61 protein-coding genes are annotated in these 52,420 nt (G+C 64.9%); 25 read left to right on the forward strand and 36 right to left on the reverse strand.

The window, feature by feature from the left end:
- Window positions 1–79: 79 nt before the first annotated feature.
- The gene (locus L0D18_RS03740) at window positions 80–1,168 is read left to right on the forward strand and encodes a SpoIID/LytB domain-containing protein (RefSeq protein ID WP_243027448.1); all 1,089 of its coding nucleotides are present in this window, start codon (window positions 80–82) and stop codon (window positions 1,166–1,168) included.
- 6 nt (window positions 1,169–1,174) lie between these two features.
- Entirely contained in the window at window positions 1,175–1,621 is a 447-nt protein-coding gene (locus L0D18_RS03745; RefSeq protein ID WP_243027450.1) for a methylated-DNA--[protein]-cysteine S-methyltransferase, read from the forward strand.
- Here the strand turns inward: L0D18_RS03745 and L0D18_RS03750 are convergent.
- A complete protein-coding gene (locus L0D18_RS03750) occupies window positions 1,618–3,045 on the reverse strand; it encodes a glycoside hydrolase family 13 protein (protein WP_243027452.1) in 1,428 nt (475 codons plus the stop codon). The two genes, L0D18_RS03745 and L0D18_RS03750, sit on opposite strands and share 4 nt — an antisense overlap.
- 92 nt (window positions 3,046–3,137) lie before the next feature.
- Between L0D18_RS03750 and gmk the strand changes: the two genes are divergently transcribed.
- The 5 genes from gmk to L0D18_RS03775 are packed head-to-tail and all read left to right on the forward strand — an operon-like array spanning window position 3,138 to window position 6,376.
- Window positions 3,138–3,800: a guanylate kinase gene (gene gmk, locus L0D18_RS03755; RefSeq protein ID WP_243027803.1), complete on the forward strand. Its 663-nt coding sequence runs from the start codon at window positions 3,138–3,140 to the stop codon at window positions 3,798–3,800.
- A complete protein-coding gene (gene rpoZ / locus L0D18_RS03760) occupies window positions 3,781–4,080 on the forward strand; it encodes a DNA-directed RNA polymerase subunit omega (RefSeq protein ID WP_243027453.1) in 300 nt (99 codons plus the stop codon). Before gmk ends, rpoZ begins: the two co-directional genes overlap by 20 nt.
- Window positions 4,081–5,271 (forward strand): bifunctional phosphopantothenoylcysteine decarboxylase/phosphopantothenate--cysteine ligase CoaBC, encoded by a 1,191-nt coding sequence (gene coaBC, locus L0D18_RS03765; RefSeq protein WP_243027454.1) that lies wholly within the window; start codon window positions 4,081–4,083, stop codon window positions 5,269–5,271. It abuts the gene before it with no gap.
- Window positions 5,272–5,281: 10 nt separating this feature from the next.
- Window positions 5,282–5,758: an arginine repressor gene (gene argR, locus L0D18_RS03770; protein WP_243027455.1), complete on the forward strand. Its 477-nt coding sequence runs from the start codon at window positions 5,282–5,284 to the stop codon at window positions 5,756–5,758.
- A 6-nt stretch (window positions 5,759–5,764) separates the two neighbouring features.
- Window positions 5,765–6,376: a MarC family protein gene (locus tag L0D18_RS03775; RefSeq protein WP_243027456.1), complete on the forward strand. Its 612-nt coding sequence runs from the start codon at window positions 5,765–5,767 to the stop codon at window positions 6,374–6,376.
- Here the strand turns inward: L0D18_RS03775 and L0D18_RS03780 are convergent.
- The 3 genes from L0D18_RS03780 to glyA all read right to left on the reverse strand — a co-directional run bounded on the left by L0D18_RS03780 (window position 6,360) and on the right by glyA (window position 10,752).
- Entirely contained in the window at window positions 6,360–7,553 is a 1,194-nt protein-coding gene (locus tag L0D18_RS03780; RefSeq protein ID WP_243027457.1) for a GGDEF domain-containing protein, read from the reverse strand. The genes L0D18_RS03775 and L0D18_RS03780 overlap by 17 nt on opposite strands.
- Window positions 7,550–9,154 carry a DNA repair protein RecN gene (locus L0D18_RS03785; RefSeq protein WP_243027459.1) on the reverse strand — a complete coding sequence of 535 codons (1,605 nt, stop codon included), beginning with the start codon at window positions 9,152–9,154 and terminating at the stop codon, window positions 7,550–7,552. Before L0D18_RS03785 ends, L0D18_RS03780 begins: the two co-directional genes overlap by 4 nt.
- A 374-nt stretch (window positions 9,155–9,528) precedes the next feature.
- Entirely contained in the window at window positions 9,529–10,752 is a 1,224-nt protein-coding gene (glyA, locus tag L0D18_RS03790; RefSeq protein ID WP_243027460.1) for a serine hydroxymethyltransferase, read from the reverse strand.
- A gap of 113 nt (window positions 10,753–10,865) precedes the next feature.
- Between glyA and L0D18_RS03795 the strand changes: the two genes are divergently transcribed.
- Window positions 10,866–11,138 carry a hypothetical protein gene (locus L0D18_RS03795; RefSeq protein WP_243027461.1) on the forward strand — a complete coding sequence of 91 codons (273 nt, stop codon included), beginning with the start codon at window positions 10,866–10,868 and terminating at the stop codon, window positions 11,136–11,138.
- A gap of 8 nt (window positions 11,139–11,146) precedes the next feature.
- On the opposite strand, the gene purF is transcribed toward L0D18_RS03795, so the two are convergent.
- The 7 genes from purF to purB form a co-directional block, all read right to left on the reverse strand.
- The gene (purF, locus tag L0D18_RS03800) at window positions 11,147–12,538 is read right to left on the reverse strand and encodes an amidophosphoribosyltransferase (RefSeq protein WP_243027462.1); all 1,392 of its coding nucleotides are present in this window, start codon (window positions 12,536–12,538) and stop codon (window positions 11,147–11,149) included.
- Entirely contained in the window at window positions 12,531–14,708 is a 2,178-nt protein-coding gene (gene purL, locus L0D18_RS03805; RefSeq protein WP_243027463.1) for a phosphoribosylformylglycinamidine synthase subunit PurL, read from the reverse strand. The genes purF and purL overlap by 8 nt, the downstream gene beginning before the upstream one ends.
- Window positions 14,708–15,421, reverse strand: coding sequence for an HAD family hydrolase (locus L0D18_RS03810; RefSeq protein WP_243027464.1), 714 nt, complete (start codon window positions 15,419–15,421; stop codon window positions 14,708–14,710). Before L0D18_RS03810 ends, purL begins: the two co-directional genes overlap by 1 nt.
- Complete coding sequence (gene purQ, locus L0D18_RS03815) at window positions 15,418–16,101, reverse strand: phosphoribosylformylglycinamidine synthase subunit PurQ (RefSeq protein ID WP_243027465.1); 684 nt, start codon at window positions 16,099–16,101, stop codon at window positions 15,418–15,420. Before purQ ends, L0D18_RS03810 begins: the two co-directional genes overlap by 4 nt.
- Complete coding sequence (purS, locus tag L0D18_RS03820; protein ID WP_243027466.1) at window positions 16,098–16,352, reverse strand: phosphoribosylformylglycinamidine synthase subunit PurS; 255 nt, start codon at window positions 16,350–16,352, stop codon at window positions 16,098–16,100. The genes purQ and purS overlap by 4 nt, the downstream gene beginning before the upstream one ends.
- A 2-nt stretch (window positions 16,353–16,354) precedes the next feature.
- Window positions 16,355–17,050 carry a phosphoribosylaminoimidazolesuccinocarboxamide synthase gene (gene purC / locus L0D18_RS03825; RefSeq protein WP_243027467.1) on the reverse strand — a complete coding sequence of 232 codons (696 nt, stop codon included), beginning with the start codon at window positions 17,048–17,050 and terminating at the stop codon, window positions 16,355–16,357.
- Between the two features lie 484 nt (window positions 17,051–17,534).
- Window positions 17,535–18,845: an adenylosuccinate lyase gene (gene purB, locus L0D18_RS03830; protein WP_243027468.1), complete on the reverse strand. Its 1,311-nt coding sequence runs from the start codon at window positions 18,843–18,845 to the stop codon at window positions 17,535–17,537.
- A 66-nt stretch (window positions 18,846–18,911) separates the two neighbouring features.
- On the opposite strand from purB, the gene L0D18_RS03835 reads away from it, so the two are divergent.
- The 9 genes from L0D18_RS03835 to L0D18_RS03875 all read left to right on the forward strand — a co-directional run bounded on the left by L0D18_RS03835 (window position 18,912) and on the right by L0D18_RS03875 (window position 23,953).
- Window positions 18,912–19,571, forward strand: a complete 660-nt coding sequence (locus L0D18_RS03835) for an HAD family hydrolase (RefSeq protein WP_243027469.1) — start codon at window positions 18,912–18,914, stop codon at window positions 19,569–19,571.
- Entirely contained in the window at window positions 19,568–19,933 is a 366-nt protein-coding gene (locus L0D18_RS03840) for a carboxymuconolactone decarboxylase family protein (RefSeq protein ID WP_243027470.1), read from the forward strand. The genes L0D18_RS03835 and L0D18_RS03840 overlap by 4 nt, the downstream gene beginning before the upstream one ends.
- Window positions 19,905–20,579, forward strand: coding sequence for a uroporphyrinogen-III synthase (locus tag L0D18_RS03845; RefSeq protein WP_243027472.1), 675 nt, complete (start codon window positions 19,905–19,907; stop codon window positions 20,577–20,579). The genes L0D18_RS03840 and L0D18_RS03845 overlap by 29 nt, the downstream gene beginning before the upstream one ends.
- Window positions 20,580–20,650: 71 nt before the next feature.
- The gene (gene hemA / locus L0D18_RS03850; protein WP_243027473.1) at window positions 20,651–21,829 is read left to right on the forward strand and encodes a glutamyl-tRNA reductase; all 1,179 of its coding nucleotides are present in this window, start codon (window positions 20,651–20,653) and stop codon (window positions 21,827–21,829) included.
- Complete coding sequence (gene ccsA / locus L0D18_RS03855) at window positions 21,826–22,578, forward strand: cytochrome c biogenesis protein CcsA (protein WP_243027474.1); 753 nt, start codon at window positions 21,826–21,828, stop codon at window positions 22,576–22,578. Before hemA ends, ccsA begins: the two co-directional genes overlap by 4 nt.
- Before the next feature lie 94 nt (window positions 22,579–22,672).
- Window positions 22,673–22,840 carry a hypothetical protein gene (locus L0D18_RS03860; protein WP_243027475.1) on the forward strand — a complete coding sequence of 56 codons (168 nt, stop codon included), beginning with the start codon at window positions 22,673–22,675 and terminating at the stop codon, window positions 22,838–22,840.
- Window positions 22,841–22,962: 122 nt separating this feature from the next.
- A complete protein-coding gene (locus L0D18_RS03865) occupies window positions 22,963–23,334 on the forward strand; it encodes an SHOCT-like domain-containing protein (RefSeq protein ID WP_243027476.1) in 372 nt (123 codons plus the stop codon).
- Entirely contained in the window at window positions 23,331–23,588 is a 258-nt protein-coding gene (locus L0D18_RS03870; protein ID WP_243027477.1) for a hypothetical protein, read from the forward strand. The genes L0D18_RS03865 and L0D18_RS03870 overlap by 4 nt, the downstream gene beginning before the upstream one ends.
- Window positions 23,582–23,953, forward strand: a complete 372-nt coding sequence (locus tag L0D18_RS03875; protein WP_243027478.1) for a DUF2089 domain-containing protein — start codon at window positions 23,582–23,584, stop codon at window positions 23,951–23,953. Before L0D18_RS03870 ends, L0D18_RS03875 begins: the two co-directional genes overlap by 7 nt.
- Here L0D18_RS03875 and L0D18_RS03880 read toward each other — a convergent pair.
- Genes L0D18_RS03880 through L0D18_RS03905 form a run of 6 tightly spaced genes read right to left on the reverse strand, consistent with a single transcriptional unit; the run spans window position 23,907 to window position 32,049 of the window.
- Window positions 23,907–25,313 carry a sensor histidine kinase gene (locus L0D18_RS03880; protein WP_243027479.1) on the reverse strand — a complete coding sequence of 469 codons (1,407 nt, stop codon included), beginning with the start codon at window positions 25,311–25,313 and terminating at the stop codon, window positions 23,907–23,909. The two genes, L0D18_RS03875 and L0D18_RS03880, sit on opposite strands and share 47 nt — an antisense overlap.
- Before the next feature lie 47 nt (window positions 25,314–25,360).
- Window positions 25,361–26,035 (reverse strand): response regulator transcription factor, encoded by a 675-nt coding sequence (locus tag L0D18_RS03885; protein ID WP_243027480.1) that lies wholly within the window; start codon window positions 26,033–26,035, stop codon window positions 25,361–25,363.
- 33 nt (window positions 26,036–26,068) lie between these two features.
- A complete protein-coding gene (trhA, locus tag L0D18_RS03890) occupies window positions 26,069–26,686 on the reverse strand; it encodes a PAQR family membrane homeostasis protein TrhA (RefSeq protein WP_243027481.1) in 618 nt (205 codons plus the stop codon).
- 34 nt (window positions 26,687–26,720) lie between these two features.
- Window positions 26,721–29,120, reverse strand: coding sequence for a phosphoenolpyruvate synthase (gene ppsA, locus L0D18_RS03895; RefSeq protein WP_243027482.1), 2,400 nt, complete (start codon window positions 29,118–29,120; stop codon window positions 26,721–26,723).
- Between the two features lie 12 nt (window positions 29,121–29,132).
- Window positions 29,133–30,035 (reverse strand): AAA family ATPase, encoded by a 903-nt coding sequence (locus L0D18_RS03900; protein ID WP_243027483.1) that lies wholly within the window; start codon window positions 30,033–30,035, stop codon window positions 29,133–29,135.
- A gap of 16 nt (window positions 30,036–30,051) precedes the next feature.
- Window positions 30,052–32,049, reverse strand: a complete 1,998-nt coding sequence (locus tag L0D18_RS03905; RefSeq protein WP_243027485.1) for an elongation factor G — start codon at window positions 32,047–32,049, stop codon at window positions 30,052–30,054.
- Window positions 32,050–32,105: 56 nt separating this feature from the next.
- Here L0D18_RS03905 and L0D18_RS03910 point away from each other — a divergent pair, with 56 nt between their 5' ends.
- Window positions 32,106–32,483, forward strand: a complete 378-nt coding sequence (locus L0D18_RS03910) for a M67 family metallopeptidase (RefSeq protein ID WP_423247893.1) — start codon at window positions 32,106–32,108, stop codon at window positions 32,481–32,483.
- Here the strand turns inward: L0D18_RS03910 and L0D18_RS03915 are convergent.
- The 4 genes from L0D18_RS03915 to L0D18_RS03930 form a co-directional block, all read right to left on the reverse strand.
- Window positions 32,480–32,959 (reverse strand): flavin reductase family protein, encoded by a 480-nt coding sequence (locus L0D18_RS03915; RefSeq protein WP_243027488.1) that lies wholly within the window; start codon window positions 32,957–32,959, stop codon window positions 32,480–32,482. The two genes, L0D18_RS03910 and L0D18_RS03915, sit on opposite strands and share 4 nt — an antisense overlap.
- A gap of 10 nt (window positions 32,960–32,969) precedes the next feature.
- On the reverse strand, window positions 32,970–33,761 hold the full coding sequence (locus L0D18_RS03920; protein WP_243027491.1) for an inositol monophosphatase family protein: 792 nt from the start codon (window positions 33,759–33,761) through the stop codon (window positions 32,970–32,972).
- A 7-nt stretch (window positions 33,762–33,768) separates the two neighbouring features.
- A complete protein-coding gene (locus tag L0D18_RS03925) occupies window positions 33,769–34,386 on the reverse strand; it encodes a phosphoribosylanthranilate isomerase (protein ID WP_243027804.1) in 618 nt (205 codons plus the stop codon).
- 199 nt (window positions 34,387–34,585) lie between these two features.
- Entirely contained in the window at window positions 34,586–37,576 is a 2,991-nt protein-coding gene (locus tag L0D18_RS03930; protein WP_243027493.1) for an adenosylcobalamin-dependent ribonucleoside-diphosphate reductase, read from the reverse strand.
- Window positions 37,577–37,751: 175 nt separating this feature from the next.
- Between L0D18_RS03930 and L0D18_RS03935 the strand changes: the two genes are divergently transcribed.
- Both L0D18_RS03935 and L0D18_RS03940 read left to right on the forward strand, forming a co-directional pair.
- Window positions 37,752–39,059: a MiaB/RimO family radical SAM methylthiotransferase gene (locus L0D18_RS03935; protein WP_243027805.1), complete on the forward strand. Its 1,308-nt coding sequence runs from the start codon at window positions 37,752–37,754 to the stop codon at window positions 39,057–39,059.
- Window positions 39,060–39,068: 9 nt separating this feature from the next.
- Window positions 39,069–39,392, forward strand: coding sequence for a histidine triad nucleotide-binding protein (locus L0D18_RS03940; RefSeq protein ID WP_243027495.1), 324 nt, complete (start codon window positions 39,069–39,071; stop codon window positions 39,390–39,392).
- Here L0D18_RS03940 and L0D18_RS03945 read toward each other — a convergent pair.
- On the reverse strand, window positions 39,373–40,140 hold the full coding sequence (locus L0D18_RS03945; protein ID WP_243027497.1) for a metallophosphoesterase: 768 nt from the start codon (window positions 40,138–40,140) through the stop codon (window positions 39,373–39,375). The two genes, L0D18_RS03940 and L0D18_RS03945, sit on opposite strands and share 20 nt — an antisense overlap.
- Window positions 40,140–40,568, reverse strand: a complete 429-nt coding sequence (locus tag L0D18_RS03950; RefSeq protein WP_038058217.1) for a bifunctional nuclease family protein — start codon at window positions 40,566–40,568, stop codon at window positions 40,140–40,142. The genes L0D18_RS03945 and L0D18_RS03950 overlap by 1 nt, the downstream gene beginning before the upstream one ends.
- Window positions 40,569–40,590: 22 nt before the next feature.
- Between L0D18_RS03950 and L0D18_RS03955 the strand changes: the two genes are divergently transcribed.
- A complete protein-coding gene (locus L0D18_RS03955; RefSeq protein ID WP_243027498.1) occupies window positions 40,591–41,127 on the forward strand; it encodes a phosphoribosyltransferase family protein in 537 nt (178 codons plus the stop codon).
- 8 nt (window positions 41,128–41,135) lie between these two features.
- A complete protein-coding gene (locus L0D18_RS03960; RefSeq protein ID WP_243027500.1) occupies window positions 41,136–41,663 on the forward strand; it encodes a type I phosphoribosyltransferase in 528 nt (175 codons plus the stop codon).
- Here the strand turns inward: L0D18_RS03960 and L0D18_RS03965 are convergent.
- Both L0D18_RS03965 and L0D18_RS03970 read right to left on the reverse strand, forming a co-directional pair.
- Entirely contained in the window at window positions 41,635–42,285 is a 651-nt protein-coding gene (locus L0D18_RS03965; RefSeq protein WP_243027502.1) for an HAD family hydrolase, read from the reverse strand. The genes L0D18_RS03960 and L0D18_RS03965 overlap by 29 nt on opposite strands.
- Before the next feature lie 37 nt (window positions 42,286–42,322).
- Window positions 42,323–42,844, reverse strand: coding sequence for a 5-formyltetrahydrofolate cyclo-ligase (locus tag L0D18_RS03970; RefSeq protein WP_243027504.1), 522 nt, complete (start codon window positions 42,842–42,844; stop codon window positions 42,323–42,325).
- 75 nt (window positions 42,845–42,919) lie between these two features.
- Here L0D18_RS03970 and L0D18_RS03975 point away from each other — a divergent pair, with 75 nt between their 5' ends.
- Window positions 42,920–43,159 (forward strand): FmdB family zinc ribbon protein, encoded by a 240-nt coding sequence (locus L0D18_RS03975; RefSeq protein WP_243027506.1) that lies wholly within the window; start codon window positions 42,920–42,922, stop codon window positions 43,157–43,159.
- A gap of 474 nt (window positions 43,160–43,633) precedes the next feature.
- On the opposite strand, the gene L0D18_RS03980 is transcribed toward L0D18_RS03975, so the two are convergent.
- From L0D18_RS03980 to L0D18_RS03995, 4 genes are read right to left on the reverse strand one after another with little or no spacing between them, the layout of a single operon-like run.
- Complete coding sequence (locus L0D18_RS03980) at window positions 43,634–44,083, reverse strand: DUF192 domain-containing protein (RefSeq protein WP_243027507.1); 450 nt, start codon at window positions 44,081–44,083, stop codon at window positions 43,634–43,636.
- Window positions 44,083–44,553 (reverse strand): DUF192 domain-containing protein, encoded by a 471-nt coding sequence (locus L0D18_RS03985; protein WP_243027509.1) that lies wholly within the window; start codon window positions 44,551–44,553, stop codon window positions 44,083–44,085. The genes L0D18_RS03980 and L0D18_RS03985 overlap by 1 nt, the downstream gene beginning before the upstream one ends.
- A 33-nt stretch (window positions 44,554–44,586) precedes the next feature.
- Window positions 44,587–45,186 carry a dTMP kinase gene (gene tmk / locus L0D18_RS03990; protein ID WP_243027510.1) on the reverse strand — a complete coding sequence of 200 codons (600 nt, stop codon included), beginning with the start codon at window positions 45,184–45,186 and terminating at the stop codon, window positions 44,587–44,589.
- Window positions 45,183–45,911, reverse strand: coding sequence for a Nif3-like dinuclear metal center hexameric protein (locus L0D18_RS03995; RefSeq protein ID WP_243027511.1), 729 nt, complete (start codon window positions 45,909–45,911; stop codon window positions 45,183–45,185). Before L0D18_RS03995 ends, tmk begins: the two co-directional genes overlap by 4 nt.
- A 65-nt stretch (window positions 45,912–45,976) precedes the next feature.
- Between L0D18_RS03995 and L0D18_RS04000 the strand changes: the two genes are divergently transcribed.
- Window positions 45,977–47,788 (forward strand): S9 family peptidase, encoded by a 1,812-nt coding sequence (locus L0D18_RS04000; RefSeq protein ID WP_243027512.1) that lies wholly within the window; start codon window positions 45,977–45,979, stop codon window positions 47,786–47,788.
- A 50-nt stretch (window positions 47,789–47,838) separates the two neighbouring features.
- On the opposite strand, the gene L0D18_RS04005 is transcribed toward L0D18_RS04000, so the two are convergent.
- The 6 genes from L0D18_RS04005 to L0D18_RS04030 all read right to left on the reverse strand — a co-directional run bounded on the left by L0D18_RS04005 (window position 47,839) and on the right by L0D18_RS04030 (window position 50,198).
- Complete coding sequence (locus L0D18_RS04005) at window positions 47,839–48,105, reverse strand: DUF3467 domain-containing protein (RefSeq protein ID WP_243027513.1); 267 nt, start codon at window positions 48,103–48,105, stop codon at window positions 47,839–47,841.
- On the reverse strand, window positions 48,102–48,449 hold the full coding sequence (locus L0D18_RS04010) for a roadblock/LC7 domain-containing protein (RefSeq protein ID WP_243027806.1): 348 nt from the start codon (window positions 48,447–48,449) through the stop codon (window positions 48,102–48,104). The genes L0D18_RS04005 and L0D18_RS04010 overlap by 4 nt, the downstream gene beginning before the upstream one ends.
- Before the next feature lie 19 nt (window positions 48,450–48,468).
- Window positions 48,469–48,798: a roadblock/LC7 domain-containing protein gene (locus tag L0D18_RS04015; RefSeq protein WP_243027514.1), complete on the reverse strand. Its 330-nt coding sequence runs from the start codon at window positions 48,796–48,798 to the stop codon at window positions 48,469–48,471.
- Window positions 48,786–49,196 carry a roadblock/LC7 domain-containing protein gene (locus L0D18_RS04020; RefSeq protein ID WP_243027516.1) on the reverse strand — a complete coding sequence of 137 codons (411 nt, stop codon included), beginning with the start codon at window positions 49,194–49,196 and terminating at the stop codon, window positions 48,786–48,788. Before L0D18_RS04020 ends, L0D18_RS04015 begins: the two co-directional genes overlap by 13 nt.
- Window positions 49,197–49,294: 98 nt before the next feature.
- Window positions 49,295–49,879 carry a recombination mediator RecR gene (gene recR / locus L0D18_RS04025; protein WP_243027518.1) on the reverse strand — a complete coding sequence of 195 codons (585 nt, stop codon included), beginning with the start codon at window positions 49,877–49,879 and terminating at the stop codon, window positions 49,295–49,297.
- A gap of 1 nt (window position 49,880) precedes the next feature.
- Window positions 49,881–50,198 (reverse strand): YbaB/EbfC family nucleoid-associated protein, encoded by a 318-nt coding sequence (locus tag L0D18_RS04030; RefSeq protein WP_243027520.1) that lies wholly within the window; start codon window positions 50,196–50,198, stop codon window positions 49,881–49,883.
- Window positions 50,199–50,228: 30 nt separating this feature from the next.
- Between L0D18_RS04030 and hemB the strand changes: the two genes are divergently transcribed.
- A complete protein-coding gene (gene hemB / locus L0D18_RS04035) occupies window positions 50,229–51,203 on the forward strand; it encodes a porphobilinogen synthase (RefSeq protein WP_243027521.1) in 975 nt (324 codons plus the stop codon).
- A gap of 7 nt (window positions 51,204–51,210) precedes the next feature.
- Here hemB and L0D18_RS04040 read toward each other — a convergent pair whose 3' ends face one another.
- A complete protein-coding gene (locus L0D18_RS04040) occupies window positions 51,211–52,416 on the reverse strand; it encodes an MFS transporter (RefSeq protein WP_243027523.1) in 1,206 nt (401 codons plus the stop codon).
- Window positions 52,417–52,420 lie beyond the last annotated feature (4 nt).

Consider the following 52,420-nt stretch of genomic DNA (forward strand, 5'->3'; position numbering starts at 1 on the left):
CCCGGTTTGAAAACCGGGGGATTATAGCCCCCCACACCCCCCTTTTCTCTAAGTTCCTGGTGTAGGATGGGGGCAAGGTATGGTGCAGGGGTTAAAGGGCATCCTGGTATGGGTCTTGCTGGGGGTTTTCTTGGCCCACGCCCAGGAGGAGGCCTCGGCGGGGCCTACCCTCAGGGTTCTCCTCCAGGAAATAGCGGAGGGAAGGGAGGTTTCCCTCTTTCTACCCGAAGTCCAGGGGGTGGTGCGGGTCCGGAGCATGCCCCAGGGGGTCTGGGTAGAGGGCAGGGTCCAGCCCCTTTGGGAGTTTCCTGGACCCTATTTCCGTCTGGAAGGGCGGTCTTACCGGGGTGGGGTGCGCCTTTTGGCCCAAGGGGGAAGGCTTTTGGTGGTGAACCTGGTGCCTTTGGAGGACTACCTTTTGGGAGTCCTTCCCGCCGAGATGCCCGAAAGCTTTCCCCTGGAGGCCCTCAAGGCCCAGGCGGTGGTGGCCCGGACCTTCGCCGTAAACCGCCTGAATCCCCAGGCTCCTTATGACCTTTGCGCCAGCCAGCTTTGCCAGGTGTACCAAGGCTTGGAGGTGGAAACCCTCCGGCACAAGGAGGCGGTTAGGGCCACTTGGGGAAAGGTGTTGAGCTACGAGGGGCGGGCCATATCCGCCCTCTACCATGCGGATTCCGGGGGAATGACCGCAGGGAGCGAGGAGGTCTTTCAAAGGGCCCTTCCCTATCTGCGGCCTCGCCCGGACCCTTACGCCCAGGGCCCCAGGAGCCGGTGGCGGCTTTCGGTGAGCCCGGAGAGGGCCGCGGCCCTCTTGAAGTACATGGGCTATGGACCCAAAGGGGGGGTGGCGGAAGCCCCGGTGGTCCTGGAGCGGAGCGCCTCGGGGCGGGTGTGGCGGCTTAGGCTCCTTGGGGTGGAGGTGCAGGGCCCGGAGGCCCAGCGGTTGGTGCGGAACCTGGGCCTGCCCTCGGCTTTGGTGGAGTTCCAGGGTTGGGAGGCTTTGGGCCGGGGAGCGGGGCACGGGGTGGGGCTTTCCCAGTGGGGGGCCAAGGGCATGGCGGAGGCAGGGTACGGGTACCGGGAGATCCTTGGGCACTACTTCCCCGGCACCTTCCTTTCGGACCTCCTGCTGGGTGGACTTGCGGGGCTCCCCTGGGCTTCCCGCTAAGGCGCCATGTGGATTCCTACCCCTATCGGTGGCCTGTGGCTCCAGGTGGGCCCTCAGGGGGTGCGGGTTCTGGAGCCGGCCCTTTTCCCCCGGGGGCCCGAGGCTCGAGGGCCTTTGGCGGAAGCGGTGCGGGAGAGGGTTTTGGCCTACTTCGCTGGGGCAAGGCCGGACTTTCTGGATATCCCCCTGGATTATGAGGGTCTTTCCCCCATGCGGGTAGCCCTTTACGAACGGGTGCGCCTGATCCCGTATGGGCGCACGGAGAGCTACGGCAGCCTGGCCCGGGAGCTTGGCCTATCCCCCAGGGCGGTGGGGGCGGGGATGCGGGCCTCGCCCTTTTTCCTCCTGGTGCCCGCCCACCGGGTAATCCACGCCGATGGCCGCCTGGGGGGGTTTGCCGGGCAGGAGGGGCTTAAGGCCTGGCTTCTGCACTTTGAGGGAGTCTGGCCCTAGACCTCCACCCAGACGGCCAGGGAGAAAGGGGGTAGCTCGGGCCCGCAAAGCCTTCCGCCCGTGGGGATGCAGAAGCTACCCGAGAGCAGGTCCACGGCCTGGGCGCCTCGAGGCAGGGCCCCATGGAGGGGAAAGTCCTGGCGAAAGGGCTCGGGGGTGGCGTTCACCACCACCAGGTAGGGCCCCCGGGTGAAGGCCAGGTGCCCGTCCACGGCGTAGACCCGCCCATAGGGAGCGCTGCGGAGCTCGGGGTGTTCTTGGCGCAGGCGGGCCAGGCGCCGCACGGTTTGCCGTATCTCCTCCTTCCAGCGGCCCGTTTCCCAAAGCATACCTCCCCGGTTCTCGGGGTCGTGGCCCCCTTCCATGCCTACCTCCTCCCCGTAGTAGACCGTGGGGTTTCCGGGTAGGAGGAAAAGGAGGGCCAAGGCCAGCCTGGCCCGCTCCACGCTTCCCCTAAGAAGGCTGAGGAGGCGGGGGGTGTCGTGGGAGGTGAGGAGGTTCATCTGGGCCCGCACCACCTCCGGGCGGTAGCGGCTGAACAGGCCTTCCAGGCGGTGGCTGAAGGCCAGGGCCTGCAAGAGCTCGATCCGCCCCAGGCCCGAGCGGGCGGCAAGCTCCTGGTCCAGGACCTCCCCTCCCACGAAGCCCAGGAGGGCCCGGCTTAGGGGATAGTTCATGGTGGCGTCAAACATGTCCCCTTGGAGCCAAAAGTCGGCCTCCTCCCAGATCTCGCCCACGATGTAGGCCTCGGGGTTGGCCCCTTTTACCCGGTGGCGGAAGGCCCGCCAGAACTCGGGGTCTTGGATCTCGTTGGGCACATCCAGGCGCCAGCCGTCGGCCCCGAAGCGAATCCAGTACTCCGCCACGTCCAGGAGGTACTCCCGCACCGCTGGGGTTTCCACCCGGAGCTTGGGAAGCTCGGGGTTACCCCACCAGGCCTCGTAGTTGGGGTGGCGGCCATAGGCGTTAAGGGGAAACCTCTTTACATAATACCAGTCCCGATAAGGGCTTGCCTCCCCGTTTTCCAAAAGGTGCTGGAAGGCGAAAAACCCCCTTCCCGTGTGGTTGAAAACCCCGTCCAGGATGACCCGTATGCCGTGGGCGTGGGCCACCTCCACCAGGTGGCGGAAGGCGGCGTTGCCCCCTAGGATGGGATCCACCTGGAAGTAGTCCACCGTGTGGTAGCGGTGGTTGGCGGTGGAGGCGAAGATGGGGTTCAGGTAAAGGGCCTCCACCCCCAGGTCCTTCAGATAAGGGATTTTCTCCGCGATGCCCCAAAGGGTACCCCCCTTGAACCCCCTAAGGGTGGGGGGAGTCTCCCAGGGCTCAAAGGGCCCCGTGGGGGCGGGCTTGCCCGGGGGACCAGCCCGGAAGTAGCGGTCGGGGAAGATCTGATAGAAGAAAGCGCCCTCGTACCAGGCCATGGGCCCAAGTGTACCACCTTCCAAAGGTGCTTGGATCACAAAAATCCTTGCCCCTGGCCCTGGCCTTCTGGTATCCTCCCGGGGTGAGGGGTATGGGTGGGCGGCTTTTCGTCATGACCGGGGCCAGTGGGGTGGGGAAGGGTACGGTGCGGGCCAAGGTGCTGGAACGCACCCGCCTCTTCTACTCCATCTCCATGACCACCCGTCCCCCTCGCCCGGGGGAACGGGATGGGGTGGACTACTACTTCGTGGATAGGGCCAGCTTTGAGGCCCTGTTGCGGGAGGATGGATTCTTGGAGTATGCCGAGTACGTGGGGCATCTTTACGGCACCCCAAGGGCCCCGGTGGAGCGGGCCTTGGCCCGGGGGGAGGATGTCCTCTTGGAGATTGAGGTGCAGGGGGCCCTGCAGGTGCGCGAGAAGATGCCCGAAGCGGTTCTCATCTTCCTCCTGCCCCCCTCCCTCTCGGAGCTGAAGCGGCGCCTGGTCTACCGAGGCAAGGATAGCCCCGATAAGATCGAGAAGCGGCTGAAGCAGGCGGAGTGGGAGATCCAAAACGCCCGCCTCTTTGACTATGTGGTGGTGAACGAGGTGCTGGAGGAGGCGGTGGCCGATTTCCTGGCCATCCTTACCGCGGAGAGGCGGCGCACCCCCAGGATGGGCGCCGCCTTGGAGAGGGCCCTCAAGCGGGATCAGGACCTGGAAGCGGAGCTGGACGAGATTCTGCGGAGGAGTTATGGCGGAACCCGGGATTGACAAGCTTTTTGGCATGGTGGATTCCAAGTACCGGCTCACCGTGGTGGTGGCCAAGCGGGCGGAGCAGCTTCTGCGCCACCGTTTTAAGAACACGGTGTTGGAGCCGGAGGAGAGGCCCAAGATGCGGACCCTCGAGGGCCTTTTTGACGACCCCAACCCCGTCACCTGGGCCATGAAGGAGCTTTTGACGGGGAGGCTGATCTTCGGGGAGAACCTGGTGCCCGAGGACCGCCTGCAGAGGGAGATGGAGAAGCTTTACCCGGTGGAAGAGGAGGAGTAGGTGGCCCGGGTCCTGGTGGCGGTTACGGGGGGGGTGGCGGCCATCAAGGCCCCCCACCTTCTCCGCCTCCTCAGGGCCCAGGGACACCAGGTGCGGGTCCTGGCTACCCCCAGGGCCTTGGAGTTCGTCACCCCTCTTTCCCTGGCGGTGGCTGCCGGGGGAGAGGTGGCCACGGAGGAGGCCTGGTTCCGGCCCGATGGCCGGGCCCTGCACATTGAGCTTGCCCGCTGGGCCGAGGTGGTCCTGGTGGCTCCGGCCACCGCGGACGCTATGGCCAAGGCCGCCTTGGGCTTGGCGGACGACCTCCTTTCCGCCACCCTCCTGGCGGGGGCCAAGCGGGTGGCCTGGGCCCCGGCCATGAACGAGGCCATGTGGCTGGCCCCCCAGACCCAGGGACACGTCCAGGGCCTGAAGGAGCTGGGCCACGCTATCTTCGGCCCCGCTTACGGACCCTTGGCGGCGGTGGGGGAGGGGGAAGGGTGGGGAAGGATGCTGGAGCCCGAGGAGCTTTTGGAGAGGCTTCAGGCCTTCCTCACCCCCAAGGACCTTAAGGGCCTGAGGCTTCTGGTGTCTGCCGGCCCCACCCGGGAGTACCTGGACCCGGTGCGCTTCCTCTCCAACCCCTCCTCGGGCCGCATGGGCTACGCGGTGGCCGAGGCCGCCCGGGATAGGGGGGCGGAGGTGGTCCTGGTCTCCGGGCCCACCGCCTTGCCCGCTCCCTGGGGCGTGGAGAGGGTGGAGGTGGAAAGCGCCTTGGAGATGCGCCAGGCCATCCTAGAACGCTACCCTTGGGCCCAAGCGGTGGTGATGGCGGCGGCGGTGGCCGACTACCGCCCGGCGGAGGTGAGCCAGCAGAAGGAGCCCAAGGTGGCGGCGGAGAAGATCGTCCGCCTCCTTCCCAACCCCGACATCCTTAAAGAGCTTGGGGAGAACAAGGGGGAAAGGGTCCTGGTGGGCTTTGCCATGGAGACCGGGGAAGGCCTGGAGCGGGCCAGGGAAAAGCTCCACCGCAAGAACCTGGACCTCATCGTCCTCAACTGGGTTAACCGGGAAGGCGTGGGTTTTGGCAGCGTGGAGAACGAGGTGGTGCTTATCCTCCGGGATGGTCGGGTGCTGGAGCTTCCCCGTATGAAAAAGCGGCAGGTGGCGGACCGTATACTGGATTTGGTCAAAGAGTTTTGGAAAGATTAAAGGGGTGGTTATGGGGAACAAGGCGGAGCGGCACCGCGCCATTCAGGAGATCGTGAGCCGGGAGGAGATCGGCACACAGAAGGAGCTGGTGGAACGCCTGCGGCAGCTGGGTTTTGCGGTGACCCAGGCCACGGTGAGCCGGGACATCGCCGAGCTGAGGTTGGCCCGGGTTTCCCTGGGCAAGGGGCGGCACAAGTACGCCCTGCCTTCCGTGGAGCTCCCCGAGGACGTGTATGAGGAGCTGAAACGGCAGTTTGGCCTTTTCGTCAAGGACGTGGACCGGGGAGGGAATATCCTGGTGGTGAAGACCGCAGAAGGCCACGCCTCGGGCATTGCCCTTTTGCTGGACCGCCTTAAGCGGGACGAGATCGTGGGCACCCTGGCGGGGGAGGATACCATCCTGGTGGTGGCCCGCACCGAGGAGGGGGCTAAGGCCTTGGAGCAGGAGTTCGGGGAGCTTCTCGTGGCGGGGAAGATGCGCCTTTAGGCTTTCGTGCTGGAGCTTTTCCTCAAATCCTTCCTCACCCTCTTCGTGGTCATGGACCCGGTGGGGCTGGTGCCGGTTTTCCTGGCCCTGGCCGGGGACCGCCCCCCGAGGAAGCAGGCCCAGATCGCCAGGAAGGCGGTGTTGGTGGCGGGGGGGCTTTTGGTCTCCTTTTTTCTCTTCGGAAGGGGGCTTCTTGGCTACCTGGGGATCAGCCTCGAGGCCCTGCGCATCGCCGGGGGCATCCTCCTTTTCCGCATCGCCACCGAGATGGTGTTTGCCCACCACGAGCGGGAAACGGAGGAGGAGAAAGACGAGGCCCGCCTCCGGACGGATATCTCCGTCTTTCCCCTGGCCATCCCTTTGATCGCTGGTCCCGGAGCCTTGGCCAGCGTCCTCATCCTGGCCGCAGAGGCCCGGAAGGAGCCCCTGGGTTACGTTGTGGTCCTTTTCACGGTATTTCTGGTCCTGGCCCTGGCCTACTTTTTCCTTCGGCTTGCCGCCCAGGTGCGCCGGGCCCTGGGGCGCACGGGGGTGAACGTGGTCACCCGGGTCTTGGGGATTCTCCTGGCGGCCTTGGCGGTGCAGTACGTGGCCGACGGGGTCAAGGCCCTTTTTTAGCCCTCTTGGCCAGGTACATGCGCCGGTCCGCCTCCTCGAGGAGGCTTCCCAGGTCTTCCCGATCCGCTACCAGGCCCCCTGCGGCCACGGAATAGGGGAGGTTTTCCTGGAGGCGGGCGATGAGAAGAGGGATTTCCTCCCCCTTTAGGCCCAGGTGGAGGCTCACAAACTCATCCCCCCCGATGCGGAAGGCCAGGTCCTGGCGGCGGGAAAGGTTTCTTAGGGCCTGGGCCAGGCTTTTCAGGGCCTGGTCCCCGGCGGCGTGCCCTTCCTGGTTGTTGAGGGCCTTAAGGCCGTTGAGGTCCCAATAGATCAGGGCCAGGGGTTCCCCCAGGGTGCGGGCCTCTTGGATTAGCTGGGAAAAGGCCTCTTCCAGAGCTCGGCGGTTTCCCAGGCCCGTAAGGGGGTCGGTGCGGGCGGCCTCTTGCAAGGCCTGGCGCTCCTTAAGGGCCTTGAGGAGGAGGGCAGCCTCTAGGGCAAAGGCCTGGGCCAGCTCCAGGGAAAGGGGGCTGAAGGCCTCGGGGTCCGAGAAGCTGTCCAGGTTCATGGTGGCCAACACCTCCCCCTCCAGAAGGATGGGCAGGCCCAGGGTGGCCTGAATCTCCAAAAGGCGGCCGTGCTCAAAGAAGAGAGGGCGGGCCTCCGTGGTGCTCAGGCTGGAAAGGTACCGCACCTCCTCCCCCTTCAGCACCCGGGGGCGGCCCCTTTGCCAGTTGTCCACCCCCAGGCCGTACCAGAAGAGCTCCTCCTGGAGGGAGGTGCGGGCCATGAGAAGGCGTTCGCTGAAGCCTTCCTGGGCCACCAGGTAAAAGAACCCCCCTTCCCTGAGGAGAATGCTTCCCGCCTCGGCTCCCGGCACCACCGCCACCGCTTCGCGGATCAGGTCCTTAAGAAGGCCTTCCGGCTCCTCGTGTTGCATGAGCCCCTTCAGCACCTGGAGGAGGCTTTGGTAGGCCTTGGCCCGCACGGCCAGGTGGCTGACCTCGTGAAGAAGCAGGTAGGTGCCCTCGCAAGCGGGCAGGCGCACCACCTGGTAGGCCTTTGCCCCCACCTCCAGGATGTCCCCTTGGGGGAGGGGAAGGCCTTCGGCCAGGGGGTTGCGCACCACCTCCTGTTCCTGGGAGCCCGGTTTCTGCCGGACAAGATAGACGGGGTAGGGGGCCTCGAGGGGATTCACTCCTGCGCCTCCACCCAACCTTGGCTAGGCTGGCCGCTTCCTTCCAGAAGAAGGCGGGCGTGGGCCAAGGCGGCCTCGGTGTACTGGCCGGAGAGGAGGCGGGCGAGTTCCCGTATCCGCTTTTCCCCTTCCAGCACCTCCACCCGCACCTCCTCTCCCGCCTTCGCCACCCTGAGGTGCCTTGCCGCACGGGCGGCAATCTGGGGCAGGTGGGTGACCACCAGGACCTGCCGGACCTGGCCCAGGCGGGCCAGCCTTTCCGCCACCTTCCAGGCGGTCTCCCCGCCTATGCCGGCGTCCACCTCGTCCAAGACCACCGTGGGGGCCTCGGCCCCGGTGAGGAGGGCGAGGGCCAGGGCGATGCGGGAGAGCTCCCCCCCGCTGGCCGCGGAAAGGGGAGCGGGGGGGAGGTGGGGGTTGGCGGAGAAGCGGAACAGGACCTCTTCCAGGCCCTGGGGTCCGGGTTCGGGGAGGGGCTTTAGCTCCACCTGGAAGCGGGCTTTGGGAAAACCCAGGGTGGGAAGCTCCGCCGCCATCTCCTTTTCCAGCCGCCTTGCCGCCTCGAGGCGGGCTTGGGAAAGGCGCTCTCCGGCCTTGAAGAGGGCCTCCGAGGCCATGGCCAAAGCCCTTTCCAGCTCCAAAAGCCGCTCTTCCCCTCCCTCCAGGGCCTTCAGCTCCTCCTGGGCCCTTTCCCCGTAGCGCAGGACCTCCTCCAAGGTGGGCCCGTACTTGCGCTTGAGCCTTTCCAAAAGGCTCAGGCGTTCCTCCAGCCGAGCCAGACGGCTGGGGTCTCCTTCCAGGCTTTCCAGGTAGTCCTCCAGCTCCCGGGCCACGGCCCGGCCTCCTTCCAGGGCCACCTCCAGGTCCCGGGCTAGGGCCTCCAGGGCTGGGTCAAAGCGGCTTCCCGCCCTCAGCTCCCGCAGGGCAGCCTGAAGAAGATCCAAGGCGCCCCCCTCCGCCAGGAGGGCGTAGGCTTTTCCTGAGCGCTCTCTTAGGGCTTCCAGATGGCGAAGCCTTTGCGCCTCGGCCTCCAGCTCCTGGTCCTCGCCGGGCCTGGGGTTCGCCTCCTGGATCTCCTTGAGCTGGAAGCGCAGGAGGTCCTCCCGCTCCGCCTTGGCCCTCAAGGCCTCCTCCAGGGCTCGTTTTTCCGCCAGGAGGGCCTGGTGTTTCCTGTAAGCCTCCCCGTAGGCCTCCAGGAGGTCTGGGGGCAGAAGGGCATCCAGAAGCTCCCGCTGCCGCTTGGGGGAGAGGAGGGCGATGGCGGTGTGCTGGGCGTGAAGGGAGAGCCATCGTTCCCCTTCCTCTTGCAGCTCTTTGAGGCTTACCACCTCCCCATCAATCCGCGGGGTGGAGCGGCCTCCGATGCGGCGGGAAAGGATGCGCTCCTCGCCCTCACCCTGGAAGAAGGCGGTCACCAGGAGGCTATCGCCAAAGGGCCCCAAGAGCCCTTCGGTCCTGGTCCCAAGGAGGAGGGCCAAGGCGTCCACCAATAGGCTTTTCCCCGCTCCGGTTTCCCCGGTGAGGACATTCAGCCCAGGGCCCAGCTCCAAGGTAGCCTCGCGGATCACGGCGAGGTTGCGCACCTCGAGGCGTTTCAGCATCCCCTTCATTCTACGTCCTTGGCGGAATCGGCCTTGGCACGGAGTGCCCAAAGGCTGCTCCTTTAGTACCAGGGTGGGGGAGGTTGGCAGAAGAAGCCAGGGGCCTTGGGGCCATCGGGACCCCAGTCCCTTCCAGAGCTCCTCCGCGTTAGGGGCGCAGGTGCGAGGGATCTTCCGTTCCTGCGCCCTCCTCCTTGGCGTAAAACCTACCCAGGTATGGGATGGCGGGCATGCGGGATCCCCTGGTTCACGGTGATTTCGGTGTGGGTTGCCGGCCGGTATGGCAAGGGGGTAAAGGCACATCTCCCAAGGACCAAGCCCTTGGGGGCCAGCGGGGCGGGGGAAACGCAGCCCCCACCCCGGACTTAGGGCCTTTAGGGCATGGGGTGGGCTAAGGCGAGCCGCCTAACCTCCTCCCTGAGGGCCTCGGAGGGCCCCTCCATCAGGGTGCGGTCAATGAGCTCCGCCACCAGGGGCATCTCCTCGGGGGTGAAGCCCCGGGTGGTGATGGCGGGGGTGCCGATGCGGATGCCCGAGGTGACCCGGGGGGGCTTGGGGTCAAAGGGGATGGCGTTCTTGTTGACGGTGATGCCCACGGCGTCCAGCCTCTCCTCCGCTTCCTTGCCCGTTAGGCCCTTGGGGCGCAGGTCCACCAGGAAAAGGTGGTTGTCGGTGCCTCCGGTGACCATGCGGTAGCCCCTTTGGGCAAGCTCTTCCGCCAGGCGCTTGGCGTTTTCCACCACCAGGCGGCTATACTCCTTGAACTCCGGTTGTAAGGCCTCAAAGAAGGCTACTGCCTTCCCGGCGATCACGTGTTCCAGGGGTCCTCCTTGGATGCCGGGGAAGATGAGCTTGTCTATCCTCTTGCCCAGCTCCAGATCGTTGGAAAGGATCAGCCCGCCCCTTGGCCCCCGGAGGGTCTTGTGGGTGGTGCTGGTGACCACGTGGGCGTGAGGAAGGGGATTCGGGTGGAGCCCCGCCGCCACCAAGCCGGCGAAGTGGGCCATGTCCACCACCAAATAGGCCCCCACCTCCTCGGCGATCTCCCGGAAGGCCTTGAAGTCCCAGAAGCGGGGGTAGGCGCTGGCTCCCGTCATGATCACCTTGGGGCGGTGCTCCAGGGCCAAACGGCGCACCTCCTCCAGGTCAATGAGCTCGGTGTCGGGCCGGACGCCGTAGGAGACCACCCTATAGAGCTTTCCCGAGAAGTTCACCTTGGAGCCGTGGGTGAGGTGGCCCCCCGCGGCCAGGTCCATGCCCATGAGGGTATCCCCCGGCTCCATGAGGGCCATGTACACCGCCATGTTGGCCTGGGAGCCAGAGTGGGGCTGGACGTTGGCCCAGGCGGCACCGAACAGCTCCTTGGCCCGCTCTATGGCCAGGCTTTCCACCTGGTCTATGATCTCGCACCCCCCGTAGTACCGGGCCCCGGGGTAACCTTCCGCATACTTGTTGGTGAGAACGCTTCCCACCGCCTCCCGCACCTGGGCGGAGACAAAGTTCTCGCTGGCGATGAGTTCCAGGCCTTCCCGCTGCCGCTTCTCCTCCAGGGCGATGAGCCGAAAGAGGGCCTCGTCCCTTAAGCTGGTCCTGACCATAGGTCGATTATAGGGCCTGGGCCAGGGTGGGGCTAGGTTCCCCCTCCCTGGATCCCTTGCCTTAAGGGGTGGATGGACCCCAAGGAGGGCGCTTCCCTTGGTAAGCTGGGGTTATGAAAGGAAGTGTTCTCCCGATTTTGAAGTGGGGGCTTGCGCTGACCCTGGTTATCCTGCTCTTGGCCATTATCCTCATCAACTTCACCAGTAGCCGCGACCTACCGGAGCTGGTCCGGGTCCAGGTGGAGCGCTATGCGGTATGCAGCTACTGGTTCTTCGGCTGGCACCTGGCCTCCACGGGCGCCTTTGCCTTTATCTTCCTCCTTTTGGGCTTCCTGGTGGGCCTGGGGACGGGGTTTTTCCTTAGGCGGGGCGTGGCCAGGGGGTAGCCCTTTGGCTAGAGGGTTTCCAGGGCCAGTTTTTCCCCTTCCAGGGGCACCCCGGCTGGGTAGCGGCCGTTGAAGCAGGCCAGGCATACGGGGCCTCCTATGGCCCTCTTCACCCCCTCCTCGGAAAGGAAGGCCAGGCTATCGGCCCCGATGTAGGCCCGGATCTCCTCCACGCTCTTTTGGGCGGCGATGAGCTCCTTGCGGGCGGCGGTGTCAATGCCGTAGTAGCAGGGGAAGCGGATGGGGGGGCTGGAGACCCGGAAGTGGACCTCCACGGCTCCGGCCTCCTTCAGCATGGCCACGATGTGGCGGCTGGTGGTGCCCCGCACGATGGAATCGTCAATGAGCACCACCCGCTTACCCTTCACCGCCGAGGTGGGGGATAGCTTTAGGCGGGTTTTCAGGTCCCTAAGCTCCTGGGTGGGCTGGATGAAGGTACGGCCCGCATAGGGGTTCTTGTAGAGGCCGTACTCCAGGGGAAGGCCGCTTGAGCGGGCGTAGCCCACCGCGGCTCCGATGCCGGAATCGGGGACGGGTACCACCATGTCCGCCTCCGCCGGGGCCTCCCGGAAAAGCTCCATGCCCATGCGCACCCGGGCCTCGTAGGCTTCCACCCCATCCAGCAGGCTGTCGGGCCTTGCGAAGTAGATCCACTCAAAGGCGCAAGGGGCGGGGCTCGGAGGAAGGGCCTGGTGGCTTTTTAACTCCCCCTCCTCCACCCAGACCACCTCCCCGGGGCGCACGTCCCGGATATGCTGGGCTCCCAGGAGCTCCAGGGCCGGGGGCTCGGAGGCGAAGGCATAGCCGTGGGGAAGTTTTCCTATGGCCAGGGGCCGGACCCCATGGGGGTCTCTCAGGGCCACCACGGTTTTACGGTCCATGAGGAGGATGGCATACCCCCCTTCCAGGGCCTTCATGGCCTCGGCGGCCGCTTGGGGGAGGGGAAGGTGGCCCAGGCGGGCCAGGAGGAGGAGCATCACCTCGGTATCCGAGGTGCTTTGGAAGGTGGCCCCTTCCTTAAGGAGCCGGTCACGAAGGGGCTTGGCGTTGGTGAAGTTGCCGTTATGGGCGATGGCCAAAACCCCGTGGGCGGTGCGGGCGGTGAGGGGTTGGGCGTTAAAGCGCAGGTTGGAGCCGGTGGTGGAGTAGCGGGTGTGGGCCAGGCCCAATCGGGCCTCAGGAAGCCTCAGGCGGGAAAGCCTTTCCTCGGTGAAGACCTGGTTCACCAGGCCCAAATCCTTTTCCACCAAGAACTCCCTCCCGTCCGATACGGCTATGCCCGCCGCCTCCTGCCCCCGGTGCTGGAGGGCGAGGAGGCCCAGGTGCAAAAGCCCGGCCATGTCCAGGGGCTCTTGGCTATAGATTCCCAGGACCCCGCATTCCTCCCGTGGCTTATCCATCCAAGACCTCCCTGAGGGGCTTCTTCCAGGCCTCCACCAGGTCCTGCACCCTCCACTCTAGCACCCCTTCCGGGGTGAGGACCGTGAGGGTCTGCCCCCCGGTTTCCCCCAGCACCCGATAGGGGAGGCCCAGCTCCTCCAGGCGGAAGGTGGCCTCCTTCAGGTGTTCCTTGGCCACGGTGAAGAGGATGCGGCTTGGGGCTTCTCCAAAGAGGGCCTTTAGGCCGGGGGTGCGCACCTCCACCGTGGCCCCCAGGCCATAGGGGAAGGTCATCTCTGCCAGGGCCACCAAAAACCCCCCTTCCGCAAGGTCGTGGGCGGTACGGGTGAGGCCCAGGGCGATGAGCTCCCGGATGGCCTCCTGGGTGCGCCTTTCCTGTTCCAGGTCCAACTGGGGTGGGTGGCCGGCCTCGAGGCCCGCAAGCAGGTACAAGACCTCGCTTCCCCCAAACTCTCCCCCTTCCTCCCCCAGGAGGACGATCACCTCTCCGGGGCGGCGGAAGCCCATCTCCGCCCGCCTCCTCACGTCCAAGACCCCCACCACCCCCACCATGGCCGTGGGGGGGATGCGCCGGCCCCCGCTCTCGTTGTAGAGGGAGACGTTCCCGGAAACCACCGGCACCCCCAGGGCCTCGCTGGCCTCTCGGAGGCCGGCGATGGTTTCCTGAAGCTCGTGGTACCCTTCTGGGGTTTCCGGGCTTCCCAGGTTGAGGCCATCGGTGTAGGCCAAAGGCCTTGCCCCCACCACGCTCACGTTGCGGCAGGCCTCGGCCAGGGCGTGCATGGCCCCAAGCCGGGGATGGAGGCGGCTATAGCGGGGGTTCTGGTCCACCTTGGCGGCCACGGCCAGGTGGGTGCCCTTAATCCACAGGACCGCCGCATCCCCCTTGCCCGGTACCAGGGCGGTGCGGGTTCCCACCTGGTGGTCGTAGCGCTCGTAGACCGCCTCCCGGCTCGCCAGGTTGGGGGAGGCGAGGAGCCGGGGGAGGACCTCCTGGGGATCGGCGGTCAGGGGGGGAAGGGGCGTTTCCCGGAGCCTTTGGATCTCCGGGTCCTCCCTTCCTATGCGCACGTAGGTGGGGGCCTCGGCCATGGCCTCGGTGGGGACCTCGGCCACCACCTCGCCCCGGTAGAGGACGCGGAAGACCCTTTCCGGGATGGTCCGGGCCACGGGCACGCAGTCCAGGCCCCACTTCCGGAAGACTTCCTCCAACTCCTTTTCCTTGCCCTCCTTGGGCACCAGGACCATGCGCTCCTGGCTTTCGGAGAGGAGGAGTTCTATGGGCCCCATATCCCTTTCCCGGGTGGGGACGCGGTCCAGGTCCAGCTCCACCCCCAGGTCCGACTTGTGGGCCAGCTCCGAGAGGCTGCTGGTGAGCCCTGCGGCCCCCATGTCCTGGACGCCTTCCACCAGGTCCTTCTCTATGGCCTCGAGGGTGGCCTCCATGAGAAGCTTCCCCAAAAAGGGGTCCCCCACCTGGACCGCCGGCCGGTCCTCCTCCTTGTCCTCGGCCAGCTCCCGGCTGGCGAAGGCGGCCCCCCCGATCCCGTCCCTTCCCGTCTTGGCCCCCGCATAGTAAATGGGCCGGCCCAGGGAGGCCTGGCTCCGCCTAAGGTGCTCCTCCCGGAGAAGCCCCAGGCACATGGCGTTCACCAGGGGGTTTTCCCGGTAGCCCTCGTGGAAGTAGAGGTCCCCGCCCACCGTGGGCACCCCGATGGCGTTGCCATAGTGGGCGATGCCGGAAACCACCCCTTTGAGGAGGTAGCGGCTACGGGGATCCTCCGGGGGACCAAAGCGCAAGGAGTCCAAAAGGGCGATGGGCCGGGCTCCCATGCTCAGGATGTCCCGGATGATCCCCCCCACCCCGGTGGCAGCTCCTTGGAAGGGCTCCACCGCCGAGGGGTGGTTATGGCTTTCTATCTTGAAGGCCACCGCCCAACCTTCGCCGATGCGCACCACGCCCGCGTTTTCCCCGGGGCCTTGGAGAACCGCCTCCCCCTCCTTGGGAAGCTGCTTCAGGAGGGGCCGGGAGTTCTTGTAGGCGCAGTGCTCGCTCCACATCACCTTGAAGAGGAAGAGCTCCACCTGGTTGGGCTCCCGCCCAAGCCGCTTCACCATTTCCCGGTACTCGCTTTCCGGGATGCCGATTTCCTGGGCCAGGGTCTCCATCACTGGAGAAGGGGAAGGAGCTCCCGGTGGCTTTTCACCTTGGCGGTGGGCTTGACCTCCCCATTCACCTCCCTTAAGCCCACGTACTGGACCGCCCAGGGGTAGCCGGTGGCGAAGGCCCCTTTGATGTCCGTCTGGGGCAGATCCCCCACGTGCAGGGCCTCTTCCGGGGCCACCCCCAGGGCCTCGAGGGCCACCTTAAAAGCTTCAGGCCGGGGCTTTACGTACCCGGTTTCGTCGGAGAAGCTGTAGGCCTGGAAGACGTCCAGCCCCTGCCGCCTTAGGTGCTCCCGGATAAGGCGGCCCGGGGTGAGGCCGGTGTCGGAAACCAAGGCCAGGGGGTACCTGCGGGCCAGTTCCTTCAAGACCTCTAGTCCCGGAAGGGGCTCCAGGTCCACCAAAAGGGAGCTTTCCTCCAGTTTTCTGGCAGTTATGGCGATGAGCCCGGGGTCGTGGGGGGCCCCAAGGAGGGCGAAGATGCGGGCCACCCGGTCGTATACGGACATGTGCTCCCCGGCCTTCCACGCCTCCTCAAAGGCGATGGCCGCCTGCCGGTAGGCCTCCCGCACCTCGTGCTCCTCCGCCGGATGCCCAGCCTCGGAAAGAGCGTCCAGAAGGATCTCATACCGGGCGGGCATGACCTTTTCCAAAAACGCCTTTCCCTCGGTGAAGAGGGTGCCCCAGAAGTCAAAGGTGATGGCCTTGGGTTTCATGCCGTTACCTCCTCTAAAAGACCTAAGAACAAGGGGAGCCCATCCGTACCGCCCAAAACCTCATCCACCGCCCGCTCGGGGTGGGGCATCATCCCCAGGACGTTGCCCCTTTCGTTCACGATGCCGGCGATGTCGTGGAGGCTTCCGTTGGGGTTATAGTCCTTTTCCCCTGCCAAGGGGGCGTACCGGAAGACCACCAAGCCTTCCCCTTCCAGTCGGGCTAGGGTTTCCTCGTCGGCGTAGTAGCGGCCCTCGGCGTGGGCGATGGGAAGCCTAAGCACCTGCCCCTTCTGGTAGAGGCGGGTAAAGGGGAGGTCCGTGCGCTCCACCCGCACCCCCACCTCCTTGCAGGTGAAGTGCAGGTTCAGGTTGGCCAGGAGGGCCCCGGGGAGGATCCCGGCCTCGGTGAGCACCTGGAAGCCGTTGCAGACCCCGAGCACCCAGCGGCCCTCCCGGGCAAAGCGCTTAACCTCCTCCATTACTGGGCTCTTGGCCGCCAGGGCCCCGGCCCTCAGGTAGTCCCCGTAGCTGAAGCCTCCCGGCAGGAAGACCCCGTCAAAGCCCTTAAGGCTTCTTTCCGTGTGCCAGACGTATTCCGCCTTTATGCCCGCCTTCTCCAAGGCGAAGCGGGCGTCCTCGTCGCAGTTGGAGCCGGGAAAGCGGACGATGGCCCACCTCATGGGAGTTCCTTTAGCGCCTCCAGGGTGAAGACCTCCATCACCGGGTTGGCGAGGAGTCTTCCCATGGCCTTAGCCCTTTCCTCCGCCTCCAGGAGGGTTTCCGCGGGGAAGATGACCTCGAGGACCTTCCCCACCCGCACCGACTCCACCGGATGGCCTAGGTCCTTCAAGACCCCTTCCACCGCCCGGCCCTGCGGGTCCAGGATGCCGTCTTTCAGCTCAATGAGCAAAGTAGCCTGGTACCTGGGCATGGCTACACCTCTAGAACCCGCCTAAGGACCTCCTGGTAGGCCTCCTCTACACCGCCCAGGTCCTTGCGGAAGCGGTCCTTGTCCATGGGCTCCCCTGTCTTCTGGTCCCATAGGCGCATGGTGTCGGGGGAGATCTCGTCGGCCAGAAGGATCTCCCCATCCCTTTTGCCAAACTCCAGCTTGAAGTCAATGAGCTCTAGGCCCCTTTGGGCGAAGAACTCCCGTAGGAGCGCTCCCACCTGGAGGGTGGTGGCCCTTATTTGGGAGAGCTCCTCCTCCGTGGCCAGGCCCAGGGCCAGGATGGCCTCGGGGCAGATCAAGGGGTCGCCCAAGGGGTCGCTCTTTAAGGAGAACTCCACCAGGGGGGCCTTCAAGGGGGTGCCTTCCCTTACCCCATAGCGCTTGGCGAAGCTCCCCGCTGCCCGGAAGCGGAGGATGACCTCTAAGGGAAGGATCTCCACCCTTAAGACCCGCATCTCCCGGTCGGAAAGTTCCTCCAGGAAGTGGGTCTTTACCCCATGGGCCTCCAGGTAGCGGAAAAGGGCCGCCGAAACCTTGTTGTTCACCACCCCTTTTCCCGGTATGATCCCCCGCTTTTGGGCGTTAAAGGCCGTGGCCTCGTCCTTGAAGTAGACCCGAAGGGTGTCTGGCCCTTCGGGGTAGAGGATTTTTGCCTTCCCCTCGTATAGCTTTTCCATGTGCCTCCAGTTTGGGACCTCCGTCCCGTCTGGCCTTCATTTTAAGCCCAAGGGATACCAGAATCGGAAAGGCCTGGCCCCACCCCTGGACCTTTTGCGTCCTGTAGGGGAGAGGAAGCTTTGACTCCTTTCGGAGCGGAATCCCGGCTGTCCGTTTGAGGGGGTTGCCGGAGGGGAGGCTTGGGGTGGGTTCCTCGGAAGGGCAAAGCGGCCAGCGGGGCCTCCCGCTGGTTATCCGCTGGAACGGGGAGGGGGGTGGTCTTTAAGGCCTTCGCTGGCTTCCAGCTGTCCAGCGGGGCCATCCTGTCCCCTGACACCTCTTGGGTTGAAGGAGGGCGCTGGGAAGCCTTGTCGGAGGAGGAAAAGGAAGGCTGTCCCTCTGGACCCGGGGCTTCCCGGACTTGCCCTCCGCCTACCCCCTTGGGGCAGGGCTTTCCCCGGGATCCCCGGAGGCCTGCTTCCCGCCTCCACCGAGGCGCTCCCGTTAGAGCCCAAAGCGGGCGTAGATGGCGTCCACGTGCTTGAGGAAGGGGGCCGGGTCAAAAAGGGCCCTTAGCCTTTCCCCCTCGAGGGGATTGTCCGGGTCCTTTTCCAAAAGCTCGGCGAAGCTTTGGCCCTCCTCCCAGCTCCTTAAGGCGTTGCGCTGCACGATGGCGTAGGCCTTGTCCCGAGGGAGGCCCTCCGCGATGAGGGCGTTTAGCACCTGCTGGGAGTAGACCAGGCCCCGGGTGAGGTCCAGGTTCCTTTTCAGGTTTTCCTCAAAGACCACCAGGCCCTTCAGGATTCCCCGAAGCCGCCTTAGGGCGTAATGGCCGGCGGTGGTGGCGTCGGGGAGGATCACCCGCTCCACCGAGGAGTGGGAGATGTCCCGCTCGTGCCACAGGGCGATGTTTTCCAGGGCCGGGCCCAGATACCCCCTCAGGAGCCTGGCCATCCCGGTCAGGTTTTCCAGGCCCACGGGGTTTTTCTTGTGGGGCATGCTGGAGCTTCCCGTCTGGCCTTCCCGGAAGGGCTCTTGGGCCTCGAGGACCTCCGTGCGCTGCAGGTGCCTTAGCTCCACCGCTACCCGCTCCAGGTTCGCCCCCAGGATGGCCAAGGCGGCCATGGCTTCGGCGTGCCGGTCCCGGGGCACCACCTGGGTGGAGAGGGGTTCGGGGATGAGGCCAAGCCGCCGGGCCACATGGGCCTCCACCTCCGGGGGCACGTGGGCGTAGTTGCCCACCGAGCCCGAAAGCATGGCCACCCCTATGGCCTTCTGGGCCTCCCTAAGCCGCCTCTCATCCCGTTGGAAGGCGGCATAGAAGCTGAGGAAGCGGAGGCCGAAGCTGGTGGGCTCGGCATGGACCCCATGGGTGCGGGCGATGGCCGGGGTGTGCTTGTACTGGAGGGCTAGCCGCTTGAGCTCCTCCTGCACCCCGGCTAGCTCCTCAAGGACCAGGTCCAAGGCCTTCACCAGAAGGGCGTTTTGCGCCGTGTCCACGATGTCCGAGCTGGTAAGGCCCAGGTGCAGGTAGCGCCCCACCTCCTCGTCCCCGGTCCACTCCACCAGGGCCCGGGTGAAGGCCACCAGGTCGTGGCGGGTCACCGCCTCCAGCTCCGCCACCCTCTGGGCGAAGCGGGCGTCCAGAGGACGCTCCTCCAGGCGGTGCAAAAGCCTTTGGGCAAGGCCCTTGGGCACCTGGCCCAGGGCCTCCCAGGCCTCGAGGGCATAGGCCTCCACCAGGGCCCACATGCGGTAGCGGTTTTCCTCCGACCAAAGCTCGGCCATCTCGGGGGTCTGGTAACGGGGGACCATGCCCTTAGGGTACAAAAACGGCAAGCGGGGGCGGACTGGTGGGGCCCTCGGGTATAGACTGGGACCATGGTCCGGGCGATTCTCTTTGACGTGGGCAACACCCTGATCCTGGCAAGCCCCCGCTTTTGGCTCCTGCCCTTCCTGGAAGAAAGGGGGCTAAAGCCCAGGAAGGACCCCAAGGGGGCGGCCTTGGCGGCTTTTCGCTTTTACGAGGAACGCCATCTTGAGGCCCGGGACCTGGAGACCGCCTTGGGGCTTTGGCGGGAGTTCCACCGCAGGCTCTTTACAGGGATGGGCCTCGAGGAGCACGCGGAGGCCCTGAGCCGGGAGCTGGTGGAAAACTGGAAAGATCCCCGTTTTTGGCCCCTAACCCCGGGGGCTAAGGAAACATTGCAAGCGCTACGGGAGCGGGGTTATGCCCTGGCGGTGGTCTCCAACTGGGATGCCACCTTGCCAGAAATCCTGGAGGTGGTGGGCCTAAGGCCCTACTTTCAGCACCTTTCCGTAAGCGCCCTCTCCGGGGTGGCCAAGCCCGATCCCAGGCTCTTCCAGGAAGCCCTTTCGGCCCTGGGGGTTAGGCCGGAGGAAGCCCTGCACGTGGGGGATTCGGAGGCGGATGTGGCCGGGGCCAAGGGGGCTGGGATCCGGCCCCTTCTCTTTGATCCCTTGGGGGAGAACCCCCAGGCCCTCCCTAGGCTGGAAAGGGTGCTAGACTACCTGCCATGAGCGTGCGGCGGGCCATCTGGGGGAAGAAACAGGAGGCCATTGAAAGGGCTCTTAAGGAGGTGGACGAGGACCTTTTCCGCTATATCCGCGACTTTGCCTATGAGGAGGTCCTGGCCCGGCCGGGGTTGGACCTCAAGACCCGGGAGCTTCTCGCCATCACCGCCCTCATCGCCTTGGGTAGCCCCAAGGAGCTGGCCACCCATCTGGAGGGGGCCTTGCGGGTGGGGGCCAAGGAGGAGGAGGTGCGGGAGGCCATCCTGCAGGCCGCCATTTTCCTGGGGTTCCCCCAGGCCCTAGCGGCCATGAAGCTTTTCCATAAGGTGCTGAAGGGCCGTGGTTTTGCTCACCCGGGGGAAGGATAAGGCGCTTTTGGAAAGGCTCCGCGCCTTGGGGGTGGAGGCGGCGGAGGTGGCCCTTTTGGAACAGGTGGACCTGCCGGGTCTTATGGAACTTCCGGGGAGGCTTCTTGGGGCGGACTGGGTGGCCGTTACTTCCAAGGAGGGGGCCAGAAGGCTTCTTTGGGCTTGGGAAAGGGTGGGAAAACCTCCCTTAAAGGTGGCGGCAGTGGGAGAGGGAACAGGGGAGGTCTTGCGGCAAGGTGAGCTTGTCCCGGCCTACATCTCCCCCAGGGCCACGGCCCGGGACCTGGCCCTGGGCTTCCCCCAGGCGGAAAGGGTGCTTTTTGTGGCCGGGGACCTGGCGGGAGAGGACCTCGAGGAGGGCCTGAGGGCCCGGGGGGTGGAGGTGGAAAGGCTGGAGGTTTACGCCACCCGGGAACGGGAGCTTTCCCCAAAGGAGAGGGCCCTTTTGCAGGGGGCCCAGGTGGTGGCCTTCTTTAGCCCAAGCGGCGTCCGGGCTTACGCCCGTTGGACGGAGAAGCGGCCCAAGGCGGCCTGCATCGGTCCCAGCACGGCTGAGGAGGCCATAAGGCTTGGCTTTCCCGTATGGGAGGCGGAGGAACCGGGCCTCGAGGGGCTCTTCCAGGCCATCCTGCGGGCGCTCCCATAGGGCTTCGGTTAAGGGTTATTCCTAGGGAGGGTTTTTGTCCCTACCTGGGTGGCGTATACTGACGGAAGCCTATGGCCCTGCCCCTTTACCTGGTGGGCCTTTCCCACAAGACCGCTCCCCTGGAGGTGCGGGAGCGGGCGGCCTTGGACCCCGTGGTGGCCTTGCCTGCGGCCCTTGCCACCCTGGGCAAGGCGGTGGTGCTTTCCACCTGTAACCGCACGGAGATCTACGGAGTGGGTAGCACCCAGGAGGCCAAGGCCCTTCTTTTCTCCCGGGGCGTGGAACCCCAGCACCTCTATCAGAAGGAAGGGATGGAGGCCCTGCGGCACCTCTTCCGGGTGGCAGCAGGCTTGGATTCCCTGGTGATGGGGGAGGCCCAGATCCTAGGCCAGGTGCGGGAGGCCCTGTTCCTGGCCCGCAAATATGGGGCCACGGAAAGCTTCTTGGAGAAGGCCTTCCAGTCGGCCATCGCCCTGGGCAAAAGGGCCCGGAGCGAGACCGCCATTGGGGCCGGGGCGGTGAGCGTGGCCTATGCCGCCTTGGACCTGGCCTTGGCGGTCTATGGGGACCTTACCGGCTTGACCGTGGCGGTTTTGGGCGCGGGGGAGATGGCGGAGCTCTTCCTCACCCACCTGAAGGCCCAAGGGGTGGGGAGGGTCTTGGTGGTGAACCGCACGGTGGAAAGGGCCAAGGCTTTGGCGGAGCGGTTTGGTGGCCAGGCCTTTGGCCTGGAGGCCCTGCCCCAGGTCCTGCGCCAGGCGGATCTGGTGGTGGCCTCGGCGGCTGCTCCCCATTACCTGGTGCACCCGGATGACCTCCCCAGGAGGTCCAAGCCCCTTTTCCTCATTGACATCGCCCTACCCCGGAACATCGATCCGCGGGTGGGGCGCCTTTCCCAGGCCTACCTCTACAACCTGGACGACCTGAAGCGGGTGGTGGAGAAGAACCTAAAGGCCCGCCAAGGAGAGGTGCCCAAGGTGGAGGCCCTCATTGAGAAGGCCTTGGGGGAGTACCTGGAGTGGTACGCCGGCCACCGGGTACGGGAAGCTATCCGGGCCCTGGAGGGCCTGGTTTATAGGGAGGTGGTGCGGGAACTTCCCGGGGCGGATCCCCTCACCTGGCACAAGGAGGCGGGGCGCAGGGCCCACCCTTGGATCCTGGCGGTGAAGGCGCGGACCCAGGAGTTCCTGCAGGGCCCTCCATGCCCCAGGGAGTGTCCCCTCCTGGCCTTCCGTCCCCCACGGCTATGACCGGTGCTTCCCTTTTGGCCTTGGTGGGGGTCCTCCTCTTGGCCGTGGGTTTGTTCTGGCCTCGAGGGCTTTCCCTGGGGGCCTTCCTTTACCTGGGAGCTGCTTTGGCCGATGCCCTGGCCAAGGGGTTTTTCTCCGGGCCAGCCCAGCCCGCCCTGGTCCTGGGGGGGCTTTTGGCCTTACGTGGGGAAAGCCTCCTCCTTAGACCCCGGCTAACCCCTTTGCGCCGCTATCTGGTCCTCCTGGCCATGCTTTTGGGCCTCTTTGCCCTCAAGGCCTTGCCCCATCCGGGTGGGAGTCTGCCTCCCCTTCTTACCTTGGTGCATGCCGGGGCTTTCCTGGTAGCCTACCTGGCCCTGGCGGTGGGGGTTGGGGCGGGGGTGATGTGCGCTTTGCAGGACCTGCGTTTGCGGTCGGTGCCGGAAAAGGCCTTGCTCTCCCCTCCCCTTTGGAGCCTGAAGCGGCTGGAGCAGGGGTACTTGCGGGTGGGGTATCTGGCCACCACCTTGGGCTTGACCAGCGGCATGGCCTGGGCCTGGGGTTATTTCGGCAGTCCCTTGGCCTTGGATCCCAAGGAGATCTCTGTGCTGTTGGGTTGGTTTGGCCTTACCCTGTACTTTTTGCTGGAGGAAAGGCTCCGGGGCTATGTGCGCATGGCCCTCCTCCTTTCGGCCTATGCCCTTTTGCTCTTTGCCTTTATAGGCGCCCCCTTCCTGGGCTCCCGCCATCCCTCGGGGCTAGGTTTCTAATGTGTTAACTCATACTTGACAAAATGTAAAACTCAGGTTTATAATCCCTGATAAGGAGGCAGGGATGTGGTGCCCGTGGTGGGACCCGGAAGCGATGGGGAGGCGGCATGAGGAACTCCTCCAGGAGGCGGAGCGGGAAAGGCTTCTTAAGCCTCTTCGCTTCCCCTGGCGTCTAAAGCTGGGCCGGCTCCTCCTCGGCTGGGGCCAGCGGCTGGCCCCGGGGCTTGCGGCAGAGCCCCCGGAGGTTTCCTATGGAGGATAGGAAAAGGGAAAAGCCGTTGGTGTCGGACTCCTGCCCCTTCCGGCCAAGGCTGGGCTCTGGTCCAGGTACGGCCAGGCTTGGGGCTTGGGTGAATAAGGACCAGCGGCAACTGGAGGTTTAGAATGGAAGAGAAGCGGCGGATTCTAGAGATGGTGCGCTCGGGGGAGATTGGGGTGGAGGAGGCCTTGGCCCTCCTCGAGGCCCTTGAAGAACCCAGGGCCAAAGCCCAGGTTGCGGCCAAGCTCCTCAGGGTGAGGATCCAGGCCGAGGACAAGGGTAAACCCGTGCGGGTCCATGTAAACCTGCCTTTAGCCTTGGCGGAGCTTTTGGAGAAGTTCCTTCCCGAAGAGGCCAAGCTTACCCTGGAAGGCCGGGGGGTAAACCTGAAGGACCTCTTGGCCTTGGTGCGGGAGGGGGTGCCTGAGGGGAAGTTGGTGGAGATTGAGGCGGAGGAGGAGGGCAAGCCTGTACAGGTGCTGGTTGAGGTGGTGTGAGGCGGGAACGGGTGGCCTTGCGCCCCAGGTTCCTCTACCTTTGGGTGCGGGGGTCTTTTCCCCTGCCCCTGGTCCTTGTGCTGCCTCTTTTTGCCCTGGAGTGGAGCCTGATGCTGGTCGCTTTGATCAGGAAAACCCGGAGGCTTTCCAGTCCGGTGCCCTTTAAGGCCTTGTTCGCCCTGCGCTGGCTTCCTCCCATGCTCCTGGTATGGGTCCAGGCGGGGGAGACGGAGGTGAGGCTAGGCCTATGGTGATGAAGCCCATGCCCGTGCGCTGCCCAGCCTGCGAGGCGCCTTTGGCGGCAAGAGTCCTTTACTGCCCTTCCTGCGGCACCGAGGTGCACGGCCGCTTCCAGCCCAATGAGTTCGCCCTCTTGCCCAAGGAGCACCTGGATTTCCTTCGGCTTTTCGTGAAGACCCGGGGGAACCTGAAGGAGGTGGAAAGGATCCTGGGGGTTTCCTACCCCACGGTGCGCGCTCGGTTGGATGCCCTTCTAAAGGTCTTGGGGTATGAGGCCGAGGAAGCGGGGGAGGATAGGCTTGAGGTTTTGGAGGCCTTGCGCCGGGGGGAGATCAGCGTGGAGGAGGCGGTGGTGCGGCTGAGGGAAGGGAGAAGCTGAAGGCCGTGCCTTTGCCCACCTCGCTTTCCACCCAGATCTCCCCCCCGTGGGCCTCGAGGATGGCCTTCACGATGGCCAGCCCCAACCCCGACCCCCCCCGCTCCCGGTCCCGGGCCTTGTCCACCCGGTAGAAGCGCTCAAAAAGGTGGGGAAGGTGCTCCTTAGGGATGCCCTCCCCATCGTCCTCCACCCGGACCACCACCTTTTCCCCCAGGTCAAAGGCCCTAAGCCAGATGTGCCGGGCCCTGGCCTTGATGGCGTTGGAAAGCAGGTTGGCCAGGACCTGGTGGAGCCGGTCGGGGTCGCCTTGCACCCAAAGCTCCGGGGAGGTTTCCACCTCTATGGCCCCCTCAAAGCTTTTGGTAAACTCTTCCTTTACCTCCTCCAAGAGGTCCAGCACCCGCACCGGGGCAGGTTCCATGCGCCAGGTGCCGCTTTGGGAGAGCTCCAGAAGGTCGGAAACCAGCTTCCCCATGCGCTCCGCTTCCCGCTTCACCACCTCGAGGCTTTCCCTTTGGGCGTCGTTTAGGGGGGTGCGCCTTAAAAGGTAGCCCACGTGGCCCAGGATGGCGGTGATGGGGGTCCTGAGCTCGTGGGAGGCGTCCTGCAGGAAGCGGGTCTGGGCCACAAAGGCCTCCTGCATCCGGGAGAGCATCCCGTTCAGGGTCCGCACCAGGGTGGCCACCTCATCCCGCCCTTCAGGTTCCGGCAAGGGCTCGGGGCGGGTGGTGATGGCCTCGGCCCGCTTGGCCACCCACTCCAAAGGCTCCAGGGCCCGGGCCACCAGGTTCCTGGCCAGGAGGAGGGAGAGAAGGAGGACCAAGATGGCTGTCCCCGCATAGATACGTGTGAACTGGGAGAGGGTGCTTTCAAGGCCTTCCACGGGCCTCCCCACCAAAAGGGCCCCCTTCCACACCGCGCCCGCAAGGTTCACCTCCACTCGCCGGGCGTACACCAGAAGCCTTAAGGGGGGTCCGTCCCGGGGAAGCTCGGCGTAAGCCCAAGTCTCGCCCTGCTCCAGAAGGGCGCGGTAGTCGGCTTCCTTAAGAAGCAGGCGCTGCCCTCCCAAGGCGGGGCTTTTCTGGAGGCTGATCCCTCCTTCCTGGGCCAGGAGGGCTGGGTTTTCCTCAGGGATGAGGACCAGCTCCGCATAGAGGTTGGCGGGGAGCCCAGCCTCCAATAGGGCCTGCCCCCCCAGGTTCAAAAGGCGCACCACTTGGTTGCTGGCCTCCTGGAGCTCTTGGCGGAGGGAGCGGTAGAGGAAGTTCCTTAAAAGCCCTTCCAGGGCAAGCCCTAAAACCAGGAGGGCCACCAAGAGAAGCCCCGCGGTGAGGAGGGTGATCCGGGAGCGCAGGGTCATGCTACCCCGCCCTGGCTACCCCGGCGAAAGGGTGCGAAAGGCGCGCATCAGTCTTCCCGGAGCACGTAACCCACACCCCGCACCGTGTGGATGAGGCGGCGTTCTCCTGCGGCTTCCAGCTTCTTGCGCAGGTAGCCGATGTAGACGTCCACCACGTTGCTCCCACCTTGGTAACCAGGCCAGACCTTCTCCTCTATCTCGTAGCGGCTGAAGACCTTGCCCGGATTTCTGGCCAGGAGTTCCAGGAGCTCAAACTCTTTGTTGGAAAGCTCAATGCGCCTTCCGCTGCGGAAAACCTCCCTTCCTTCCAGGTTGATGATGAGGTCGGCCACCCGGATCTCCCCGGTGATGGCCGGGCTCACCCGGCGCAGGTGGGCCCGCACCCGGGCGAGAAGCTCCTCAATGGAAAAGGGCTTCACCAGGTAGTCGTCGGCCCCAGCATCCAGGCCTTCCACCTTGTCCTCCACACGGTCCTTGGCGGTGAGGATCAGGATGGGTACGTTGGAGGTCTTGCGGATGCGCTTGGCCACCTCAATCCCGTCCATGACGGGAAGCATCAGGTCCAGGATCACCAGGTTGGGGTTCACCTCCCGGAAGCGGGAAAGGCCCGTAATGCCATCGTAGGCCACCTCGGTGCGGTAGCCTTCGGCTTGGAGTTCCAGTTCTATGAAGCGGGCGATATCCTTTTCGTCCTCCACGATGAGGATTAGAGGGGGTTCCATACCCTTTAGGATACTCACTTTCTCATGAGAAAGCTAGGTGTATAAACTTAAAACCGCCAAGTACATGAAGAGGCTTCCCAGGAGAACCAATAGATGCCAAAGCCCATGAAAACCCACCTTTTCCGGCCATGGGTTGGGTCGTTTTTTCCCATATACCCAAGCCCCCAGGGTGTAGAGGACCCCGGAGACGGCCATGAGGCTGAAGGTGGAAAGGGGCAGTTGGAGCTTGGGCAGGAAGAGGACGGAAAGCCATCCCAAGGCCAGGTAGGCCAGGGTGTAGAGCCAACGCGGTGCCTTGAGGAAGAAAAGGCGGAAGCCCACCCCCAGAAGGGCTAAGCCCCAGACCAGGCCCAAGGCAAAGGGCTTCCAGCTCTCTTGAAGGCCTTCCACCAGGAAGGGTGTGTAGCTTCCGGCGATGAAGAGGAAGATGGCCGCATGGTCCAGTCGCCTGAGCCAGGCCAGGGCCTTATCCCCCACCCGAAGGGCGTGGTAAAGGGTGCTGGCCCCAAACATGAAGGTCATGGTGAGCCCAAAGAGCAGGAGGGCCGGCCAGGATTTCTGTGGGGCAAGGAGGAGAAGGAGAGCGCTTCCCAGAAGGGCCAAAGGCACCCCGAGGGCATGGCTTAAGGTATTAAAGGGCTCGCGCACCATGCCTCAGCATACCGGATTCCCAGGCCGCTAACGCCTAATGGGAGTCTTCCAGAAGGGCTTTTTCTATTTCCGCCACCCTCTTCACCGTGCGTAGAAGGGCGTCGGGGTTAAGGCTTAGGGAGTCTATCCCCCTTTCCACCAAGAAGGCGGCGAACTCGGGATAGTCGGAGGGGGCTTGGCCGCAAATGCCCACCTTTTTCCCCTTGGCGTGGGCCTTTTCTATCAGCATGGCCGAAAGGAGTTTGACGGTTTCCCTCCGCTCGTCAAAAAGCCAGGCCACCCTTTCCGAGTCCCGGTCCAGGCCCAGGGCCAGCTGGGTGAGGTCGTTGGAGCCGATGGAAAACCCATCAAAAAGCTCCGCGAAGGCCTCGGCTTCCAGGATGTTGGAGGGAATCTCCGCCATCACATAGACCTCGAGGCCCCCCTCTCCCCGCTTCAAGCCTCCTTCCGCCATCACCTCCAAGACCCTGGCCCCCTCCTCCGGGGTGCGGCAGAAGGGCACCATGACCATGAGGTTTTTCAGGCCCATCTCCTCCCGCACCTTCCTCACCGCCTGCACCTCGAGGAGAAAGCCCTCCTTGTAATCGGGATGGTAGTAGCGGCTGGCCCCCCGCCAGCCCAGCATGGGGTTTTCCTCCTTGGGCTCAAAGAGGTGCCCCCCTACGAGGCGGGCGTACTCGTTGGTCTTGAAGTCGGAGAAGCGGAGGATTACGGGCCTGGGGTAGAAGGCGGCGGCGATGAGGCCGATCCCCTGGGCCAGGGTGTCCACGAAGTAGGCCCGCTTGTCGGGGTAGGCCTCCGTGAGCTCCTCCACCTGGCGCTGGACCTCCTTGGGCAGGGTTTCAAAGCGGGTTAAGGCCAAGGGGTGGATGCGCACGTGGCTGGCGAAGACGAACTCCATGCGCAAAAGCCCCACCCCATCCGTGGGTAGGAGGCTTACCCTGAGGGCCTCCTCCGGGGTGCCCACATTCACCATGATCCGGGTGCGGGTTTGGGGCAGGGTTTCGGGCCGGACCTCCTCCACCTCAAAGGGAAAGGCCCCCCGGTAGATGCGCCCCACCTCCCCCTCGGCGCAGGAGACGGTGACCACCTCCCCTTCGGGGATGAGCCGGGTGGCTCCCAGGGCGCCCACCACCGCGGGCACCCCCAGCTCCCGGGCCACGATGGCCGCGTGGGAGGTGCGCCCGCCCCGCTCGGTGACGATGGCCGAGGCCCGCTTCATGATGGGCTCCCAGTCGGGGTTGGTGGTTTCCGTGACCAGGACCTCCCCTTCCTGGAAACGGTCCATTTCCTTGGGGTCTTTGAGGACTCGGGCCCTTCCCGTGGCGATGGCTTCACCCACCGCCAGGCCCTCGGCCAGGACCTCCCCCCTTTGCAAAAGGCGGTAGATGCGGAGCACCGGGGCCTTTTGCGAGTGGACGGTTTCGGGGCGGGCTTGCAGGATGAAAAGCTCCCCCGTGGGCCCGTCCTTGGCCCACTCAATGTCCATGGGGGTGGGCGCTCCCCGCTTTTTGCTGTAATGCTCTTCAATCTTGAGGGACCACTCGGCCAGGAGGAGGGCCTCGGTGTCGGAGAGGGCGAACTGCTTGCGAAGGTAGGGGGGAGTGGGGCGGTTTCTGAGGCGTCCTTCCCTGGGGTCAAGGGCCAGGGTGAGCTCCTTGGGGCCCAGCTTTTTGTGCACCAGAGCCCGGTAGCCCGCCTTCAGGGTTTCCTTGTGCACGTAGTAGGCGTCGGGCCCCACCCGCCCCTGGACGATGTTCTCCCCAAGGCCGTAGATGGCGGTGATGTAGACGAAGCCCTGGTGGCCGGTGTCCGGGTCCAGGGTGAAGATCACCCCGCTGGCTCCGCTATCCGCCCGGACCATGCGCTGCACCCCCACGGAAAGGGCCACCTTCAGGTGGTCAAAGCCCATGTGGGCCCGGTAGCTGATGGCCCGGGCGGTGAAGAGGCTGGCCATGGCCCGCTTCACGTGGAGAAGGAGGTCTTCTTCTCCTTGCACGTAGAGGTAGCTTTCCTGTTGCCCGGCGAAGCTGGCGGTGGGGAGGTCCTCGGCGGTGGCGCTACTGCGCACGGCCACGGGAAGGGCTTCTTCCCCGGCTTCTTGGGAAAGCTTCCGGTAGGCCTGGCGGATCTCTTCCTCCAGGTCCCGGGGGTACACCCCCTTTAGGATCAGGTTCCTCAGGCGGCGGCTGGCCCTTTGCAAGGCCAGGGGGTCGTCGGGGTCTAGGTTCTTTAGTTCCTGGCGGATGGCCTCCTCAAGGCCATTGGCCTTGAGGAAGTACCAGTAGGCCTCGCTGGTGGTGGCAAACCCTCCGGGCACCTTCACCCCCAAGGGGGAAAGCTCCCGGATCATCTCCCCCAAGGAGGCGTTCTTGCCGCCCACCAGGGGGACGTCCTCGAGGCCTACCTCATGGAAAAACCGTATCCAGCGCATATCTCCTCCCTTCTAGGGAATACCCCCCTTCTTGAGAAGCTGCTTCAGGATCTCCTCAGGCCTCTCCCCCTCGTAAAGGGCCTCCTCCGTTAGGAAAAGCCGGTGGGGAAGGGCCAAAAAGGCGGCGTCCTTAAGCTCCTTCCAGTCCACCAGGGGTTTTCCCCTCAGGTAGGCTAAAGCCCGGGCTAAAGCCAGCCAGGCCTTGGCCCCCCGGGGGGAGAGGCCCATGCGCAGCCGGCCATCCTCCCCGCTCAGGAAGGCCACGTGGGTGATGGCCTCCAGGGCCTCCCTGGCCACCCGCACCGCCTGGGCCTCCTTTTGTGCCTTTAGGAAGTCCACGGGCAGGGGTTCGGGGAGATGGGGTTCTTCCGTCAGAATCCTAAGCCACACCTCCCGCCTAGGGGGGCGGAAGGGGATTCGGGCGGTGAAGCGGTCCAGCTGGGCCTCCGGGAGGGGGTAGGTGCCCTCAAGCTCCAGGGGGTTTTGCGTGGCCACCACGAAGAAGGGCTCAGGGAGGGAGTAGCGTACCCCTCCTATGGTTACCGCCCGCTCCTGCATGGCTTCCAGAAGGGCCGACTGCACTTTGGGTGGGGCCCGGTTGATCTCGTCCGCCAGGACCACTTGGGCGAAGAGGGGTCCCTTGATGAACTCAAACCGTCCCTCGCGGAAGACCTCGCTTCCCGTGAGGTCCTGGGGGAGGAGGTCGGGGGTGAACTGGATGCGCTTGTAGCTGAGGCCGCTGGCCCGGGCGAAGCCTTCCGCCAAAAGGGTTTTCCCCAGGCCTGGTACCCCCTCCATGAGGGCGTGCCCCCGGGCCAGGACCGTGGCCAAGAGGGCCTCAATCACCCCCTCCTGGCCGAAGAGGACCCCATCAAGCGCCTCCTTTAGCCTGGAGATGGCCGGGAGCCCTTCCATCGCCCCGTCCCCTCCCTCATTCCTCTGTGGCCTTGCGCTCCTGGATGACCTTCTGCGCCAGGTGAGGGGGCACCTCCGCGTAGTGGCTGAACTCCAGGGTGTAGGCTCCCGCTCCCCCGGTGAGGCTTGGGAGGGCCTTGTAGTACTCCAGCACCTCGGCCAGGGGCACCTCGGCCCGCACCGCCGCCAAAGCGCCATCCTGCTCCATGCCCAGGATGCGTCCCCGCCTTGCCTGAAGGTCGGAGAGGATGTCCCCCACCCGCTCCTGGGGGGCGATTACCCGGATCTGGTAGATGGGTTCCAAAAGGGCGGGGCTAGCCAGCTCCATTACCTTCTTGAAGGCCATGCTGGCGGCGATCTGGAAGGCGAGGTCCGAGGAGTCCACCTCGTGGTAGGAGCCGTTATAGACGATGGCCTTGAAGCCCATCACCGGATACCCCGCCAGAACCCCCTTCTTGGCGGCCTCGAGGATCCCCTCCTCAATGGCCTCCTGGTACTTGCTGGGGATGACCCCTCCTGTGATCCGCCACTCAAAGCTGTACTCGGGGGCGGGTTCCAGCCTGAGCCACACGTCCCCGTATTGGCCGTGACCCCCGGTCTGCTTCTTGTACTTGCCCTGCCCCTCGGCTACCTTGCGGATGGTCTCCCGGTAGGGTACCTTGGGCACGGAGAACTCCACCTCCACCCCGTAGTCCGCCAGGCGCTCCTTGGCGGTGGTGAGGTGGAGCTCCCCATGCCCCCAAAGGAGGAGCTCCCCCGTCTCCTCCTGGCGCTCCAGCCTTAAGCTGGGGTCCTCCTCCAAAAGCTTCCTCAGGGCCTCCCCCAGCTTGGCCTCGTCGGTTTTGCCCTTGGGCCGGATGGCCACGGGCACGTTGGGCTCAGGTAAACGGGCGAAGGGCACGGCCTCGCTTTCCGGCCTTTCCCCTTGCCAAAGCACCATCCCCCGGTGGAGGGTTTCCGCCTTGGGAAGGCCCAGGATAAACCCCCCTTCCGCCTCTTCCACCTCCAAGAGGTCTTTGCCCATGGGCACATAGAGGTGGGGAAGGCGCACGGGACCCGCCTCGCTTAAGAGGGTGTCCCCGGGTTTCAGCCTTCCCCGGTAGAGGCGCACGTAGGCCACCTGGCCCATGAAGGGGTCCACCTGCACCTTGAAGACCTTGGCCAGGGCGGGGCCCTGGCCGAAGCGCTCCTCCGGGGAGGGAAGGCCTTCCAGGACCAGGTCCAAAAGGGGTAGGACCCCGATGCCTTCCGTACCCGAGGCCAGGGCCACGGGGTAGAGGAGGCCCTGGCGCACCGCCTCGTGGAAGGCCCTTTCCAGGGCCTCCCCCGTCACCTCCTCTCCTTCCAGGTACTTTTCCAAAAGGGTCTCGTCGGTTTCCACGATGGCCTCGAGGACCTCCTGGCGGAAGCGCTCCACCCGCTCCCGTTCCTCCTCGGGCACGGGCACCTCCACCTCCTGGCCGTTTTGGTACCGGTAGGCCTTGCCGTGAAACACGTCAATGAGACCCACCCAGCGCCCTCCGGCAAAGAGGGGCAGGTCAATGGGCAGGATGTGGCCTAAGGTGGCCCGGAGATCTTCCAAAAGGGCGTAGTAATCCCCGCCCTTGTCCAGCTTGGTGACCACCACCATGCGGGCTAGGCCCAGCCGCTCCGCCACGGTCCAGGCCCTTTCCGTGCCTACCTGGACTCCGTTTTCCGCGGAGACCAACACCATGGCGGCATCCGCGGCCTCCAAGGCCCCCCGTATCTCCCCCACGAAATCCCCGTAGCCGGGGGCGTCCAGGAGGAAGATGCGGTGGCCTTTGTACTGTAGGGGGGCTACCCCGGTGCGCACCGTGGTGCGGTGGAGCTTGGCCTCGGGGGTGTAGTCGGTGGTGGTGGTGCCGTCCTCCACCCGGCCCATGCGCTCCTTGGCCCCGGTTCGGAAAAGCAGGGCCTCGGTCAAGGTGGTCTTGCCGCTTCCCGCATGGCCCACCAGGGCCACGGTTCGGATGGGAGAGGTTCCTGGGATCATCTTCCCTCCTTCTTGGTGCCCATAGTATAGGCCTAAGGAGGGGGCGATTGTCCCAAGTGCTCTACGTGTCCAGGAGGCTTCTGGAGGAAACCCGCACCCACCTGGATAAGGAAGTGCCCAGGGAGGGGGTGGGGCTTTGGGCGGGCAGGCGGGAGGTGGAACGGGTCATCCCCTTGCCCAACGTCCACCCTGAGCCCTTGGTGGGATATTTGGCGGAACCCCTGGCCCTGCTTCGGGCCTTGAAGGAGTTGGAAAGGGAGGGCCTTAGCCTTCTTGCCATCTACCACTCCCACCCCAAAGGGCCCGCTCTTCCCAGCCCCACCGACATTCGCGAGGCCCGCTGGCGGGTGCCCTACGTGATCTTCGGCACCGATGGGGTCAGGGCCTTCCTCCTTCCGGAGGGTAGGGAGGTGCCCCTAAGCCTCCTCCCTTAACCCCCGTAGAACCAGCCCGTGTCCCACATGATGAGGGGCTTGGCCTCTTCCCTCACCCCAGCCTCCACCACCTCGGCCACCACCAGGCTGTGGTCCCCGCCCTCCAGGAGGTGGCGCACCTCGGCCTCGAGCCAGTAGGGAAGCTCGGTGAGGAGGGGAAGGCCAAAGGTGGGGGAGGGTTCAAAGGGATGGCCGTTTAGGGAGTTCCCCTCCCGCACCGTGGGCTTGAAGAAGTCCTGGGCGATCGCTTTCTGGTCTTGGGCCAGGGTCATGAGGGCCAGCTTCCCCGTGCGCGCAATAAGCTCGTGCAGGCGGCTATCCCGCTTCACCCCCAGGGCGATGAGGGGTGGGGTGAAGGAGGCCTGGGTCACCCAGTTCACGGTGCCGGCGGCGTAGTCCTCCCCGTCCTTGGCCGTGAGGATGTAAAGGCCATAGGTGAAGCTGCGCAGGACTTTCTTCTTGGCCTCGAGGTCCATGCCCCCTATTTTAGCGGCCCAGGAGGGTCTGGATCAGGACCTCGTGGATCTCGCCGTTGGTGGCCACGATGTAGCGGTGTCCCAGGCGGTAGGGCCGGCCTTCTAGGTCCGTCACCTTACCCCCTGCCTCCTCCACGATGAGCCAGCCCGCCGCCACGTCCCAAGGGTTTAGCTTCACCTCCCAGAAGCCTTCCAGCCTCCCAGCGGCCACATAGACCAAATCCAAAGCCGCCGCCCCAGGCCGGCGCACCAGAAGCCCTTGGGAGAGGGCTCGGTGGAAGTAGGTGAGGTTTTCCGGGTCCTTGGCCACATCGTAAGGAAAGCCGGTGGCCAGGAGGCTTCCCAAAAGCTCCTTGCGCTTTGTGACCCGGATGGGCCTCCCGTTTAGGAAAGCGCCTTCTCCCCGCACCGCATAGAAGGCCTCGTCCCGGCTGGTGTCCAGCACCACGCCCACCTGGATTTCCCCCTCCACCTCGAGGGCGATGGAAACCCCATAGAAAGGGAAGCCATGGGCGTAGTTCACCGTGCCGTCCAAAGGGTCCACGATGAAGCGGAGGGCCTTTCCTCCCTCGCTTCCCCCCTCCTCCCCCAAAAAGCCCGCCTCGGGGAAGTGGGAGAGGAGAAGGTCTTTAATGGCCTCCTCCGACTCATGGTCCGCCTGGGTCACCAGGTCCGTGGGTCCGGACTTGGTGCCGTGGGTGAAGCCCTTTTCCAAGTAGTAGGCGTGGATGCCCTTGGCCAGGTGGGCGGCCTCCAGCATGGCGGCCAGAAAGGGGTAGTAGGGGTGGTTCCTGCCGATCACCCCTCCATCATACGGGGCCGTACCCGCCAAGGCGCCTGGCCTTGGCAAAAAGCGCCCGCAACTTCTCCTCGTCCTTTACCCCGGGGGCCCGTTCCACCCCGCTGGCGAGGTCCAGGGCGTAGGGTCTTAACGCCAGAACCTCCTCCAGGTTTTCCGGGGTGATGCCTCCGGCCAGGATTACCCGCTTCCCGGTTTGCAAAAGGGGCCGGGCCCAGTCCCTGGGGTAGGCCTGGCCGCTTCCCGGGGCCTTGCCGTCTAGGAGAAGGGCGCTTGCGGGGTAGTCCTTCCAGGCGGGGTCTGCGGGGCCGGTGAGGGAAAAGGCTTTGATGACGGGGTAGTGCTGGCCGATGGCCTCCGCCCACTCTGGAGGCTCTTGACCATGGAGCTGGACCACCTGGAGCCCTGCCCTTTCCATGAGGGAAAGCACTTCCTCAGGCTCCTGATCTTGAAAAACCCCCACCCGCACCACCAAGGGCCCCAAGGCCTGAGAGAGGCTGCGGGCGGCCTCTGGGGTAAGCCGCCTCTTGGAGGCGGGGGCGAAGACAAAGCCTAGGGCATAGGCCCCTAAGGCCTCAGCCAATAGGGCGTCCTCCCGTCGGGTGATGCCGCAGATCTTGATGCGGATCAAGGCAAGACCCCTTTCCGGGCAGGACGCCCTTGCCTTCCCAAGCGAAAACCGTGCGTTCGGACCATACCCTAAGCTTAGCCCCACCAGCAAAAACCGGTGGGGCTAAGAGGCCTTACACCTTTTCCGTTCTCTAAGCCCCGCCGAGAGGAGGCCTATCGGAGGCCCTTTCCGGGGCTTCTGCCAGGGTGGGGTGGTATCAACCGCACTTGGAGTACCCGCAGACCTGGCACTTGTAGCACCCTTCTTCCCGCACCAGGGCCTTCTCCCCGCAAGAAGGGCAGGTGGTGGCCCCTGCCAGGGCCAGACCACCCCCTGAGAGGACGGGCATCTCCTTGGGGCTCCCCTCTTTGGGGTCCCCGAACCCCAAATGAACCTCCCCCAAGGAGGGGGCCTGGGGGTTTTTGAAGAGGTCTGGGATGGTTTCCAAGGCCACCGCGATGAGGTCCGCTTTGCTGGAGACCAGACGGCCCTGGTAGGTGCCGTATAGGCCGCCGTTGATGCCCCTCAGGGTGCGCACGATGGCCTCCGGGGGTACCCCGTACTGGAGGGCGATGGACACCACCCTTCCCAGGGCTTCCGAGTCCGCGTTGGCCTCGTCTCCCGCCTTACCGGAGGTGAGGATGACCTCGATGGGCTTCCCTTCCAGCACGTTCACCGTGACCAGGAAGCTCCGCTTGCCCCCGTCGGGGGAGAGGAGCTTGACCATGTCCGTGAAGCCCATGAGCCTTCCCGGGCGCTCGTAGATGGGTCCCGCAGGGGGGTTCATTTGGGGCTCTAGGGGCCCCAAAGCGGATTTTTCGTGAGTGGCCTCGACTTCCGTGAAAGGAAGCTTCTCTTCTGTCTTCTTCTCCTCGCCCTTTTCTTCCTTTGTCTCCTCTTTTGCCTCCTTCTTCACCGTGAGCACCTGGAACTCCCTAGACCCATCCCGGTACACGGTGATGCCCTTGCATCCTGTGCGGTAGGCCTCCAGGTAGGCTTCCTCCACCTCTTCCACGGTGGCGTGGTTGGGCAGGTTGACCGTCTTGGAGAGGGAGTTGCCCGCATACCCTTCGGCGTCAAAGGCCCTTTGGATGGCCCCTTGCATGCGCACGTGGTCCAGGGGCGGGATGTCGTGGGCGCACTGGAAGACCTGGCGGATGGGTTCGGGGACGAAGGGAAGCCCTTGCACCGAGCCGTGACCGTCCTCCTGGATGGCGGCGATGATCTTCTCCCAGTCCCACTTCCCCTCCTTCTCGTACTCGGGATGGGGCGGGTAGGCCTCCATGAGCTCCACGAAGAGGGGGTGGAGGAGGGGCTTGTACTCCCCGCCAATCCTGCGCCACACGAAGGGGCTAAAGACGGGCTCGATGCCGCTACTTACCCCCATGAGCATGCTGGTGGTGCCCGTGGGGGCCACGGTGAGGAGGGCCACGTTCCGCCTGGGCCTTATCCCTAGGGCCTGGAAGTACTCCTTGTGCTCCTCGTAGAGGGGGAAGGGGCCCCTCTCCTTGGCTAGCTCTTCCGAGGCCTTAAGGGCCTCCTCCCGCATGGCGGAGGCGATGGCGTAGGCCTTTTCCCTGGCCTCTTCTGAAGCGTAAGGAAGGCCCATCTTGATGAGGGCGTCCGCCAGGCCCATCACCCCTAGGCCCAGCCGGCGGAGCTTCCTCGCGGCCTCTTCGTTGTCGGGGAGGGCGTAGCGGTTGATGTCCAGGACGTTATCCAGGAAGCGGATGGCGGTGTGCACGTCACGGCGGAATTCCTCCATCTGGAACTCCCCGCCCTTCACGTAGGCGGAGAGGTTCAGGGCTCCCAGGTTGCAGGATTCCCCCACCGTGAGTGGAATTTCCCCGCACGGGTTTGTGGAACGGATCTGATATTTAGGCCCAAGCCCCTTGAGGGCAGAGAGGTCGTTGATGCGGTCAATGAAGATGAGCCCCGGCTCTCCCGTGGCCCAGGCGTGCCAGGCGATCTCGTGCCAAAGCCAGCGGGCGGGGACCTTGCCCCCGAAGAGGGGGATGGGCTTGGCCCCGTCCCCCCGTTCCGGCAGGCTGGGGATATGGCCCGTGTAGCTCCCCTCCACGGGGTAGGGGTAGTACTTGCCCGGCACCTCAATGGGGGTTACGGGCCAGAGGGTATCCCCCTCTACTGCCCGGATGAAGGCCTCCGTGGCCAGGATGGAGATGTTGAAGGTGGAGATGTCCCCTTCCGCCTTCTCCCGGTCCAGGTCTTTGGCGGTGAGGAAGTCCAGGAGGTCAGGGTGCTCAATGGAGAGGGTGGCCATGCCCGCGCCACGGCGGGTGCCGCCCTGCCTTACCACCCGGAGCACGGGGGCGTATACATACCTCAAGGTGGCCACGGGGCCCGCATTCTCCCCACCCAAGGCGGCCCACTCCAGGAAGTTATCAAAGATCTCCACCAGGAAGCTGACTGGGCCGGAACTGGTCCCTCCCGAACCGCGGATGGGGGCTCCCTCGGGCCGCAACGAGGAGAAGTCCACATGGGGCGTCAGGCCTTTGAGGGCCAAGGCGGTGGCCTCCTTGGCTGCCTCTATAATCCCCCCCATGTCGTCGGGCACCCGGATGGCCTCCGGGTCAGCCGTAAGGCTACCTTGCGGGGGTTCCTTGAGGATGTCTACCCCGTAGCGCTCCGCCAGGGACCTAAGCTCGGGGGAAACCTCCCCGTAAACGGCCCTTTTGAAGTTCTTTAGGGCGATCTCCTCCTTTTCCCCTTCTGGGTTGGTGGGGGGGCGCATGAGGCCCCGGATGAAGTCGGCCACATCGGGATGGCTCGCGGAGAGGTAGGCCATCCCTTGCACTGTCCGGCGCTTGCGGTTCCCCTTGGAGCGGTAGGGATCCAGGTTGACCCCGTTGCCCCCACCCACCTTGGTGACCAGGGCCAGTTTCTTGGCCACCTCCATGATGCCTTCAAAGCTTTCCGGCGGGTTCTCCGTGGCCCCTTGCACAAAGCAGTTCAGCAGGTTGCCGTGGGCGGTGCCGGCCCCCGCCAGGATGCGCCCCCCGGGGGAGAAGCGCTTGGAGGCCATGAGGTGGTAAAACTTTTCCTCCCAGAAGGTGCGGTTTTCCGGCTTCTCGGGCTTGGCGATCTCCCGGGCCACCCGGCGGAACATGCCCAGGATGTCCCCATCCCCTTCTTGCAGATACTGGCGTTTGGCGATGGCCTGTGCGTGCTCATCAAACAAATGCTCCATAAATCCTCCCTGACTACTTGAGTGGACAAGACCGCTGGCCCCAAGGGCTTTCCCCCATATCTTGGGGCAGACGAAGGTGATGCTACAACTCCTGGGGTTTTCACCGCAAGTGGGGGGGATCACACTCTGCCCCCGCTTGTTGACTTGGCTCCCCTAGCCTACCAGAATGGAAAGGATGCGCGCGGCCTTCCGCACCCTGGGGTGCAAGGTGAACCAGGTGGAAACCGAGGCCCTTTTGGGCTTCCTCAGGGCCTTAGAGCCGGAAGTGGTCCCCCTCGAGGCGGGGGCCGACCTGGTGGTCATCAACACCTGCGCCGTGACCACCACCGCCGAGGCCGACGCCCGCAAGGAGATCCGCCGGGCCAGGAGGGCTAATCCCAAGGCCTTCATCGTGGTCACGGGATGCTATGCCGAGCTTGCTCCTGAGGAGGTGCGGGAACTGGGTGCCGACGCCGTGGTGCCCAACACCCGCAAGGCGGAGCTTCCCAAGGTGATCCTGGAGCACTTTGGCCTCCCCGCGGACCCTATCACCACCCCCCCCAACGAGTTCTGGGGGGCGGGGGAAAGGGGGCTTTTGAATAGCCGGGTGCGGGCCTTTTTGAAGGTGCAGGATGGCTGCCAGGTGGGCTGTGCCTACTGCATCATCCCCCGCCTCCGGGGCAAGGAGCGGCACCGGGATTACCGGGAGGCCCTAGGGGAGGCGGAGGCGCTTCTCCGGATGGGCATCAAGGAAATCGTGCTCACGGGGGTGCGGCTGGGAAGCTACCGGGGCCATCCCAAGGGCCTTGCGGGGTTGGTGGAGGACCTTTACCACCTGGGGGCAAGGGTGCGGCTTTCCTCCATTGAGCCCGAGGACGTGGGGGAGGATCTCCTTGGGGTCATGGCCCGCTATGCCCCCAAAGTGCGGCCCCACTTGCACCTTTCCCTGCAGACGGGTTCGGACCGCCTCCTAAGGCTTATGGGCCGCCGCTACGACAAGGCCTACTACCGCCACCTGGTGGAAAGGGCCTATGAGCTCATCCCCGGCTTTGCCCTCACCACGGATGTCATCGCTGGGTTGCCCACGGAGACCGAGGAGGAGCACCGAGAAACCCTGGCCTTTTTAGAGGAGCTTAGGCCCACCCGGGTCCACGCCTTCACCTACACCCCCAGGCCCAAGACCCGGGCGGCCTCCATGCCCCAGGTACCTTTGGAGGTGCGCAAGCGGCGCACCAAGGAGATCATCGCCTTGGCCCAGCGCCTGGCGGAGGAGCGCATAAGGCCCAAGCTGGGAAGCCAGGTGGAGGTTTTGGTGGAGAGGATCCAGGGCGGTTTGGCCCTGGGCCACACCCCGGACTACTACGAGGCCCGGCTTTCCGGGTCTGCCCGGCCAGGGGACACGGTTTTGGCCCGGGTGGAGGGGGCGGAGGGGTACACCCTTTTGGGCCGGGTGGAGGCGGTGGTGGAAGGGCCTCCGCTTCCTGTGGAGCTTCCCTTAAGGTAGACTTTTCCCATGGAGTGCGTGTTCTGCCGCATCATCGCCGGAGAGCTTCCTTCCCGGAAGGTCTATGAGGATGCGGGCTTCGTGGCCTTCCACGACATAAGGCCTAAGGCCCCGGTGCATGTTTTGGTGGTGCCCAAGGAGCACATAGCGAAGCTTTCCGACTACCCCGACACGGAGGAGGGGGAGAGGAAGCTGGGGGCCCTCTTCCGCACCGCCAACCGGGTGGCGCGGTCCTTGGGGCTAGAGGGCTACAAGGTCCAGGTGCACGTGGGGGAGAAGGGGGGGCAGGAGGTCTTTCACGTGCACGTCCACGTCATGGGGCACCCTTCCTAAGGACAAAGCGGTCCAGCACCCGGCCGCTGGGGTCCAAGGCCAAGCCCACCAGGGTTTCCCCTTCCACCTCCAGGAAGAGGGCATGGTGGGCTACCGCCAGGGCCTGGGTGTAGGGGGAAGGGGGTTTGGTGGGGTAAAGGCTGGCTCCCCCTCCTCCCACCACCAGGTGGGTGGTGGGGCCCACCTGGAGGCGTTCATAGTGGTGGTCGTGGCCCGCCAGGACCAGGGGTATGCGGTGCTGGCGTAAGAGGGGCTCGAGGAGGCTTCGTAGGCTCGGGCTCCCCCCGTGGAGCCCCGAGGAGCACAGGGGACGGTGGAGGATCAGCGCCGTCCAAGCAGCTTGGCTGTGGCTAAGGGCCTGGGCTAGCCAGGCCCGCTGGGCCCTGAGGTTTCCTTCCGTGTAGAGGACGAGGACCTCTATTGCTCCCGGGCGCACATGGTAGTAGGGCCTTTCCAGGTGGAAGCGCTGGAGTTGCTCCTCCAGGTGGGGAGCGTCATGGTTGCCAAAGGCGGGGTAGAGGGGCACGGGGGGAAGCTCCCGGAGAAAGCCCTCCACCACCTGCCCCCGGGGGTAGAAATTGTCCCCCACGGTAAGAAGGGCAGCGAGGGGCTTGCGGGCATGCTCCGCCCGAAGGAGCCTGGCCACCTGCAGGCGGCCGGGGGTGTCCTGGCCCCAATCCCCTATGACTGCCAGGCGCTGGCCCAAGGCCAGCCCCAGGAAAAGGAGGAGGAGAAGGGCCCTTTGCACTAGGCTTCCGCTGCTCCATGGGGCTTTAGGCTAGCCTCCTCCACCCCGGCTTTTTCCACCACCTCCTCCGCCACCAGGATGGGGGCCCCGGCCCTAAGGGCCAGGGCCATGGCGTCGGAGGGCCTGGCGTCCACCTCCAGCTCAATGCCCCGGTGCTCCAGGATGAGGCGAGCGTAGAAGGTTCCGTCTCGCAGGTCAATGATTTCCACCCGAAGAAGTTTTCCCTGGAGCATCTCCATCACGGACAGCAGAAGGTCTGGGGTTAAGGGGCGGGGGGGCTTTTCCCCTTGCAGGGCCACCACGATGTGGTGGGCCTCGAGGGGACCGATGACGATGGGAAGAAGTTTGTCGTTCTCCGTCCTGAGCAGAACCACCACGCTCCCGTTCTGGGGGTCCACGCCCAGGGTTTCAATCTTGGCGCTTAGCATACCTAGAGTATAGACTAGCGGCGTGAGGACCTACCCTGTGGAGATCGCTGGGGTGCGGCGCGAGCTTCCCATCGTCCAGGTGGGGCCGGATGTGGCGGTGGCCCTTTTGAACCTTCTGGGGGACACCGAGCTCACCGAGGCCGCCGCCGAGGAGCTGGCCAAGCATCTTCCCCCCGAGGTGGAAACCCTGGTTACCCCGGAGGTTAAGGCGGTGCCCTTGGCCCACGCCCTTTCCCGGATCACCAAGAGGCCCTACGTGGTAGCCCGGAAGACGGAAAAGCCCTACATGATCAACCCCGTGAGCCGTCAGGTGCTCTCCATCACCACGGGCAAGCCGCAGCTTTTGGTGCTGGATGGGGCGGACATCCCCCTCATCCGGGGGCGCAAGGTGGCCATTGTGGACGATGTAGTGTCCACGGGTTCCACCCTTTCCGGTCTTAGGGAACTCATTGAGAGCGTGGGGGGCCAGGTGGTGGCGGTTCTGGCGGTCTTCACCGAGGGGACGCCCCGCCAGGATGTCATCGCCTTGGGTCATCTGCCTCTCTTTAAGCCGGAATAGGAGGTTGTATGGAAACTTATCCCATTGCCATCGGTGGCGTTACCCGGCATGTGCCCCTCATCGAGCCCTTACCAGGACGGCGCATCCCCCTGGTGGAGTTTTTGGGGGACCCTGAGCTGGTGCGGGCGGCGGCCCAGGCCTTAAAGCCTTTGGTGCCTGCGGGCACGGAGGTGCTTTTCACCACGGAAACCAGCCCCATTCCCCTCACCCATGTGCTGGCGGAGGAGATGGGTCTTCCCTACGTGGTGGCCAGAAGGCGCCGCCGCCCCTATATGGAGGATCCCATCATCCAGGAGGTACAGACCCTCACCCTAGGGGTGGGGGAGGTGCTCTGGCTGGACCGGCGTTTTGCTGAAAAGCTTCTCAACCAGAAGGTGACCCTGGTCTCCGATGTGGTGGCAAGCGGCGAAACCATGAAGGCCATGGAGCGGATGGTGCTCCGGGCGGGAGGGCATGTGGTGGGGCGGCTTGCCGTCTTCCGCCAAGGGGCTTCGGCCTCCGATGTGGCTACGGTGGCGGAGCTTCCCGTTCTCTAGGCGTTTGGAACCCTAGGGGGGTATAGACCTCAGCCCGCAGGCCTAGCCTGCGGGCCGCTTCCACGTTTTCCGGATCGTCGTCCAGATAAAGGGTCTCCTCGGGGGCTAGGCCCAGGCCCTTTAGGGCCATCTGAAACGCCCTGGGGTCAGGCTTGGCTACCCCCAGGGAGCAGGAGGCGAAGAAGCCATCCACGTACCGGTCTAGGCCATGATAGGCCAGGCTCTCCCAAAGGCTTGGCAGGGTGTTGGAGAGGACGCCCACCTTGAGCCCTCGTTCTTTCAGACTCCGGAGCAGGGCTTCCGCCCCCGGGGCTTTGCGCATGAAGTGGTAATAGCGCCAGGAGAGGAGCTCTGCGGATAAGGGGGTTTTAGCGGAACCGGAAAGCCCAAGCCCCTCGGCCACCTTCTGGGCCAGGACGTTCCAGAAAGCGGCTTCCTCCTCGAGGGTCCGCACTCTTAGGGTACGGACCGCTTCGTTGACCTCCCGAACCGCCCAGGCCAGGACGGCCAAGGTTTTGTCAAGCCCGGCCCCAAGGAGGGAAAGCTCCAGGGCTTTCTTGTAAAGGGCTTCCTCGTCCATCAGGAGCAGAACCCCGTCCCGGTCCAGAAGGGCTCCTTGCATGGGCCTAAGTGTAGCATCCCAAGGCTTGACCCATGGGTCATCTGACCGGATGTACCCCCTCCTCCGTGGCCAAGGAGCTTACCGGCACATCCCAAGGGTCCCGGGGGAGGCGGGGAAACAGAAGGGCCTTGGGGATCACTCCCAGCTTCTCGGCCCGGATCGTGGCCAGGAAGCGGTCATAGTACCCCTTGCCGTGCCCCAGGCGGTAGCCTTCCTGGTCAAAGGCTAACCCAGGAACCACCACCAGCTCCAGGACCTCAGGGTCCACCGGCTGGGTGGTGGGTTCCAAAAGGCCGAAGGGCCCGGGGGCCAAGGGGCCCAGGGGGTGTACCGTGAGCCCCAGGCCAGCCACCCTGGGCAGGTAGTAGCGGGCAGGGTAAAGCTGGGTGAGGGAAAGGAGGTTGAGCTCGTGGGGCAGGGGATGGTAAAGGAGGATCTCCTGGAAGCCCCGCCCCTTCAGCCAGGGCACCAGGGTCTCCGCCACCTGCCGGGAAAGGCTCTCTCGGTCCAGGGTCCGCCAAAGGCGAAGGCAGTGGCGGCGCAAGCTGGGCTTGTCCACGGGGGAAGGGTACCATTCCCCCCTCTTGACACTCAAGGTAGTTGAGTGTCAAAATGGCCAAACAGGAGGGTGGGTATGCCGGTTTACGTCTACAAGGGTCTGGAAACGGGCAACTACTACGAGTTTGAGCAAGGCTTCCACGACGAGCCTCTTAAGGCGCACCCGGAGACCGGGGAGCCCTTGAAGCGGGTTATCACCCCGCCCGCCATCATCTTCAAGGGTTCGGGGTGGCACGTGAAGGATTATGCCAAGAAGGATTCCTCTTCCAAATCGGAAGGTGGGGAGTCCACGAGCGGCGGTAAGGATAGCGACTAAGGGAAATCCCCTTGGGAAGGGGTCGGGATAGGGCGGATTAGAGAGAAGGGGGGTGTGGGGGGCTATAATCCCCCGGTTTTCAAACCGGGGATGCATGGGTCAGCGAAGCTACATTAGCCCCCCACATGTCTTGCAGGGGCACATGGCAGGGTGAGCTGCAGATGTGCCGTACAATCCCCTTGGGGACAGCGTTCCCCGTGGACCTTGAAACTTGGAGTAGGGGGTTCCATCGGGTAGTCCGATGGGTAAAACTCCAAACGAACACCCGTGGCAGAGTCAGAAGCATTGCGCTCGCCTGCCGATACGGAGTCAAGGTTTTTCTGGGCTCGGGTCAGCCGAAAGGCTACCTTGCCGGAGCCTCCAGGGGTGAGCACCGTGCAAACGGTCTCATCGTTCCTGAGGTCACGGGCGCAGCCCGTATCTTGCAGCCCCGTTCTACAAGATAGCCTTACGGCTGACCAGAACGGGGAGTCGTCACGGAAGCACCCGATCCCCTGGTTCCAGCCTCAACACCCCGCTTCGGACCTCTAGAAGCCCCCGGTAGGCGAGGCCGGGGGCGTAGCTCCTTCCTGGCTCCAGCTGGACCACCTTCAGCACCCGGCCATGGGCATCCAGGAAGGCCAGGAGCACGGGAAAACGGTAGCCTTCGGTGCTAAAAGGGGCGTCGGTGGCCTCGGGGAAAAGGTAGAGGAGGGCCTGCAGGTCCTCGCCCCGCACCCCCAGGCCCCGGCGCCAGGCCTCGGGGGTGCGGGCTAGGCGGGCCTTCAAGGTGTGGGTGCCCCCTTTTGTTTCCACCACGATCCGTTGGGGGGGAGGGGGGGTCTGGAGCCTTCGGGCAGCCAACATGTACCCCAGGAAGGAGACCACGGAAAGCCCGATGATCAGGATGAAGGCGGCGATGGGAAGAAAGGGGTTCCGTTCCACTATCGGGGCCAGAACTTCAGGGCCTCGCCGCCCACCCGGGCCCCGGGGGTGAGGCCCCGTTTCTGGAACCAGCCTTGGTTCACCTCGAGGGCCCCTTGGTAGACCACCCCAGGGTAGTAGACGGGGCAAGGTTCCTTACGGCAGGGTTCCATATCCAGGATGCGCAGGATGACCCCCTGCCGGTCAAAGAAGGCGATGGAAAGGGGAATGAGGGTGTTTTTCATCCAGAAGCCCCCGGCCGTGGGGGCAGGGAAAAGGAACACCATGCCCTCGTCCTCCCCCAGGGTTTTGCGGAACATGAGGCCCTGGGCCTGGCGCTCGGGGGTGTCCGCCACCTCCACCCTTAGGGTGTGGCGTCTGCCCCCTTGCTCCACGTAAAGGGTGCTCCGGGGAAAGGATAGGCCCTGGGCCAGGGCTACCAGCCCCAGGATCCAGGGGGCCAGCCACCGGATGGGGTAGAGGAAGCGCATGGGACCATTATGCCAGAAGGGGAGGCTTCTCCCTTAAGGAAGTAGCCTCTGGATGCCAGAGCGGATGGCCGCCCCCACCTCCTCCACGGGCCTGGCGGCGTCCACTATGAGGAAGCGCTCGGGCTCCGCTTGGGCTAACTCCAAGTACCCCTGCCGCACCCGCCTGAAGAAATCCAGTCCCTCCCCCTCCAGGCGGTCTGGGGCGGTAACCCGCCTAAGGGCCTCCTCCGGAGGCAGATCCAGAAGGAGGGTAAGGTGGGGCTTGAGGCCCAAGGTGACCTCCTTGGCCACCTCGAGGAGCCAGGATAGGGAAAGGCCGCGGCCGTACCCCTGGTAGGCCAGGCTGGAGTCCAGGTAACGGTCCGATATCACCCAGTGCCCTTCCTCCAGGGCGGGGAGGATGACCTTACGCACGTGTTCCGCCCGGTCGGCGCTAAAGAGGAGGTACTCGGCCTCCGGGGAGAGGGTTTTGCCCTTTAGCAGGAGGTCCCGTACCCCTTTAAGACCTCCCCCAGGCTCGTGGGTTAGCCGCACCCCTATGCCCTTCCCTTCCAGGAACTGGGCCAGGAGCCGGGCCTGGGTGGTCTTGCCGGAGCCGTCCAGGCCCTCGAGGGTAAGGAAAAAGCCCTTCATAGCCCCGTGGGATGGTCCAGGAAAACCCAGGGCAGGCCAAAGCGGGCTTCCAGGTGCTGGGCCAGGGCCTTGACCCCAAAGACCTCGGTGTCGTAGTGGCCGGCGTAGATGACGTTAAGCCCCCGCTCAAAGGTTTCGTGAAAGACGCTATGCTTGGGTTCCCCGGTGATGAAGAGGTCCGTGTGCACCCGGCCTATCAGGCTGGCCGCCCCGCCGGATACGATGGTTACCGTATCCACCAGGCCTTTGCCCCCTTGATGGACCAAAGGCTGCATCCCGGTGAGTTGCCCCAGCATGTCCGCCACCTGGGCCAAGGGGGTGGGCAGGGGAAAGCGGCCCTTTACCCCCACGTCAAAGGGTTCCAGCTCCACCAGACCCAGAGCCCGGGCCAGCTGGTGGTTGTTGCCCACCTCGGGGTGGGCGTCTAGGGGAAGGTGGGCGGCGTAGAGGTTGATCCCTCCCTGGAGGAGGAGCTCCAGCCGGCGCTTGTGGTGCCCCACGATGGGGAAGGGTTTTCCCCAGAAAAGGCCGTGGTGGACCAGGAGGAAGTCCACCCCTTCCTCCGCCGCCTTTTGGAAGGTGGCCTCCGCCGCGTCCACCGCTGCCCCCACCTTGTGCACCCGCTCCTTCCCCTCCACCTGCAGGCCGTTTAGAGAGGCATCCTGGGGGAAGTCTCCTAGGCGCAGGTACGTGTCCAAGTAGCGCACCAGCTCGTCCCGGTCCATGGCGCCCAGCTTACCGGAAAGGCGGGCCTGGGGACAGGCGAATGACCGGTCAGTATTATGGGGGTATGGAACCGGAAATCCTCCTTAAGCTCCGCTTCCTGTCGGACCTTACCCCTGGCCCTGAGGGCTTTCCCCTTTTCCTCCTTACCGACGTCCAGGAGGGGGACCCTCCCCGCTACCGTTCGCGGCTGGCCCTTTTTGACGGGGCCTTGCGCTTCCTCACCCAGGAGGAGGCCAAAAAGCCCCGCTATGCCCATCCTTACGTCTACTTCCTGCGCAAGGTGGGGGAGGTCCAGGAGCTTTTCCGCCTGGACCTAAGGGGTGGGGAGGCGGAGAGGCTTACGGAAACCCCGGGGGTCTTGGACTACGCCCTGGGTCCTGAAGGGGGGGTGTTTTTCCTGGCTCTGAAGGAGGCTCCCAAGCCGGGAAGCCCCCGCACGTACGAGGGATGGCCCTTTAAGTTCGATGGCCGGGGCCTCCTGCCCGAGGGGAATGTGGTCCTTTATGCCCTCGAGGGGGGTCAGAAGCAGCTTCTTCTGGACCGCTCCCCCGCTCCCAAGGAAATGGTGCCCTCCCCCGAGGGGCTTTACCTGGTGATGGCCGAGGATGTGCAGGCCCAGGCGGAGTGGCGGGACACCCTATACCGCCTTAGGGATGGGTCGCTGGAGAAGGTTTACGGGGGCTTTGGCCCCATCTTTGCCCTGGAGTGGAGCCCGGAAGGGCTCTTCTTCCTAGGGCACGCCTTTGAGCGGGGTGGGGGTACGGAGGCCCGGCTTTACCACCTAAAGGATGGGGAAGCCCGGGTCCTTCTTGAGGGTAGCCTACACAACTCCCTCAACTCGGATCTCCGCTTTGGCGCCCACCCCCAAGGACCCAAGTGGGGTGGGGACGGGGTTTATGTGGTGCGCACCGAGGAGGGGATGGCCCGGCTTTACCGGGTCGGGCTAGAGGGAAAGGCTGAGGTGGTGGCCGCGGAAGGTAGCGTTCTTTCCTTCGCCATAACCGAGCGGGGCCTCTTTTTCCTTACCGAGGACTTCACCCGTCCGGCCCGCCTCGAGGGGCCCCTGGGCCTCTTTGACCCCAACGAGGGCGTTATCTCCCCCTTGGCCGAGCCCGTGTACACCGAGTGGCCAAGCCCCGAGGGGCACCGGGTTCCGGGCTGGGTGTTGCTTCCGCAAGGAGAGGGCCCCCATCCGCTGATCCTCTACATCCACGGGGGGCCCCACACCGCCTTCGGCCGGGCCCCCATGCTGGAGTTCCAGCTTTTTTGCCAGGCGGGGTATGCCGTGGCTTTTTGTAATCCTCGAGGCTCCACCGGCTACGGCCAGGACTTTGCCCTCCTGGAAGGGATGTGGGGGGAACGGGACGAGCGGGACCTCCTGGGCTTTTTGGATCACGTTCTGGCCCATTTTCCCTTGGACCCAGCCCGGGTGGGGGTGGCGGGGGGTAGCTACGGGGGGTATATGGTGAACTGGCTCACCGCCCGCCATCCGGAGCGCTTCCGAGCGGCGGTCACCGACCGCAGCATCTGCAACTGGTTCAGCTTCTTTGGAGCCAGCGACATCGGCCCCCGCTTCACCTTCATGGAACTTTTCGCCAAGCCCTGGGAGAGGCCCGAGGTGCTGTGGGAAAAAAGCCCCCTGCGCCACGTCCACCAGGTGAGGACGCCCACCCTGGTGGTCCACTCCGAGCAGGACCACCGCTGCCCCATAGACCAGGGGGAAACCTGGTACACCGCCCTCCTCCACCTGGGAGTAAAGACCCGGTTTTTCCGCGTGCCCGAGGAGGGGCACGAACTTTCCCGCTCCGGCAGGCCCGACCGCCGGATTGCCCGGCTCGAGGCCTACCTGGACTGGTGGCGGGAAAACCTCCAATAAGGATCCCCACCTGGGCGGAAACCCGGGTGGGGGTCCCGTGGCCCTGATCCCTAGGCTTGGCTTTCCGCCACCGGCTCAGGGATGGGGCCGAAGGTTTCCTCGTACCGGGCCACGTTTTCCGCCAGGCTCCGGAGAAGGGCCTTGGCGTGCTGCGGGCTGGTGATCACCCGGCTCACCACTATGGCCCCCCCCTGGGGTTGCAGCAGGGCGAAGTCCAGGATGAACTCGTTCTTGGTGTGGGCGATGAGGGCCAGGTTGGTGTACCGGCCCAGGGCGATGTCCTTGTCGATTTGGATATCCAGCTTTAGCTCGCTCATCTAAGCGCCTCCTCTAGCTTGGGCACGGCCCTTTTCAAGGCCAGACGTACCCGTCCCAGGCTGCGCACGCTGTCCAGGAGAAGGAGCAGGTGGTAGCCGGGAAGGGGCACCAAAAGCAAGGCCCCCTCAGGGTACTCTACCATGACCTCCTCCACCCCTTCCTGGCCCAGGGTCTGGGCCAAGGCCTTGGCGGTCCCCAGGACCGTGGCGGCCCGGGCGGAGAGAAGGCTGGCCTCCGGGGCTTCCGCCTCCCGGGCCTCTTCTACTACAAACCCATCCTCACTGAGAAGGGCGGCTACCCGTACGCCCCGGGTGGTTTTGAGTTCCTGTAGGACTTCCTCCACCATGCCTCCTTATACCCGCTCAGAGGTTCTGCACCCTAAGGGCGATGCGGGAAAGCTCCTGGCCGATGGCCTTGCGGTCCATGCCCCGCTCCACCACCGCCCCCAGGACGTACTCCCCTACCCGTAGGGCCAGGATCTCGTGGGTGTCCGTGGCCAAGGTGAACCGGCGCACTTCTCCAAAGAGGGCCTCCGCCAAGGGGGTCATGTGGCGCACCAGGGAGGCCAGCTCCGCCGCCAGGACCTCGGCCGGGGGGTGGCCCCGGCCTAGGGCCTCTATGACCAGGCCGTCCAAGCCCGTAAGCACCGCCCGCTTGACGCCAAAGGGCGCCAGGCTTTCTAGGTAAGCCATCCTGCCACCTCCGCCAGCTTTTCCGCGGCTTTGGCCGTTTGCAAGCGCGCCTGGCCCAGGTTGGCCTCCGGCTGCATCAGGAGAAGGAGAAAGAGTTCCTCGTGATGTTCCCCTCGGGGAAGGGCACCTTGAGGTCTTGGGTTGGCTTTGCGCACCATCTGGGCGTAGCCTACCACGGGGTGGCCCCCTACCAGGAGCTCCTGCACCCGAGGGGTGCCCAAACTTCCGGCGTAAGCGGCCTTGGCCTGGCGCAGGAGGGCGGCATGTTCGGCCACGGCCGCCTCCAGGTCCACCCGCTTACGCCGCACCCCCTCCACCAGAAGGCCATCCAGGGTGCCGATGGCCGCGGCAAAAGCCCCTTCTACTTGGTCCAAGAGGTGGTGCAAAACCTCCTCCATACTGCCCTTATAACGTTTTTACCATGCCGTTCTTCACGTTCCTCCGAAAAGAGGCAAAAGATGGGCCCCACCCTGGTGCAAACCAGGTTGGGATGGTCCTACAGGGCCTTCCTCCCCTCCAGGGCCCGGCCTAAGGTTACCTCGTCCACGTACTCCAGGCTTCCCCCCACGGGAAGGCCGTAGGCCAGGCGGCTGGCCTTGACCCCCCGGCGCTTGAGCTCCTCCGCCAGGTATAGGGCCGTGGCCTCCCCCTCCACGGTCATGGAGGTGGCCAGGACCACCTCCTCCACCCCTGGGAGCCTGGGCCAGAGGCTTTCCAGGTTGAGCTCCCTTGGCCCCACCCCTTCTAAGGGGTTCAGGGCCCCGCCCAGCACGTGGTAAAGCCCTTGGAACTCGCCGCTCCTTTCCAGGGCATAGAGGTCGGAAACCGTTTCCACCACGGCGATCACCGACCGGTCCCTCCCCTCGTCCTGGCAGATGGGGCAAAGTTCCCCTTCCGCCAGGTTGCCGCAGACCCGGCAGACGCCCAAGGCCTTGAGCCCGGCCAAGGCCCTTTCCAGTTCCTCAGCCTCCTCTCGGTGGAAGGCCAGATGGAGGGAAAGCTTCTGGGCGGTTTTGGGGCCGATTCCCGGCAGGCGGGAGAGGGCGCGGGTGAGCTTGAGGAGGCTTTCCGGGTACCGCATCCTAGAAAAGCTTGCCCAGCACCTGGCCCACGCCCCCCAGCTCCCGGGCCATCTCCTTTTCCGAAAGCTCGTGGGCCTTCTTCTGGGCGTCCTGGATGGCCACCAGGAGGAGGTCCTCCAGGCCCTCGAGGTCCTCCTGGAAGGCGGTGAGCACCTCGGGCTTCAGGCGGACGGCCAGGATCCTGCCGTGGCCGTTGGCCTCCACCTCCACCAGGCCCTGGGCCGTGCCCACCACGGTCATGGTTTCTAGCCTCTCTTGCACCTCAGCGGCCTTTTTCTGGGCCTTTTGCGCTTCCTTCAAGAGCTTCTGCAGGTTCATGCTCCCTCCTCCCTGAGTATAGTGGAAGGCATGGAGCGCCCAAGAAGGCTTCGTTCCCCCCTTCTCCGCCCTTTGGTGGCGGAGGTGGAGCTTTCCCCTAGGCACCTGATCCTGCCGGTCTTCGTCAAGGAAGGCGGGGAGCCGGAGGAGGTTTCCTCCATGCCCGGGGTCTTCCGCCACCCCCTGGGCCACCTGCCCCGCCTGGGGGAGGAGGTGCTTAAGGCAGGCCTGGGAGGGGTTATCCTCTTCGGCGTCTTGCCGGAGGAGGAAAAGGATGCCTTGGGGCACGGGGCGTATGCGGAGGAGGGGATCGTTCAGCGGGCCATCCGCCTTTTGAAGCGGGAGCTTCCGGAACTTTTGGTCATGGCCGACACCTGCCTTTGCGAGTACACGGACCACGGGCACTGCGGGGTGGTGCGGGAGGGCCCTTTAGGGTTTTATGTGGACAACGATGCCACCTTAGAGCTTCTGGCCAAGACCGCCCTTTCCCAGGCCCAGGCGGGGGCGGATGTGGTGGCCCCCAGCTCCATGATGGACGGCCAGGTTAGGGCCATCCGGGAGGCCTTGGACCGGGGGGGTTTTGCCCATGTGCCCATCCTCTCCTATGCGGTCAAATACGCTTCCGCCTTCTATGGTCCCTTCCGCGAGGCGGCAGGGAGCACCCCCCAGTTTGGGGACCGCACCGGGTACCAGATGGACCCGAGGGCAGGGCTTTGGGATGCCTTGAGGGAGGCGCATCTGGACGACCTCGAGGGGGCCGACATGCTCATGGTCAAGCCTGCCCTGCCCTATCTGGATGTGCTCTTTGCCCTTAAAGGCCGCTTCCATAAGCCCCTTTTCGCCTACCAGGTGTCCGGGGAGTACGCCATGCTGAAGGCGGCAAGCCAGAAGGGCTTTTTGGACGAGAAGAGGGCGGTTTTGGAAAGCCTTTACGCCTTAAGGCGGGCCGGGGCCCAGGGGATCCTCACCTACTACGCCCTGGAGGTGGCCCGGTGGCTTCGCTAACCCGCGGTTATGCCTCGGGGGACCGCTGGGCCTCCTGGGGTGCAGGGATACCCCCGGTGAGAAGGGTGTAGCCCGCCGCCAGGCTCACCAGGCTCCCGGCCAAGAGGAAGACCGCGGGGGCTCCTATGGGGCCTTCCAAGGCCCCGCCCCACATGGTGCCGAGAAGCACGGCCGCGTTCATCACCGCACCGAAGGCGGCGAAGATCCGCCCCCGCATTTCCTGAGGGGTGTTGAGCTGCAGGATGGAGCGGGCGGGGACGATGAAGGCCATGTTGAGAAAGCCGCTTACGAAGAAGGCCAGGAGCACCCAGGCAAAGAAAGGGAAAGCCCCGATGGAGGCCTCAAAAAGGCCAAAGAGGAGGAGCCCCAGGAGGAAGAGCCGTTCCCTGGGGATGCGCCTGAGGAGGTAGGGTATGGCGAGCCCCCCTAAGATGGCCCCCAAGGCCATGGCGGCCTCCATGAAGCCAAACCCCGCCGAGCCCACCCCAAGCCACTTGATGGCCAGCACCACCCCCAAGGCGGTTTCCACAGAACCGAAAGCCGCGGCCACGAACAGGGTGCCCACCGCCCGGCGGAGGGCGGGGTGGCCCACCAGGTGGCCGATGCCCTCCTTCACCCGGGCGAAAAAGGCGGCTTTGGGAAGCCTTTGGGGCCTCAGGGAAGGGAGGCCCATCAGGATGAGCCCTGAGGCCAGGTAGGTGGCAGCATTCAGATAAAAGGCGAAAGCCGGACCTATAGCGGCCACCAGTACCCCGGCGGCCCCCACGAAGAGCACCTCGGAAAGGCGGTCCGCCAGGAGGACCAGGCTGTTGGCCTCGTCCACCTCCTCCTTGGGCACCAGGTCGGGGACCACGGCGTTTTGGATGGGGTCGTGGAGGTCCCGTAGTAGCTCTATCAGGAGGACCAAAAGGAGGAGTAGAGGCAAGCTTTTGGCTCCCAAAAGGGGAATGAGGGCTACCAGGGGGGCCCTCAGGAGGTCGGACCAGACCAGAAGCCGCTTACGGTCCTGGGTGTCGGCCCACGCGGAAAGGAGGGGGGAAAAGAGCACGGTGCCCAAAAGCTGGACCCCCAGGACCAAGGAGACCCAGATGGCCTTTTCCGTAAGCAGGTAGACCAGCACCAGAAGGGCTACCCTATGGATCTTGCTTCCCGCCTGGGAAACCAGATAGGAGAGGATCAGGCGGGCGAAGGCCTTGTGTCGTAAAGTTTTCATAAAA

The organism is Thermus albus (genome assembly GCF_022760855.1).
In the GTDB taxonomy this organism is placed as follows: domain Bacteria; phylum Deinococcota; class Deinococci; order Deinococcales; family Thermaceae; genus Thermus; species Thermus albus.

Excerpts from the sequence above, each read along its gene's own strand:
- L0D18_RS03740 (WP_243027448.1), top strand. The coding sequence starts at position 80 with ATGGTGCAGGGGTTAAAGGGCATCCTGGTATGGGTCTTGCTGGGGGTT.
- L0D18_RS03745 (WP_243027450.1), top strand. The coding sequence starts at position 1,175 with ATGTGGATTCCTACCCCTATCGGTGGCCTGTGGCTCCAGGTGGGCCCT.
- L0D18_RS03750 (WP_243027452.1), bottom strand. The coding sequence starts at position 3,045 with ATGGCCTGGTACGAGGGCGCTTTCTTCTATCAGATCTTCCCCGACCGC.
- gmk (WP_243027803.1), top strand. The coding sequence starts at position 3,138 with ATGGGTGGGCGGCTTTTCGTCATGACCGGGGCCAGTGGGGTGGGGAAG.
- rpoZ (WP_243027453.1), top strand. The coding sequence starts at position 3,781 with ATGGCGGAACCCGGGATTGACAAGCTTTTTGGCATGGTGGATTCCAAG.
- argR (WP_243027455.1), top strand. The coding sequence starts at position 5,282 with ATGGGGAACAAGGCGGAGCGGCACCGCGCCATTCAGGAGATCGTGAGC.
- L0D18_RS03785 (WP_243027459.1), bottom strand. The coding sequence starts at position 9,154 with ATGCTGAAACGCCTCGAGGTGCGCAACCTCGCCGTGATCCGCGAGGCT.
- glyA (WP_243027460.1), bottom strand. The coding sequence starts at position 10,752 with ATGGTCAGGACCAGCTTAAGGGACGAGGCCCTCTTTCGGCTCATCGCC.
- L0D18_RS03795 (WP_243027461.1), top strand. The coding sequence starts at position 10,866 with ATGAAAGGAAGTGTTCTCCCGATTTTGAAGTGGGGGCTTGCGCTGACC.
- purF (WP_243027462.1), bottom strand. The coding sequence starts at position 12,538 with ATGGATAAGCCACGGGAGGAATGCGGGGTCCTGGGAATCTATAGCCAA.
- purL (WP_243027463.1), bottom strand. The coding sequence starts at position 14,708 with ATGGAGACCCTGGCCCAGGAAATCGGCATCCCGGAAAGCGAGTACCGG.
- L0D18_RS03810 (WP_243027464.1), bottom strand. The coding sequence starts at position 15,421 with ATGAAACCCAAGGCCATCACCTTTGACTTCTGGGGCACCCTCTTCACC.
- purQ (WP_243027465.1), bottom strand. The coding sequence starts at position 16,101 with ATGAGGTGGGCCATCGTCCGCTTTCCCGGCTCCAACTGCGACGAGGAC.
- purS (WP_243027466.1), bottom strand. The coding sequence starts at position 16,352 with ATGCCCAGGTACCAGGCTACTTTGCTCATTGAGCTGAAAGACGGCATC.
- purC (WP_243027467.1), bottom strand. The coding sequence starts at position 17,050 with ATGGAAAAGCTATACGAGGGGAAGGCAAAAATCCTCTACCCCGAAGGG.
- purB (WP_243027468.1), bottom strand. The coding sequence starts at position 18,845 with ATGGTCCCCCGTTACCAGACCCCCGAGATGGCCGAGCTTTGGTCGGAG.
- L0D18_RS03835 (WP_243027469.1), top strand. The coding sequence starts at position 18,912 with ATGGTCCGGGCGATTCTCTTTGACGTGGGCAACACCCTGATCCTGGCA.
- L0D18_RS03840 (WP_243027470.1), top strand. The coding sequence starts at position 19,568 with ATGAGCGTGCGGCGGGCCATCTGGGGGAAGAAACAGGAGGCCATTGAA.
- hemA (WP_243027473.1), top strand. The coding sequence starts at position 20,651 with ATGGCCCTGCCCCTTTACCTGGTGGGCCTTTCCCACAAGACCGCTCCC.
- ccsA (WP_243027474.1), top strand. The coding sequence starts at position 21,826 with ATGACCGGTGCTTCCCTTTTGGCCTTGGTGGGGGTCCTCCTCTTGGCC.
- L0D18_RS03860 (WP_243027475.1), top strand. The coding sequence starts at position 22,673 with ATGGGGAGGCGGCATGAGGAACTCCTCCAGGAGGCGGAGCGGGAAAGG.
- L0D18_RS03865 (WP_243027476.1), top strand. The coding sequence starts at position 22,963 with ATGGAAGAGAAGCGGCGGATTCTAGAGATGGTGCGCTCGGGGGAGATT.
- L0D18_RS03875 (WP_243027478.1), top strand. The coding sequence starts at position 23,582 with ATGGTGATGAAGCCCATGCCCGTGCGCTGCCCAGCCTGCGAGGCGCCT.
- L0D18_RS03880 (WP_243027479.1), bottom strand. The coding sequence starts at position 25,313 with ATGACCCTGCGCTCCCGGATCACCCTCCTCACCGCGGGGCTTCTCTTG.
- L0D18_RS03885 (WP_243027480.1), bottom strand. The coding sequence starts at position 26,035 with ATGGAACCCCCTCTAATCCTCATCGTGGAGGACGAAAAGGATATCGCC.
- trhA (WP_243027481.1), bottom strand. The coding sequence starts at position 26,686 with ATGGTGCGCGAGCCCTTTAATACCTTAAGCCATGCCCTCGGGGTGCCT.
- ppsA (WP_243027482.1), bottom strand. The coding sequence starts at position 29,120 with ATGCGCTGGATACGGTTTTTCCATGAGGTAGGCCTCGAGGACGTCCCC.
- L0D18_RS03900 (WP_243027483.1), bottom strand. The coding sequence starts at position 30,035 with ATGGAAGGGCTCCCGGCCATCTCCAGGCTAAAGGAGGCGCTTGATGGG.
- L0D18_RS03905 (WP_243027485.1), bottom strand. The coding sequence starts at position 32,049 with ATGATCCCAGGAACCTCTCCCATCCGAACCGTGGCCCTGGTGGGCCAT.
- L0D18_RS03915 (WP_243027488.1), bottom strand. The coding sequence starts at position 32,959 with ATGGACCTCGAGGCCAAGAAGAAAGTCCTGCGCAGCTTCACCTATGGC.
- L0D18_RS03930 (WP_243027493.1), bottom strand. The coding sequence starts at position 37,576 with ATGGAGCATTTGTTTGATGAGCACGCACAGGCCATCGCCAAACGCCAG.
- L0D18_RS03935 (WP_243027805.1), top strand. The coding sequence starts at position 37,752 with ATGCGCGCGGCCTTCCGCACCCTGGGGTGCAAGGTGAACCAGGTGGAA.
- L0D18_RS03940 (WP_243027495.1), top strand. The coding sequence starts at position 39,069 with ATGGAGTGCGTGTTCTGCCGCATCATCGCCGGAGAGCTTCCTTCCCGG.
- L0D18_RS03950 (WP_038058217.1), bottom strand. The coding sequence starts at position 40,568 with ATGCTAAGCGCCAAGATTGAAACCCTGGGCGTGGACCCCCAGAACGGG.
- L0D18_RS03960 (WP_243027500.1), top strand. The coding sequence starts at position 41,136 with ATGGAAACTTATCCCATTGCCATCGGTGGCGTTACCCGGCATGTGCCC.
- L0D18_RS03965 (WP_243027502.1), bottom strand. The coding sequence starts at position 42,285 with ATGCAAGGAGCCCTTCTGGACCGGGACGGGGTTCTGCTCCTGATGGAC.
- L0D18_RS03975 (WP_243027506.1), top strand. The coding sequence starts at position 42,920 with ATGCCGGTTTACGTCTACAAGGGTCTGGAAACGGGCAACTACTACGAG.
- L0D18_RS03985 (WP_243027509.1), bottom strand. The coding sequence starts at position 44,553 with ATGCGCTTCCTCTACCCCATCCGGTGGCTGGCCCCCTGGATCCTGGGG.
- tmk (WP_243027510.1), bottom strand. The coding sequence starts at position 45,186 with ATGAAGGGCTTTTTCCTTACCCTCGAGGGCCTGGACGGCTCCGGCAAG.
- L0D18_RS03995 (WP_243027511.1), bottom strand. The coding sequence starts at position 45,911 with ATGGACCGGGACGAGCTGGTGCGCTACTTGGACACGTACCTGCGCCTA.
- L0D18_RS04000 (WP_243027512.1), top strand. The coding sequence starts at position 45,977 with ATGGAACCGGAAATCCTCCTTAAGCTCCGCTTCCTGTCGGACCTTACC.
- L0D18_RS04005 (WP_243027513.1), bottom strand. The coding sequence starts at position 48,105 with ATGAGCGAGCTAAAGCTGGATATCCAAATCGACAAGGACATCGCCCTG.
- L0D18_RS04015 (WP_243027514.1), bottom strand. The coding sequence starts at position 48,798 with ATGGCTTACCTAGAAAGCCTGGCGCCCTTTGGCGTCAAGCGGGCGGTG.
- L0D18_RS04020 (WP_243027516.1), bottom strand. The coding sequence starts at position 49,196 with ATGGAGGAGGTTTTGCACCACCTCTTGGACCAAGTAGAAGGGGCTTTT.
- recR (WP_243027518.1), bottom strand. The coding sequence starts at position 49,879 with ATGCGGTACCCGGAAAGCCTCCTCAAGCTCACCCGCGCCCTCTCCCGC.
- L0D18_RS04030 (WP_243027520.1), bottom strand. The coding sequence starts at position 50,198 with ATGAACCTGCAGAAGCTCTTGAAGGAAGCGCAAAAGGCCCAGAAAAAG.
- hemB (WP_243027521.1), top strand. The coding sequence starts at position 50,229 with ATGGAGCGCCCAAGAAGGCTTCGTTCCCCCCTTCTCCGCCCTTTGGTG.
- L0D18_RS04040 (WP_243027523.1), bottom strand. The coding sequence starts at position 52,416 with ATGAAAACTTTACGACACAAGGCCTTCGCCCGCCTGATCCTCTCCTAT.